The 56,290-nt window shown below is 66.7% G+C and carries 56 protein-coding genes (2 of these 56 cut by a window edge); 44 read left to right on the top strand and 12 right to left on the bottom strand.

What is annotated here, in order from left to right:
• The 5 genes from AB3K92_RS12610 to AB3K92_RS12630 all read left to right on the top strand — a co-directional run.
• Nucleotides 1-774, top strand: the 3' portion of a protein-coding gene (locus tag AB3K92_RS12610) for an ABC transporter ATP-binding protein (protein ID WP_042974229.1). 333 nt of this gene lie to the left of the window's left edge; 774 of the gene's 1,107 nt are visible here — the last part of the coding sequence; its start codon lies beyond the left edge, outside the window; its stop codon occupies nt 772-774.
• A 77-nt stretch (nt 775-851) separates the two neighbouring features.
• Complete coding sequence (locus AB3K92_RS12615; RefSeq protein WP_021158689.1) at nt 852-1,898, top strand: ABC transporter substrate-binding protein; 1,047 nt, start codon at nt 852-854, stop codon at nt 1,896-1,898.
• 110 nt (nt 1,899-2,008) lie between these two features.
• Nucleotides 2,009-3,265 carry an ABC transporter permease gene (locus AB3K92_RS12620; RefSeq protein ID WP_369465785.1) on the top strand — a complete coding sequence of 419 codons (1,257 nt, stop codon included), beginning with the start codon at nt 2,009-2,011 and terminating at the stop codon, nt 3,263-3,265.
• Nucleotides 3,266-3,302: 37 nt separating this feature from the next.
• Nucleotides 3,303-4,139, top strand: a complete 837-nt coding sequence (locus AB3K92_RS12625) for an ABC transporter permease (RefSeq protein ID WP_027791109.1) — start codon at nt 3,303-3,305, stop codon at nt 4,137-4,139.
• A gap of 221 nt (nt 4,140-4,360) precedes the next feature.
• Entirely contained in the window at nt 4,361-5,782 is a 1,422-nt protein-coding gene (locus AB3K92_RS12630) for an MFS transporter (RefSeq protein WP_021158692.1), read from the top strand.
• 61 nt (nt 5,783-5,843) lie between these two features.
• Here the strand turns inward: AB3K92_RS12630 and AB3K92_RS12635 are convergent, their stop codons facing one another.
• Nucleotides 5,844-7,577 (bottom strand): protease pro-enzyme activation domain-containing protein, encoded by a 1,734-nt coding sequence (locus AB3K92_RS12635; RefSeq protein ID WP_059815192.1) that lies wholly within the window; start codon nt 7,575-7,577, stop codon nt 5,844-5,846.
• A 646-nt stretch (nt 7,578-8,223) separates the two neighbouring features.
• Between AB3K92_RS12635 and AB3K92_RS12640 the strand changes: the two genes are divergently transcribed.
• The 3 genes from AB3K92_RS12640 to AB3K92_RS12650 are packed head-to-tail and all read left to right on the top strand — an operon-like array spanning nt 8,224 to nt 9,406.
• Nucleotides 8,224-8,547, top strand: a complete 324-nt coding sequence (locus AB3K92_RS12640; protein WP_042974255.1) for a helix-turn-helix transcriptional regulator — start codon at nt 8,224-8,226, stop codon at nt 8,545-8,547.
• Complete coding sequence (locus AB3K92_RS12645; RefSeq protein WP_021158696.1) at nt 8,547-8,978, top strand: SRPBCC domain-containing protein; 432 nt, start codon at nt 8,547-8,549, stop codon at nt 8,976-8,978. Before AB3K92_RS12640 ends, AB3K92_RS12645 begins: the two co-directional genes overlap by 1 nt.
• Nucleotides 8,975-9,406: a DUF1801 domain-containing protein gene (locus tag AB3K92_RS12650; protein ID WP_021158697.1), complete on the top strand. Its 432-nt coding sequence runs from the start codon at nt 8,975-8,977 to the stop codon at nt 9,404-9,406. The genes AB3K92_RS12645 and AB3K92_RS12650 overlap by 4 nt, the downstream gene beginning before the upstream one ends.
• 125 nt (nt 9,407-9,531) lie before the next feature.
• Here the strand turns inward: AB3K92_RS12650 and acnA are convergent, their stop codons facing one another.
• The 5 genes from acnA to AB3K92_RS12675 all read right to left on the bottom strand — a co-directional run bounded on the left by acnA (nt 9,532) and on the right by AB3K92_RS12675 (nt 16,702).
• Entirely contained in the window at nt 9,532-12,249 is a 2,718-nt protein-coding gene (acnA, locus tag AB3K92_RS12655; RefSeq protein WP_059493500.1) for an aconitate hydratase AcnA, read from the bottom strand.
• A 52-nt stretch (nt 12,250-12,301) separates the two neighbouring features.
• Nucleotides 12,302-13,753, bottom strand: coding sequence for a bifunctional 2-methylcitrate dehydratase/aconitate hydratase (locus tag AB3K92_RS12660; RefSeq protein WP_369465196.1), 1,452 nt, complete (start codon nt 13,751-13,753; stop codon nt 12,302-12,304).
• 22 nt (nt 13,754-13,775) lie between these two features.
• On the bottom strand, nt 13,776-14,291 hold the full coding sequence (locus tag AB3K92_RS12665; RefSeq protein ID WP_021158700.1) for a hypothetical protein: 516 nt from the start codon (nt 14,289-14,291) through the stop codon (nt 13,776-13,778).
• Between the two features lie 229 nt (nt 14,292-14,520).
• A complete protein-coding gene (locus AB3K92_RS12670; protein ID WP_369465786.1) occupies nt 14,521-15,528 on the bottom strand; it encodes a CoA ester lyase in 1,008 nt (335 codons plus the stop codon).
• A 187-nt stretch (nt 15,529-15,715) separates the two neighbouring features.
• On the bottom strand, nt 15,716-16,702 hold the full coding sequence (locus AB3K92_RS12675; protein WP_027791119.1) for a malate dehydrogenase: 987 nt from the start codon (nt 16,700-16,702) through the stop codon (nt 15,716-15,718).
• A gap of 288 nt (nt 16,703-16,990) precedes the next feature.
• On the opposite strand from AB3K92_RS12675, the gene AB3K92_RS12680 reads away from it, so the two are divergent.
• The 7 genes from AB3K92_RS12680 (at nt 16,991) to gltA (ending at nt 22,931) form a co-directional block, all read left to right on the top strand.
• Complete coding sequence (locus AB3K92_RS12680) at nt 16,991-17,815, top strand: GntR family transcriptional regulator (protein ID WP_034196031.1); 825 nt, start codon at nt 16,991-16,993, stop codon at nt 17,813-17,815.
• A gap of 171 nt (nt 17,816-17,986) precedes the next feature.
• Nucleotides 17,987-18,403: a succinate dehydrogenase, cytochrome b556 subunit gene (sdhC, locus tag AB3K92_RS12685; protein WP_021158703.1), complete on the top strand. Its 417-nt coding sequence runs from the start codon at nt 17,987-17,989 to the stop codon at nt 18,401-18,403.
• A 4-nt stretch (nt 18,404-18,407) separates the two neighbouring features.
• Complete coding sequence (gene sdhD, locus AB3K92_RS12690; protein WP_011355745.1) at nt 18,408-18,776, top strand: succinate dehydrogenase, hydrophobic membrane anchor protein; 369 nt, start codon at nt 18,408-18,410, stop codon at nt 18,774-18,776.
• Nucleotides 18,777-18,779: 3 nt separating this feature from the next.
• The gene (sdhA, locus tag AB3K92_RS12695; protein WP_021158704.1) at nt 18,780-20,555 is read left to right on the top strand and encodes a succinate dehydrogenase flavoprotein subunit; all 1,776 of its coding nucleotides are present in this window, start codon (nt 18,780-18,782) and stop codon (nt 20,553-20,555) included.
• Nucleotides 20,556-20,576: 21 nt separating this feature from the next.
• Nucleotides 20,577-21,278, top strand: coding sequence for a succinate dehydrogenase iron-sulfur subunit (locus tag AB3K92_RS12700; protein WP_006479352.1), 702 nt, complete (start codon nt 20,577-20,579; stop codon nt 21,276-21,278).
• 12 nt (nt 21,279-21,290) lie between these two features.
• Nucleotides 21,291-21,563 (top strand): succinate dehydrogenase assembly factor 2, encoded by a 273-nt coding sequence (locus AB3K92_RS12705; RefSeq protein ID WP_369465197.1) that lies wholly within the window; start codon nt 21,291-21,293, stop codon nt 21,561-21,563.
• A gap of 66 nt (nt 21,564-21,629) precedes the next feature.
• On the top strand, nt 21,630-22,931 hold the full coding sequence (gene gltA / locus AB3K92_RS12710) for a citrate synthase (protein WP_011355741.1): 1,302 nt from the start codon (nt 21,630-21,632) through the stop codon (nt 22,929-22,931).
• Between the two features lie 90 nt (nt 22,932-23,021).
• On the opposite strand, the gene AB3K92_RS12715 is transcribed toward gltA, so the two are convergent.
• Nucleotides 23,022-23,987, bottom strand: a complete 966-nt coding sequence (locus tag AB3K92_RS12715; RefSeq protein ID WP_059591769.1) for an AraC family transcriptional regulator — start codon at nt 23,985-23,987, stop codon at nt 23,022-23,024.
• Nucleotides 23,988-24,059: 72 nt separating this feature from the next.
• Between AB3K92_RS12715 and AB3K92_RS12720 the strand changes: the two genes are divergently transcribed.
• The 5 genes from AB3K92_RS12720 to AB3K92_RS12740 all read left to right on the top strand — a co-directional run bounded on the left by AB3K92_RS12720 (nt 24,060) and on the right by AB3K92_RS12740 (nt 28,995).
• Nucleotides 24,060-24,449, top strand: a complete 390-nt coding sequence (locus AB3K92_RS12720; protein ID WP_021158706.1) for a VOC family protein — start codon at nt 24,060-24,062, stop codon at nt 24,447-24,449.
• Nucleotides 24,450-24,559: 110 nt separating this feature from the next.
• Nucleotides 24,560-25,810, top strand: coding sequence for a DUF1479 domain-containing protein (locus AB3K92_RS12725; protein WP_124588318.1), 1,251 nt, complete (start codon nt 24,560-24,562; stop codon nt 25,808-25,810).
• Nucleotides 25,811-26,038: 228 nt separating this feature from the next.
• Nucleotides 26,039-26,797 (top strand): dimethylarginine dimethylaminohydrolase family protein, encoded by a 759-nt coding sequence (locus AB3K92_RS12730; protein WP_021158709.1) that lies wholly within the window; start codon nt 26,039-26,041, stop codon nt 26,795-26,797.
• A gap of 98 nt (nt 26,798-26,895) precedes the next feature.
• Entirely contained in the window at nt 26,896-27,360 is a 465-nt protein-coding gene (locus AB3K92_RS12735; protein ID WP_021158710.1) for an Lrp/AsnC family transcriptional regulator, read from the top strand.
• Nucleotides 27,361-27,462: 102 nt separating this feature from the next.
• Nucleotides 27,463-28,995 (top strand): amino acid permease, encoded by a 1,533-nt coding sequence (locus tag AB3K92_RS12740; protein WP_369465198.1) that lies wholly within the window; start codon nt 27,463-27,465, stop codon nt 28,993-28,995.
• A 110-nt stretch (nt 28,996-29,105) separates the two neighbouring features.
• Here AB3K92_RS12740 and AB3K92_RS12745 read toward each other — a convergent pair whose 3' ends face one another.
• Nucleotides 29,106-30,020 carry a LysR family transcriptional regulator gene (locus AB3K92_RS12745; protein WP_059621916.1) on the bottom strand — a complete coding sequence of 305 codons (915 nt, stop codon included), beginning with the start codon at nt 30,018-30,020 and terminating at the stop codon, nt 29,106-29,108.
• A gap of 200 nt (nt 30,021-30,220) precedes the next feature.
• Between AB3K92_RS12745 and AB3K92_RS12750 the strand changes: the two genes are divergently transcribed.
• A complete protein-coding gene (locus tag AB3K92_RS12750; protein ID WP_318834844.1) occupies nt 30,221-31,606 on the top strand; it encodes an MFS transporter in 1,386 nt (461 codons plus the stop codon).
• Nucleotides 31,607-31,621: 15 nt separating this feature from the next.
• A complete protein-coding gene (locus AB3K92_RS12755) occupies nt 31,622-32,020 on the top strand; it encodes a hypothetical protein (protein ID WP_021158714.1) in 399 nt (132 codons plus the stop codon).
• Between the two features lie 49 nt (nt 32,021-32,069).
• On the opposite strand, the gene AB3K92_RS12760 is transcribed toward AB3K92_RS12755, so the two are convergent.
• The gene (locus AB3K92_RS12760) at nt 32,070-32,795 is read right to left on the bottom strand and encodes a glutathione S-transferase (protein ID WP_059484052.1); all 726 of its coding nucleotides are present in this window, start codon (nt 32,793-32,795) and stop codon (nt 32,070-32,072) included.
• Nucleotides 32,796-32,927: 132 nt separating this feature from the next.
• Nucleotides 32,928-33,251 (bottom strand): cupin domain-containing protein, encoded by a 324-nt coding sequence (locus AB3K92_RS12765; RefSeq protein WP_369465787.1) that lies wholly within the window; start codon nt 33,249-33,251, stop codon nt 32,928-32,930.
• Nucleotides 33,252-33,641: 390 nt separating this feature from the next.
• On the opposite strand from AB3K92_RS12765, the gene AB3K92_RS12770 reads away from it, so the two are divergent.
• The 9 genes from AB3K92_RS12770 to asd all read left to right on the top strand — a co-directional run bounded on the left by AB3K92_RS12770 (nt 33,642) and on the right by asd (nt 40,536).
• On the top strand, nt 33,642-34,463 hold the full coding sequence (locus AB3K92_RS12770) for a hypothetical protein (protein ID WP_369465199.1): 822 nt from the start codon (nt 33,642-33,644) through the stop codon (nt 34,461-34,463).
• A gap of 30 nt (nt 34,464-34,493) precedes the next feature.
• The gene (locus AB3K92_RS12775) at nt 34,494-35,255 is read left to right on the top strand and encodes a Tat pathway signal protein (RefSeq protein ID WP_369465788.1); all 762 of its coding nucleotides are present in this window, start codon (nt 34,494-34,496) and stop codon (nt 35,253-35,255) included.
• A 56-nt stretch (nt 35,256-35,311) separates the two neighbouring features.
• Nucleotides 35,312-35,488, top strand: a complete 177-nt coding sequence (locus AB3K92_RS12780; protein WP_369465200.1) for a hypothetical protein — start codon at nt 35,312-35,314, stop codon at nt 35,486-35,488.
• A gap of 204 nt (nt 35,489-35,692) precedes the next feature.
• Nucleotides 35,693-37,102, top strand: coding sequence for a 3-isopropylmalate dehydratase large subunit (gene leuC, locus AB3K92_RS12785; RefSeq protein ID WP_369465201.1), 1,410 nt, complete (start codon nt 35,693-35,695; stop codon nt 37,100-37,102).
• Nucleotides 37,103-37,105: 3 nt separating this feature from the next.
• A complete protein-coding gene (locus tag AB3K92_RS12790) occupies nt 37,106-37,252 on the top strand; it encodes an entericidin A/B family lipoprotein (protein WP_021158717.1) in 147 nt (48 codons plus the stop codon).
• 68 nt (nt 37,253-37,320) lie between these two features.
• Nucleotides 37,321-37,971, top strand: a complete 651-nt coding sequence (gene leuD / locus AB3K92_RS12795) for a 3-isopropylmalate dehydratase small subunit (RefSeq protein WP_021158718.1) — start codon at nt 37,321-37,323, stop codon at nt 37,969-37,971.
• Nucleotides 37,972-38,047: 76 nt separating this feature from the next.
• Nucleotides 38,048-39,115, top strand: a complete 1,068-nt coding sequence (gene leuB, locus AB3K92_RS12800) for a 3-isopropylmalate dehydrogenase (RefSeq protein WP_021158719.1) — start codon at nt 38,048-38,050, stop codon at nt 39,113-39,115.
• 98 nt (nt 39,116-39,213) lie between these two features.
• Entirely contained in the window at nt 39,214-39,333 is a 120-nt protein-coding gene (locus AB3K92_RS12805) for a hypothetical protein (RefSeq protein ID WP_021158720.1), read from the top strand.
• A gap of 81 nt (nt 39,334-39,414) precedes the next feature.
• Nucleotides 39,415-40,536, top strand: a complete 1,122-nt coding sequence (asd, locus tag AB3K92_RS12810) for an aspartate-semialdehyde dehydrogenase (protein WP_027791140.1) — start codon at nt 39,415-39,417, stop codon at nt 40,534-40,536.
• A 105-nt stretch (nt 40,537-40,641) separates the two neighbouring features.
• Here asd and flgE read toward each other — a convergent pair whose 3' ends face one another.
• Nucleotides 40,642-41,886, bottom strand: coding sequence for a flagellar hook protein FlgE (gene flgE, locus AB3K92_RS12815; RefSeq protein ID WP_048022078.1), 1,245 nt, complete (start codon nt 41,884-41,886; stop codon nt 40,642-40,644).
• A 38-nt stretch (nt 41,887-41,924) separates the two neighbouring features.
• Between flgE and AB3K92_RS12820 the strand changes: the two genes are divergently transcribed.
• The 13 genes from AB3K92_RS12820 to AB3K92_RS12880 all read left to right on the top strand — a co-directional run bounded on the left by AB3K92_RS12820 (nt 41,925) and on the right by AB3K92_RS12880 (nt 56,094).
• The gene (locus tag AB3K92_RS12820; protein WP_124922314.1) at nt 41,925-42,110 is read left to right on the top strand and encodes a hypothetical protein; all 186 of its coding nucleotides are present in this window, start codon (nt 41,925-41,927) and stop codon (nt 42,108-42,110) included.
• 622 nt (nt 42,111-42,732) lie between these two features.
• Nucleotides 42,733-44,877 carry a FimV/HubP family polar landmark protein gene (locus AB3K92_RS12825; protein WP_369465202.1) on the top strand — a complete coding sequence of 715 codons (2,145 nt, stop codon included), beginning with the start codon at nt 42,733-42,735 and terminating at the stop codon, nt 44,875-44,877.
• Nucleotides 44,877-45,689 carry a tRNA pseudouridine(38-40) synthase TruA gene (gene truA, locus AB3K92_RS12830; protein ID WP_021158725.1) on the top strand — a complete coding sequence of 271 codons (813 nt, stop codon included), beginning with the start codon at nt 44,877-44,879 and terminating at the stop codon, nt 45,687-45,689. Before AB3K92_RS12825 ends, truA begins: the two co-directional genes overlap by 1 nt.
• A complete protein-coding gene (locus AB3K92_RS12835; RefSeq protein ID WP_042974244.1) occupies nt 45,686-46,387 on the top strand; it encodes a phosphoribosylanthranilate isomerase in 702 nt (233 codons plus the stop codon). Before truA ends, AB3K92_RS12835 begins: the two co-directional genes overlap by 4 nt.
• Before the next feature lie 55 nt (nt 46,388-46,442).
• Nucleotides 46,443-47,636, top strand: coding sequence for a tryptophan synthase subunit beta (trpB, locus tag AB3K92_RS12840; protein WP_369465203.1), 1,194 nt, complete (start codon nt 46,443-46,445; stop codon nt 47,634-47,636).
• Nucleotides 47,637-47,645: 9 nt separating this feature from the next.
• Nucleotides 47,646-48,497 carry a site-specific DNA-methyltransferase gene (locus tag AB3K92_RS12845; protein WP_059493477.1) on the top strand — a complete coding sequence of 284 codons (852 nt, stop codon included), beginning with the start codon at nt 47,646-47,648 and terminating at the stop codon, nt 48,495-48,497.
• Between the two features lie 41 nt (nt 48,498-48,538).
• Entirely contained in the window at nt 48,539-49,354 is an 816-nt protein-coding gene (gene trpA, locus AB3K92_RS12850; protein WP_369465204.1) for a tryptophan synthase subunit alpha, read from the top strand.
• Between the two features lie 64 nt (nt 49,355-49,418).
• Nucleotides 49,419-50,291 (top strand): acetyl-CoA carboxylase, carboxyltransferase subunit beta, encoded by an 873-nt coding sequence (gene accD / locus AB3K92_RS12855; RefSeq protein WP_021158729.1) that lies wholly within the window; start codon nt 49,419-49,421, stop codon nt 50,289-50,291.
• Nucleotides 50,292-50,391: 100 nt separating this feature from the next.
• Nucleotides 50,392-51,702 (top strand): bifunctional tetrahydrofolate synthase/dihydrofolate synthase, encoded by a 1,311-nt coding sequence (gene folC / locus AB3K92_RS12860; RefSeq protein WP_060309623.1) that lies wholly within the window; start codon nt 50,392-50,394, stop codon nt 51,700-51,702.
• 29 nt (nt 51,703-51,731) lie between these two features.
• Nucleotides 51,732-52,571 (top strand): SPOR domain-containing protein, encoded by an 840-nt coding sequence (locus AB3K92_RS12865; RefSeq protein WP_060217662.1) that lies wholly within the window; start codon nt 51,732-51,734, stop codon nt 52,569-52,571.
• 6 nt (nt 52,572-52,577) lie between these two features.
• On the top strand, nt 52,578-53,072 hold the full coding sequence (locus AB3K92_RS12870) for a CvpA family protein (RefSeq protein ID WP_006491262.1): 495 nt from the start codon (nt 52,578-52,580) through the stop codon (nt 53,070-53,072).
• A gap of 51 nt (nt 53,073-53,123) precedes the next feature.
• A complete protein-coding gene (purF, locus tag AB3K92_RS12875) occupies nt 53,124-54,656 on the top strand; it encodes an amidophosphoribosyltransferase (RefSeq protein WP_021158732.1) in 1,533 nt (510 codons plus the stop codon).
• 247 nt (nt 54,657-54,903) lie between these two features.
• Nucleotides 54,904-56,094, top strand: a complete 1,191-nt coding sequence (locus AB3K92_RS12880; protein ID WP_048022068.1) for an O-succinylhomoserine sulfhydrylase — start codon at nt 54,904-54,906, stop codon at nt 56,092-56,094.
• Between the two features lie 108 nt (nt 56,095-56,202).
• Here the strand turns inward: AB3K92_RS12880 and AB3K92_RS12885 are convergent, their stop codons facing one another.
• Nucleotides 56,203-56,290: the 3' end of an NAD-dependent epimerase/dehydratase family protein gene (locus AB3K92_RS12885; protein ID WP_369465205.1), read on the bottom strand. The gene runs 884 nt beyond the window's last position; the window shows 88 of its 972 coding nt (coding positions 885-972); its start codon lies beyond the right edge, outside the window; the stop codon is at nt 56,203-56,205.

Here is a 56,290-nt window from a genome sequence, read left to right on the forward strand (position 1 = left end):
GCCGCGGAGCGTGCGGAACGCGTCGCGCATGCGCTGAAGATGGTGCAGATGGAGCGCTTCGCGAAACGTTACCCGGCGCAACTGTCGGGCGGCCAGCAGCAGCGCATCGCGCTGGCGCGCGCGCTCGTGTTCGAGCCGAAGCTGGTGCTGATGGACGAGCCGCTCGGCGCGCTCGACAAGCAGCTGCGCGAGCACATGCAGTACGAACTGAAGGCGCTGCACGAAAAGCTCGGCGTGACCTTCGTGTACGTGACGCACGACCAGGGCGAGGCGCTGACGATGTCCGATCGCGTCGCCGTGTTCGACAAGGGCATCGTGCAGCAGCTCGACACCGTCGACCGCCTGTACGAATCGCCGTGCAACGAATTCGTCGCGAACTTCATCGGCGACAGCAACCGGCTGCGCGGCACCATCGCGCGCGTCGACGGCGAATTCTGCGAATTCCGGCTCGACGACGGCACGCAGCTCGTCGGCCGCCGCATCGGCGATGCGGCCGAGGGCGCGCCGGCCGTCGCGTGCATCCGCCCCGAGCGCATGAGCCTCGCCGCGCACGACGCGAACGGGCACGCGAACGGCGCGGCCGCCAACCGGTTGAGCGGCGAGGCGCGCAGCCTCATCTATTTCGGCGATCACGTGCGCATGCGCTGCGCGCTGCCGGGCCAGGACGAGTGCTTCGTGAAGGTGCCGCTCGGCACCGGCGCGCTCGATGCGTTCTCGCCCGGCGCACCGGTCGCGCTCGCGTTCGCACCCGAACACCTGCGCGTGTTCGCCTGAGCAGGGTTTTCCCGGTTTTCCGCTGTACGTCGTCAACAACAACTGCCCACTTCCACCACGAGAGGAGAGGAACCACCATGAACCGAGCAAGCATTACCGCGCGTCGCACCGCGCTGGCACTCGCGCTCGCCGTCGTCGGCGTATCGGCATCGGCTGCCGAACTCACGGTCGTCAACTTCGGCGGCGCGAACGGCGACGCGCAGAAGGCCGCGTTCAACCAGCCGTTCGAGAAGGCGACCGGCAACAAGGTCACCGCCGTCGAATACAACGGCGAGCAGGCGAAAGTGAAGGCGATGGTCGAGGCGAAGCACGTCAACTGGGACGTGGTCGAAGTCGAGTCGGGCGACCTGAATCGCGGCTGCGACGAAGGGCTGTACGAGAAGCTCGACTGGTCGAAGATCGCGAAGAAGTCCGACCTGATTCCGGAATCGCCGCAGGTGTGCGGCGTGGGCTTCTTCGTGTGGTCGACGGCGCTGTCGTACAACGCGGACAAGCTGAAGTCGGCACCGACCGGCTGGGCCGATTTCTGGAACGTCAAGAAATTCCCCGGCAAGCGCGGCATGCGCAAGGGCGCGCGCTACAACCTCGAATTCGCGCTGATGGCCGACGGCGTCGCGCCGAAGGACGTCTACAAGGTGCTCGGCACGAAGGCCGGCCAGGACCGCGCGTTCAAGAAGCTCGACGAGCTGAAGCCGTATATCCAGTGGTGGGAAGCGGGCGCGCAGCCGCCGCAGTTCCTCGTCGCCGGCGACGTCGTGATGTCGACCGCGTACAACGGCCGCATCGACGCCGCGCAGAAGGAAGGCAAGAACCTGAAGGTCGTGTGGAACGGCAGCATCTACGACCTCGACTACTGGGCGATTCCGAAGGGCTCGCCGAACAAGGCGCTGGCCGAGCAGTACATCGCGTACACGCTGACGCCGAAGCCGCAGCAAGGCTATGCGCAGCACATCGCGTACGGCCCCGCGAACATCGCGGCGATCAAGTCGCTCGACGCGAAGACGCTCGCGAACCTGCCGAACTCGCCGGCCAACGGCAAGAACGCCGTGCTGGAAGACATCGGCTTCTGGACCGACCACAGCGACGAGCTCGAGCAGCGTTTCGCCGCATGGGCGACGAAGTAACCGGTCAGGCATCCTGAAGGTGCCCTGATGCAACCTGCCGCGCGGCGCGTCGATCGCGTCGCGCGGCCTTCCGCCGGAACGTGCCCGGCCGGAGAGAAACGTTGAATACGATGACGATCGCGTCTTCCTCGCCGTCGACCGCCGCGCTCAAGCGCGAGCTGAAGGCCGCCGAAGCCCGCAAGCGCACGATGGCGTTGCTGCTGGTCGCGCCGCTCGCGATTTTCCTGCTGCTGATCTTCGTCGTGCCGATCGGCACGCTGCTCACGCGCGCGGTGCAGAACCCGGAGATCGCGACCGCGTTGCCGAATACGGTCGCCGCGCTGTCGGGCTGGGACCGCAAGGCACCGCCGGCCGACGCCGCGTATGTCGCGCTCGCGGCCGACATGACGAAGGTGGCCGACAGCGAGGCGATGGGCGCGCTCGCGCGGCGCCTGAACACCGAGATTCCCGGTTATCGCTCGCTCGTCGCGAAGACGGCGCGCGCGATGCCGCTGAAAGGCGACAGCGATGCGGCACTGACGCCCGCGCAGACGCGCGCGAAACTGATCGACCTCGATGCGCGCTGGGGCGACGTCGCGTACTGGCAGTCGATCGCGAAGAACGGCAGCACCGTGTCGCCGTTCTACCTGCTCGCCGCGCTCGACCACAAGCAGGACGGCTTCGGCCACATCGTGCAGGCCGATCCGGACCAGTCGATCTATCTGGCGATCTTCGGCCGCACGTTCGTGATCGGCGTTGCCGTCACGCTGTTCGCGCTGCTGCTCGGCTATCCGCTCGCGTACTGGATCTCGACGCTGTCGGAGCGCCGCGCGAACCTCGTGATGATCCTCGTGCTGATTCCGTTCTGGACGTCGGTGCTGGTGCGCGTCGCCGCGTGGATCGTGCTGCTGCAGAGCGAAGGGCTCGTCAACAAGGCGCTGATCGGCAGCGGGCTGATCTCGCATCCGCTGACGCTGCTGTTCAACCGCGTCGGCGTGTACATCTCGATGACGCACATCCTGCTGCCGTTCATGATCCTGCCGCTCTACAGCGTGATGAAGTCGATTCCGCCGACCTACCAGCGCGCAGCCGTGTCGCTCGGCAGCCATCCGTTCGCCGCGTTCTGGCGCGTGTACGTGCCGCAGACCTACCCGGGCGTCGGCGCGGGCGCGCTGCTGGTGTTCATCCTCGCGATCGGCTACTACATCACGCCCGCGCTGCTCGGCGGGCCGAACGACCAGATGGTCAGCTACTACGTCGCGTACTTCACGAACGTGACGATCAACTGGGGCATGGCGTGCGCGCTCGGCGGGCTGCTGCTCGCGGCGACGCTGGTGCTGTACGCGGTGTACGGGCGCTTCACGCGCACGAACGTGAGCCTCGGCTGAGCGCCGCGCACAACGAAACGGAAAGGGGAATCCGACCATGAAACTCGCCAGGCCGCTGTTCGCGCCGCACATGTCGTTCGTCGAGCGCGCGTGGTACGTCGCGCTGCGCGTGCTCGTCGTGCTGACGCTGCTGTACCTGATCCTGCCGGTGCTCGCGATCGTGCCGCTGTCGTTTTCGTCGAGCACGTTCCTCGTCTATCCGATTCCGGGCTTCTCGATGCGCTGGTACGAGAACCTGATCGCGTCGGACGAGTGGCGGATGGCCGCGAAGAACAGCTTCATCGTCGCGCCGTCGGCCACCGTCGTCGCGACGGTGCTCGGCACGCTCGCCGCGATCGGTCTCACGAAGGCCGACTTCCGCGGCAAGGGGCTGCTGATGGCCGTGCTGCTGTCGCCGATGATCGTGCCGGTCGTCGTGGTCGGCGTCGGCATGTATCTGTTCTTCGCGCCGCTCGGGCTCGCGAACACCTACACGGGGCTGATCGCCGCGCACGCGGCGCTTGGCGTGCCGTTCGTCGTGACGACGGTCGCGGCGACGCTGCAGGGCTTCAACCAGAACCTCGTGCGCGCGAGCCTGTCGCTCGGCGCGAATCCCGTGTCGACCTTCTTCCGCGTGACGCTGCCGGTGATCGCACCGGGCGTGATGTCGGGCGCGCTGTTCGCGTTCGCGACGTCGTTCGACGAAGTCGTCGTAACGTTGTTCCTCGCCGGTGCGGACCAGACCACGCTGCCGCGCCAGATGTTCACGGGCATCCGTGAGAACATCAGCCCGACGATCGCCGCGCTTGCCACGATCCTGATCATCTTCTCGACGAGCCTGCTGCTTGCGCTCGAATGGCTGCGCGGACGCAATGCGCGGCGCGCGGTGAGCTGAGCGGGCGGGCGTGCCCCCGCCACCCGAGTCGCCACGCGTCATGCGTGGCCGCGCATTGCTTTCATTTCGCTGACTGACGAGGCGGCCGCCTGCACGTTCGATGCGGCTCTGCAACAATACGGGGCGCGGCGGCGCGCGTTCCGTGCGGTGCGACCGGAACGCCGCCGCGAGTCCAATCCGCGACGCGGCGCAACGCGTCGCTCGTCAGCCGAGCCGTCATCTTGTCCGAATTCGCTACCCCCGCCGGCGCGCATGAGCCGGCCGTCAACTGGCGCGCGATGTCCGCCGTGCTGCTGGCCGTCGCGCTCGCGACGCTCGACACCGCGATCGCGAACACCGCGCTGCCCGCGATCGCCGCCGACCTGCATGCATCGCCGGCCGCGTCCGTATGGATCATCAACGCATACCAGCTCGCGATGGTCGCGACGCTGCTGCCGTTCGCGTCGCTCGGCGACATCGTCGGCCACAAGCGCGTGTATATCGCCGGGCTCGCGGTGTTCACGCTCGCGTCGCTCGGCTGCTCGCTCGCGTCGACGCTGCCGATGCTGACGGCCGCGCGGATCGTGCAGGGCTTCGGCGCGAGCGCGATCATGAGCGTCAACGTCGCGCTGATCCGCGGCCTGTTCCCCGCGCACCGGCTCGGGCGCGGCGTCGGCTTCAACGCGCTCGTCGTCGGCGTGTCGTTCGCGGTGGGGCCGACCATCGCGTCGCTGATCCTGTCGGTCGCCGCGTGGCCGTGGCTGTTCGCGGTGAACGTGCCGCTCGGCGTGTTCGCGCTGGCCGTGGCGATTCCGTCGCTGCCGCAGACGGCGCGCGGCAAGCACGTATTCGATCCGGTCGCCGCATTGTTCAACGTGATCACGTTCGCGTCGCTGATCTTCGCGCTCGGCGAATTCGCGCAGCGCGGGCCGCTTTCGATCGTGTTCGCGTCGGCCGCGGTCGCGCTCGCATTCGGCTGGCTGCTGATTCGCCGCCAGGCCGGGCACCCGGCGCCGATGCTGCCGGTCGACCTGTTTCGCCGGCCGGTGTTCACGCTGTCCGCGCTGACCGCCGTGTGCGCGTTCGCCGCGCAGGGGCTCGCGTTCGTGTCGCTGCCGTTCTATTTCGAAACCGTCCTGCATCGCAACGCGGTCGAGACGGGGTTCCTGATGACGCCGTGGTCGGCGATCGTCGCGCTCGCCGCGCCGATCGCGGGGCGCTTGTCGGACCGTTATCCGCCGGGGCTGCTCGGCGCGATCGGTCTTGCGTTGCTGAGCGCGGGCATGGTGTCGCTCGCCGCATTGCCGGCGGCGCCGGGCGTGATCGACATCGGCTGGCGGATGATGCTGTGCGGTGCGGGCTTCGGCTTCTTCCAGTCGCCGAACCTGAAGGCGCTGATGTCGAGCGCGCCGCCCGAGCGCAGCGGCGGCGCGAGCGGGATCATCGCGACCGCGCGGCTGATTGGGCAGGCGACCGGTGCTGCGCTCGTCGCGCTGTCGTTCGGGATCGCGGGGCGCCACGGGCCGACGCTTGCTTTAATGCTCGGTGCGGGGTTCGCCGGGGCGGCGAGTGTCGCGAGCGGGTTGCGGCTCTTTGCGCCGTCGCATCGGGCCGGCGTGGCGGCGGCGACCACCGAGCGCGTGAGCGAGCGCGCGGCGGAATAGGCAAGGGCAAGTCACGAGCCGGTGCGCGGCAACCTGCCGCGCACCGGCCTTCAGGCTTCGCTCAGAACCCGCCCGACTTGATCAGCTGGTTGAGGTTCGCGATGTTCAGGCTGCCGAAACCGGTCGTGTAATCCCAGCCGGTGCCTGCGTTGTAGCCATACCCCTGATAGCCGTTGTTCCCCGACACGACGTCGTAGCGCACGAGCGACGGACGCGACGGAATGTCCGCATAGAAATTGCCGGCCGGGAAGCCGAGGCCCGTGCCGTTCGCCGCGAGCAGGCGTGCCCAGAGGCCCGTGAAGATCGGCGCGGCGAGGCTCGTGCCGCCGATCTGCTGCAACTGGCCGTAGTTGTAGATGTACGCGCCGGTGCTTTGCGCGGCGTCGAACGACACGTCCGGCAACTGGCGGTTGCTGCCCGACTGCCACGACGGTGCGGGCAGGATCGTGCTGACGCCGCCGCCCGTCGCCCACAGCTTGCCGTTGCCGTCGAGCCCTTCGTTCCACACCGTCTCGTTCGAGAACGCACCCGACGACGTCGTATAGAGCGTCGTGCCGCCGATCGCGAGCACGTGCGGCGACGAAGCCGGCCACGACACCGTGTAGTTCGAGCCGTCCGGATAGCCGCGGTTGTTGCACTCGTACACGCCTTCGTCGCCCGACGACACCGAGAAGGTCTGGCCTTGCGCCGCTGCCGTCGTGAAGATCTGTTCCTCGGCGTCGAGCGTGCCGTCCGCGTTTGCGTCGGTTTCGCACCAGCCGAGCGACACGTTGATCACCTTCGCGGTGTTGTCCGACACCGCGCGGTTGAACGCCTGCGTGAGGCCCGTGTTGCCGCTGGCGTTGAGGTCCGCCATGTAGAACACGAGCTTGCCGACCTGGCCGCCGGCCGAGCCGACGATCGACTGGCTGTCGAGATCCCATTCGCCCTGGCCGTCCTGGTCGTCGGTGTAGCTGCCGCCGGAGCCGTTGGTCTTGACGGTCTGCGTCGAGACGGTGCCGTAACCGTTGCTCGACGTGAACTGCTTCAGGTCCTGCAGCGTCTGCGACACGCCGCCGATCGTGATGATGCCGACGGTGACACCGGCTGCGGTCGGCACGCCGGTCGCGTTGTAGAGGCCCGGGAATTCCTTCGGATAGTGGCCGGTCGCCGTGCCGGCCGCGAGCGCCTGCGGCTTCGACACGTTGCCGATGCGCAGCAGCGGCCGCGCGTGTGCGACGCTCTGCAGCCCGAGCACCGAGCCGACCACATCGCCGAGCGCGCGCGGCACCTGCGCGGTCGACGTGTTGGCGAAGCCCGAGCGGCCCGCGTATTCGAAGTGCACGAGCGACGTGTTGAATGCGGTCTTCACGGTGCCGGCCGTGCCGCGTGCGGACACCAGCAACCGGTTCGGTGCGACCTCGACGTTCACGAAGCCGCTCTTGTGCAGATAGTCGACGACCGACTTCACCTGCGCATCGGTCGGCGCGTAGTTGGCGAGGAACTGCTCGTGCGTGAGGTACTGGCGGTAATGCGCGCTGCCGGGCCGGTTCACGTCGCGCGCCAGTTGCTTGAGCTGCGCGGCATTGCGCAGCTTCAGGCTGACGACGACGTCGGTCGTTTCGCCGGCCGCGAGTTCGAGCGACGGCGCCGCACTGCGCGCCATCAACTGCGGGCCGGTCAGAAAGGCCTTCGTATGGGTATCGACCCAGTCCGTCGCCGCATGCGCCGCAGCGGCAGCGAACACGAGGGGGGCCACGCACGCAAGGCGGCGGGGCGACGGCAGGGGCAGGGCAAACCAGGCGTTCCTTTTCATCGGGAGTCCTTTTTAGGAGAGACGACGTTGCTGGAGCCCTCGACCCTTGTGGGGTCGCGAGCGGTGACGAGCGTAGGGCGTCGCTACCGTTCAGGTAGCTGCCAGTTTCCATAGCTGTCAGTTCTGACATCGGGGTGTGGGCGTGCACGCGCAGCGTCGTATGCGCAGGCGATCGTGGGCGTGGCGAACGGAACCGGTTCGCGGCACGACGGCGCGGCAAAGCGCGACGTTCGCACGCACGAGTCGCTCGTCGCCGCGCCGGAACGTGCGCGATCGCGGAGTGGATCGACGCGTGAACGCGTGGCATGCGACCGGTCGTTGCCGCATGCCGCGTCGCACTATGTGGTCAAACGAAGCGATGCGGCAGGAACGGATTCGCGCGTGCACAAGAAACGGGCCGGTCGAACGCAAACGTTTCCCGAACTGTGGAACAGCGCGTCGGGCAGTCTTGCAGGCGGCTTTCGGATCGCGTGTCGCCCATGCGGATTAGAGGAAACGCTCGAATCCGGGCGCGGGTGCGCGCCGATGGGTGAGCAGCAGACCCGCACCGGATTGCACGACGCGGCTCGTGAAATTCCGCCTTGACGCGCATCGATGGGCGGCTATCCTTCAATCCATAACCAGCGAGTTATGAATTTTGGACGACATGCAGAACACACACGACATGCTTTTCAGAACCCTTGCCGATCCCACCCGCCGCGCGCTGTTCGAGCGGCTGTGCGCGGACGGCGAGCTGACGGTTGCCGCGCTGACGGCCCATGCGGGTGTCTCGCAGCCGGCCGTGTCGAAGCATCTCGGTGTCCTGAAGCAGGCCGGGCTCGTGAACGACCGTCACGAAGGCCGGCAGACGCACTACAGCGCACAGCCGCAAGCGCTGGCCCCGCTGATCGACTGGACGAGCCAGATGGCAGGTTTCTGGCAGAACCGGTTCGACGCCCTCGAAGATCTTCTGAAAAGGATCGACCAGTAATGAACCAGACCACCACCGAAACGCGTTCCGTCGTCGTCGACCGCGAACTGCCGCATCCGCCGGAGAAGATCTGGCGCGCGCTCACGCAACCGCACCTGATCGAGGCGTGGCTGATGAAGAGCGACTTCGAACCCGTCGCGGGCCGCGCCTTCAGCTTCCGCGCAGACTGGGGCTCGGTCGACTGCACGGTGCTGACGATCGAGCCGCCGCGCGTGCTGTCCTACACGTGGGCCGCGTACGGCCTCGAAAGCGTCGTCACGTGGACGCTCACGCCGACGCCGGCCGGCACGCACCTGCGGATGGAGCAGGTCGGCTTCCGCACGGACCAGGAGCAGGCGTACCGCGGCGCGCAGCACGGCTGGGTACGGTTCCTCGAGTCGCTCGAACAGGTGCTGGCGCGTCCCGACGAAGGCACGGAGGCCCGCGCATGAACGCAACGGACCTCACGCCGTCGGAGCGCATCGACGCGCTGATCGCCGGCATCGCCGACTGGCGCGGCCCGCTCTTTGCCGACCTCCGTCAGACGATCCTCGCCGCCGACGACAGCATCGTCGAGGAATGGAAGTGGATGGGCAGCCCCGTATGGTCGTGCGACGGGATGATCGCGGTGGCGAACGCGCACAAGGGCAAGGTGAAGCTGACCTTCATGCACGGCGCGCATCTGCCCGATCCCGGCGGGCTGTTCAATGACGGCCTGGACGGCAACGCGCGGCGCGCGATCGACTTCTTCGAAGGCGACCGGCTCGACAAGCGCGCGCTGAAGACCCTCGTGCGCGCGGCGATCGAATACAACCGCACCCACTTGAAGAAGAACGCACGGGGAGCGGGCGCGAAGGCGCGCGGCGACAAGGCGGCGTGACGAGCCTGACAATCGGCAACATTGCGTGACGCGAACAGGCAAAAAAAAGCCCGACACGAGGTCGGGCATCCAAATCGGCCGCAACCGCCCGCGAGGCGGCTGCGGCACCTGCAAAAGCAGGGCGCTTACGCTGCGAGCAGCGAGCGCAGCACGAACGGCAGGATACCGCCGTGCTTGTAGTAGTCGACTTCGATCGGCGTATCGATGCGCAGCAGGACCTGCACGCGCTGCGTTTCGCCGTTCTTGCGGTTGATCACGAGCGTGACGTCCTGCTGCGGCTTGAAGTCGTCGCCGAGGCCTTCGATGTCGAACGTCTCGTCGCCGGTGATGCCGAGCGACTGGACGCTGTCCGAGCCCTTGAACTGCAGCGGCAGCACGCCCATGCCGACCAGGTTCGAGCGGTGGATACGCTCGAAGCTGCGTGCGATCACGGCCTTCACGCCGAGCAGCTGCGTGCCCTTCGCGGCCCAGTCGCGCGACGAGCCCGTGCCGTATTCTTCGCCCGCGAACACGACGGTCGGCGTATCGGCTGCGACGTACTGCATTGCCGCGTCGTAGATCGACTGCTGTTCGCCGCTCGGCTGGTGGATCGTCAGGCCGCCTTCGACGCGCGTGCCGTCCGCCTTCGCCGGGATCATCAGGTTCTTGATCCGGACGTTCGCGAACGTACCGCGCATCATCACGTCGTGGTTGCCGCGGCGCGAGCCGTAGCTGTTGAAGTCGGCCTTCTGCACGCCGTTTTCCTTCAGCCACTTGCCCGCCGGCGAGTCTTCCTTGATCGAGCCTGCCGGGCTGATGTGGTCGGTCGTGACCGAGTCACCGAAGATGCCCAGCGCGCGCGCGCCCTTGACCGTCGGGATCGATGCAGCCGGTTCCATCGAGAAGTCGTTGCCGAAGAACGGCGGCTCGGCGATGTAGGTCGACTTCGGCCAGTCGTAGACCTGGCCCGATTCGCCCTCGATCTTGCTCCAGAGGTCGCCCTTCTTGGTCAGCTTCGAGTAGTTGTCCTCGAACTTCTTCGGATCGAGCGCGAACTTGAGCAGCGCGTGGATTTCGTCGCTCGTCGGCCAGATGTCGCCGAGGTAGATGTCGCGGCCGCCCTTGCCCTTGCCGACCGGCTCGGTCATCAGGTCGCGCGTGATGTTGCCGGCGATCGCGTACGCGACGACGAGCGGCGGCGACGCGAGGAAGTTCGCGCGGATGTTCGGGTGGATACGCGCTTCGAAGTTACGGTTGCCCGACAGCACGGCTGCCGCGACGATGTCGTTCTTCGTGATCGCTTCGTTCAGCTCCGGCGTCAGGTCGCCCGCGTTGCCGATACAGGTCGTGCAGCCATACGCCGCGACTTCGAAACCGAGCTTCGACAGGTAGGGCAGCAGGCCCGTCTTCGTCAGGTATTCGGTGACGATGCGCGATCCCGGCGCGAGCGAGGTCTTGATCTTCGGATCGACCGTGAGGCCGGCCTCGACCGCCTTCTTCGCGAGCAGGCCGGCGGCCAGCAGCACGCTCGGGTTCGACGTGTTCGTGCACGACGTGATCGCGGCGATCAGGATGTCGCCGTTCTTCACGTCGACGCCGTTGCTCGTCGTGTATTGCGTGCCGAGGTCGTCCGCCTTCTTCGCGAAGCCGTTTTCCGCGACCGGCTTCGAGAACAGGTCGGTGAACGTCGACTTGACGTTGCCGATCTCAATGCGGTCCTGCGGGCGCTTCGGGCCGGCCAGCGACGGGGCGACCGTCGTCAGGTCCAGCGTCACGACCTTCGTGTAGTCGATGTCGCCGGCCTTCGGGATGCCGAACAGCTTCTGCGCCTTGAAGTAGTTTTCGAACGCGGCGATTTCCGCCTTCGTGCGGCCCGTGCCTTCGAAGTATTCGATCGTCTTTTCGTCGACCGGGAAGAAGCCCATCGTCGCGCCGTATTCCGGCGCCATGTTGCCGATCGTTGCGCGATCCGGCAGCGACAGCGAGCGCGTGCCTTCGCCGAAGAACTCGACGAACTTGCCGACGACCTTCTCCTTGCGCAGCATTTCGGTGATCGTCAGCACCAGGTCGGTGGCCGTCACGCCTTCGCGCAGCTTGCCCTTCAGCTCGACGCCGACGACGTCCGGCGTCAGGAAGTACACCGGCTGGCCGAGCATGCCGGCTTCCGCCTCGATGCCGCCCACGCCCCAGCCGACCACGCCGATGCCGTTGATCATCGTCGTGTGGCTGTCCGTGCCGACGAGGGTGTCCGGGTAGTACACGGTGTCCGCGCCGTCGGCCTTCTTGTGCACGCCGCGCGCCAGGTATTCGAGGTTCACCTGGTGGACGATGCCGACGCCCGGCGGCACGACCTTGAACGTGTCGAACGCCTGCATGCCCCACTTCATGAACTGGTAGCGCTCGTTGTTGCGCTGGAATTCCAGTTTCATGTTCAGGTCGAGCGCGTCCTTCTGGCGGAAGTAGTCGATCTGGACCGAGTGGTCGACGACGAGATCGACCGGGACCAGCGGCTCGATCTTCTTCGGGTTCTTGCCCGTACGCTCCGCGACGCCGCGCATGGCCGCGATGTCGGCGAGCAGCGGCACGCCCGTGAAGTCCTGCAGCACGACGCGCGACACCACGAACGGAATCTCGTCGACGCGCTTCGCGGTCGGCTTCCAGTTCGCGAGCTGCTCGATGTGCTCTTCGGTGATCTTCTTGCCGTCGTAGTTGCGCAGCACGGACTCGAGCACGATACGGATCGACACCGGCAGGCGTTCGATCTTCGTCTTCAGTTCCTTGCCGAGCTGCGGCAGCGAGTAGAACTTGCCTTTGCCGGAACCGCTGTCGAATTCCTTGAGGGTCTTGTGGAGATTGTGGGCCATGGTGATTTTCCTGGGTTTAAGGCTAGGAAACTACGTGTCCTGTAAATGACGGCTATATCACATACAAGTCGACGTACTCATCGACCGGCATCGCTTCGAGCTTTGCCTGGTCCAGCGACACGTCGAGAATCGCTTGTTGCTGCTTTGCCGGGAAGCGGCGGGCAAGGTTGGTCCTGAACTTCTCGACCAGGAGCGGGGTGCCTTCCGCACGCCGCCGCCGATGGCCGAGCGGGTATTCGACCGCCACCTCGGCAAGCTTCGACCCGTCCGTGAACTCGATCGTCAGTGCATTCGCGATCGAGCGCTTGCCCGGGTCGTGGTAATCCTTCGTGAACTGCGGATCCTCGACGCAGACCGTTTTCGCGCGCAGCGCGTCGATGCGGGGATCGGCGGCGGCCGAGTCTTCGTAATCGGCCGCGGTCAGCCGGCCGAACAGCAGCGGCACGGCGACCATGTACTGGATGCAGTGGTCGCGGTCGGCCGGATTGGCGAGCGGGCCCTGCTTGTCGATGATGCGGATCGCGGCCGCATGCGTGCGGATCGTAATCCGGCTGATGTCGTCGGTCGTGCGGCCCGCGGCGGCGAGCTGCGCATGCAGCTGCAGCGCGGCCTCGGCGGCCGTCTGCGCGTGGAACTCGGCAGGGAACGCGATCTTGAACAGCACGTTTTCCATCACGTACGTGCCGTACGGGCGCTGGAAGCGGAACGGCTTGCCGTCGAACAGCACGTCGTAGAAGCCCCAGGTCTTGGCGGTGAGTGCCGACGGGTAGCCCATTTCACCCGTTTTCGCGATCAGCGCGAGGCGCACCGCGCGGGAGGTCGCGTCGCCGGCCGCCCATGATTTGCGCGAGCCCGTGTTCGGCGCGTGGCGGTAGGTGCGCAGCGCCTGGCCGTCGACGAACGCGTTGGACACCGCGTTGATCAGCTCGTCGCGCGTGAGCCCGAGCAGCCGGCCGACGGCGGCCGTCGATGCGACCTTCACGAGCAGCACGTGGTCGAGCCCGACCGCATTGAACGAATTCTCGAGTGCGAGGCAGCCCTGGATCTCGTGGGCCTGGATCATCGCGACCAGCACGTCGCGCATCGTGAGCGGCTTCCTGCCGGCCGCGACGGCCGTGCGGGAGAGCCAGTCGGCCGTCGCCAGGATGCCGCCGAGATTGTCGGACGGATGGCCCCATTCGGCGGCGAGCCAGGTGTCGTTGAAGTCCAGCCAGCGGATCATCGCGCCGATGCCGAACGCGGCCTGGACGGGATCGAGCTGGAAGGACGTGCCGGGCACCTTCGCGCCGTTCGGCACGATCGTGCCGGGCACGACGGGGCCGAGCAGCTTGGTGCAGGCAGGGTAGGACAGCGCCTCGAGTCCGCATCCGAGCGTGTCGATCAGGCAATGACGCGCCGTCTCCAGCGCGAGCGCGCTGTCGATGCCGGCATTCAGCACGTAGTCGACGATATCGACGAGTACCGTATCCGGAGCAGGGCGGACGTTGGAGACCGGGGCGGACATCGAGGGGCCGATGGGAACGCGCTTAGTTCGTTGCCGGCTTCAGCTCGTTCGACTGCGTCGGTGCCGGCGTGCCTTGTGCCATTTCCGGCGTCACGCATTCGTCCGCGAGGCGCTCGCCGCCGTTTGCGTCGGAGAACAGCATCGCCTTGGTCGGGATCACGATCAGCTTGAAGCCTGCTGCCGGATCGTAGAACGTGTCCGCGCCCGTCGTCGTGGCCTGACGCGGCAGCTTGTAGTTCTTCTTCGCCCAGTGAACCGTGACCACCTGGTCGCGCTTCATGTCACCGGCGAGGTCGAACGACAGACCTTCCTTGCAGGACCACTTGACCGCGCCGTCCGGTACCGGATCGACCTTGGCTGCGGCGCGTGCCTGTGCCTTCTTGCTGCGCGGGATGATGCGCTTGGCCGGCGCCGGGCGCTTGGCCGTTGCCTTCTTCGCGGTCGTCGTGGTCGCACCCTGGGCAAACGCGCTCGGAGCCGACACCAGCATCGTGGCGGACAAGGCGCCGATGGCGGTAGCGATCAGGAGTTTCTTCATGGAGTCAGAACCTTTCGATAATCAGTTGACAAGGGCCGGCAATCGAATTGCCGGCCGGTTTGAAACTGCACGCGCCCCGAAAGCGCGCAGCGGCCGCTATTTTCACCTATTTGGCCGCGTCCATATCAGGTTTTCGGGCTCCGTTACGTTTTTTGTCGTTTCGCAAACCTCTATCCGGTTCGCGGGTCGTCGAATGCATGAAACTCGTGTATCGGCGGGCGCCGCGCGCTTACGGCGCACTGCCTGCGGCGGCCGGGCCGAACAGCGGCGCGGCCTCGGCCGGTACGGGCTGGCCGGTGGCCCGCGCGCGGCGCAGCACCGACCAGTAATACCGGTAGCTCGCGCGATCGTGCAGCGTATCACCGTGGCGCGTCGGCCCCCAGTCGGCGGCCTGCGCGGCCAGCAGGATCTCGGCGGCCAGCGCGACCTCGTCGGTACGCGGTGCGAATGCATCGACGATCGGCCGGATCTGCGCGGGGTGGATGCTCCACATCCGCGTGAAGGCGAATTCGTCGCGCGCGCGGCGTGCATCGGCGGCGACGACGCTCATGTCGCGCACCTCGGTCGTCACGTTGTGCGACGGCGTCTTGCCGTGCGCGTGGCAGGCCGCGGCGATTTCCAGCTTCGCGCGGCGCACGAGCGGGTGCTCGAACTGGCCGGGCGAGCGCATCGCGGCATCGGGAATCGCGCCATGGTGCGCGGAGACGAAATCCATCAGCCCGAAGCTCAGCGTGCCGACCGTCGGCAGCGCGGCGAGGGCGGCCGCCTGCGCGAGCGCGCCGTGCGTCTCGACCAGCACGTCGACCGGGATCGGCTGCGCGATGCCGAGCTCGCGGCGCGTGCCTTCGATGAACGCGGTCATTTCGGCTGCGTCGGCGGCACTCGCGATCTTCGGGAGCGTGATGTAGGCGGGGAGGCGCGACGCGCGCAGCACGATGCGCACGTCGTCGCGCCAGTGCGGATGGGAAAAGTCGTGGATGCGGACGCCGACGCGGCCGAAGCGGTTTTCGTCGCTGCCGAGCATGTCGGCGACGAGTGCCGCGTGCGCGGCTTCCTGGCCGACGGCCGCGCCGTCTTCGCAGTCGAGCGTGATGTCGAACACGGGGCCCGTTTCGGCCTGCAGCGCGAGCGACTTGCGCATCAGCTTTTCGCTGCCCGCGTAGTGATCGCAACAGGGCAGGATCGCGGGCGGGGACGCCCCGTCGTACAGCACTTGTGCAGGAGTGAGCGCGGCCATCTCGTCTACGTCAGGGAAGCGGGTCAACGTGGAGAAAATCGGATTCGGGCGCGTTCTGGGCCGGTGCGCGGCGGGCGCGGGGCGGCAAAACGGGCGCGGATCCGATCGTTCGGCCGGGCCGGCGGCTGGCGCCGGCCCGGGCCGGAACCGGGCGGCCCGAGAGCCGCCCGGCAAAGGCACGTGATGCTTAGTTCTTCAGCAGGTGGGCAACGCCATCGCGCTCTTCGAGCAGCTCGGCCAGCGTGCCGTCCATCTTCTCGCGCGAGAATGCGTCGATTTCCAGGCCTTCGATGCGCTTGTACTCGCCGTTTTCGCACACGACCGGCACGCCGTAGATGATGTCTTCGGGGATGCCGTACGAGCCGTCCGACGGGATGCCCATCGTGACCCACTTGCCGTTCGTGCCGAGGACCCAGTCACGCACGTGGTCGATCGCCGCGTTGGCTGCCGACGCCGCCGACGACAGGCCGCGCGCTTCGATGATCGCCGCGCCGCGCTTGCCGACGGTCGGGATGAACGTGTCACGGTTCCACACGTCGTCGTTGATCAGCTTCAGCAGCGATTCGCCTTCGGCGGTCGCGAAGCGGAAGTCGGGGTACATCGTCGGCGAGTGGTTGCCCCACACGGCGAGCTTCTCGATCGAGGCGACCGGCTTGCCCGACTTCGCTGCGAGCTGCGACAGCGCGCGGTTGTGGTCGAGGCGCAGCATCGCCGTGAAGTTCTTCTTCGGCAGATCCGGCGCCGACTTCATCGCGATGTAGGCGTTCGTGTTCGCCGGGTTGCCGACGACCAGCACCTTCACGTCGCGGCTGGCGACTTCGTTCAGCGCAGCGCCCTGAACCGTGAAGATTTCGGCGTTCGCCGACAGCAGGTCCTTGCGCTCCATGCCCTTCGAGCGCGGACGTGCGCCGACCAGCAGTGCGACGTCGGCATCCTTGAATGCGACCTTCGGATCGTCGGTGATCACGACGCCCGCCAGCAGCGGGAACGCGCAATCGTCGAGTTCCATCACGACGCCTTTGACGGCGGCTTGGGCTTGCGGGAGGTCGAGCAGTTGCAGGATGACCGGCTGGTCCTTGCCGAGCAGGTCGCCGTTCGCGATGCGGAACAGCAGGGAGTAAGCGATTTGACCTGCGGCGCCGGTGACGGCAACGCGCTTTGCGGGCTTAGCCATTGAAAATCTCCAGGACGGGTGAAGCGTTGGACGCTAGCGAAAACGCCATTCTATGCGCGTTGTGCGAAGCGTTGCATTGAAGCAGGGCGGAGGACTCGCGATGGCAGACGCGGTGAACCTGGAGACGGCCGTGGCACGTAGCCGGGGACGCGCTTTTGCACCCGCGAACCCTTGCTCGACCGGGAGTGTAGGAGCCGTCACGCGCAAAGTCAAACGGTATCATATGTCTTATATAAGACAGATGTTTTGCGGAAATTGAGTGGACGAAAAAGTGCGGTTTGTGATGAAATGCGCGCCATGACATCGAACCAGGCGAATACCGCGAATCAGACCGGCGCAGGCGGCCCAGGGCAGCCGGGCGCGAGCGATCCCGCGCCTTCGCCTGCGGCGCCGCCGTCGCCGACGTTCAGCCCGTTATACCAGCAGATTAAGTCATTGATCACGCAAAGTCTCGAATCCGGTGAATGGAAGCCGGGCGAGATCATCCCGAGCGAGGTGGAGCTCGCGGCCCGCTACAAGGTCAGCCAGGGCACCGTCCGCAAGGCGATCGACGAACTGGCCGCGGAAAACCTCGTGGTCCGGCGGCAGGGCAAGGGTACTTTTGTTGCGACGCACAATGAAGATCGCGCGCAGTTCCGCTTCCTGCGCCTGCTGGCCGACGACGGTGCCGAGCATCCGCACGTGAGCCGCCTGCTCGAATGCCGGCGCCTGCGCGCGCCGGCCGAGATCGCGCGGCAGCTCGACCTGAAGCCGGCCGATCCGGTCGTGCAGGTGCGCCGCCTGCTGGAGTTCGAGAACGAAGTGACGGTGCTCGACGAGATCTGGCTGCCGGGCGCGATGTTCCGCGGGCTCACGTTCGAGCGGCTGAGCGAGTACAAGGGGCCGCTCTACGCGATGTTCGAGACGGAGTTCGGCACGCGGATGATTCGCGCGACGGAGAAGATCCGCGCGGTGGCGGCGGAGCCGGCGGTGGCCGACCTGCTGCACGTGCCGGCGGGTTTTCCGTTGCTGTCGGTCGAGCGCGTGTCCTATACATATGGTGACCGGCCGGTGGAGGTGCGTCGCGGCTGGTATGTCACAACCGGGTACTACTATCAGAATGACTTGAGTTGACGGAGTTTCGGCTCAAGCCGAGTGCGTTCGCGTTTCCCACGCTCGCGAAGCACGTTTCGGGCCGCCTTTTGTTCTAGTTCGCGCAACTATCCAGAGCAGACTTTCGCTGCAGCGCGATATAAAAAGGCGCTAAAATCGCGGATTAGTGTGACAACATAGTAGGGGTCTAGCATGACTGATGCAGTAAGAAAGCCGAGGCCGGAATACCGGAACATCGGATTCGCCGATATCACGATGAAATATCGCATGCCGCTGGCAGCGATATTGTCGATTCTCCATCGAGTCAGCGGCGCGCTGCTGTTCTTGTTCCTGCCGTTCCTGCTGTTCCTCTTCGACCAGAGCCTCACGTCCGAGCTCAGCTTCGAAGTCTTCAAGGCTTTCCTCTCCAACATCATCGTCAAGCTGATCGTCCTCGCACTGTCGTGGGCCTTCTTCCACCATTTCTGCGCCGGCATTCGCCACCTGCTGATGGACGTCAACCACGACGCCGTCACGAAGGAAGGCGGCAAGCGGACGGCAGTCGTCGTCTTTGTCGTCTCGATCGCCCTGACGATCGCCATGGCACTCAAACTGTTCGGAGCATTCTAAGAAAATGGCAGCCAATAACCGAATCGGCTCGAAGCGCCTCGTCGTCGGCGCACATTACGGCCTGCGCGACTGGCTTGCGCAGCGCATCACCGCCACGATCATGGCGGTCTACACGGTCATTCTGCTCGTCCTGTTCTTCGGCGCGCACGATTTCTCGTACGAAGGCTGGGCATCGATCTTCGCCGCGCAATGGATGAAGCTCGCGACCTTCGTGATGCTGCTTTCCCTCTTCTACCACGCATGGGTCGGCGTGCGCGACATCTGGATGGACTACGTGAAGCCCGTCGGTGTGCGCCTGCTGCTGCAATCGCTGACCATCGTCTGGCTGCTCGCATGTGCGGGCTACGCCGCGCAGATTCTCTGGAGAGTGTAAAGAATGGCTGCAATCAAAACTAATCTCCCGCGCCGCAAGTTTGACGTCGTGATCGTCGGCGCGGGCGGCTCCGGCTTGCGCGCAGCGCTGCAACTGTCGCGCGCGGGCCTGTCGGTCGGCGTGCTGTCGAAGGTGTTCCCGACGCGTTCGCACACGGTGGCCGCGCAGGGCGGTATCGGTGCGTCGCTCGGCAACATGAGCGAAGACAACTGGCACTTCCACTTCTACGACACGATCAAGGGCTCCGACTGGCTCGGCGACCAGGACGCGATCGAGTTCATGTGCCGTGAAGCGCCGAACGTCGTGTACGAACTCGAACACTTCGGCATGCCGTTCGACCGCAATGCGGACGGCACGATCTACCAGCGCCCGTTCGGCGGCCATACCGCGAACTACGGCGAGAAGCCGGTCCAGCGCGCATGCGCGGCCGCCGACCGTACCGGTCACGCGCTGCTGCACACGCTGTACCAGCAGAACGTCGAAGCGAAGACGCAGTTCTTCGTCGAATGGATGGCGCTCGACCTGATCCGCGACGCGGACGGCGACGTGCTCGGCGTGACGGCCCTCGAGATGGAGACGGGCGACGTCTACATCATGGAAGGCAAGACGACGCTGTTCGCGACGGGCGGCGCAGGCCGGATCTTCGCGGCATCGACCAACGCGTTCATCAACACCGGCGACGGCCTCGGCATGGCTGCGCGCTCGGGCATCGCGCTGCAGGACATGGAGTTCTGGCAGTTCCACCCGACCGGCGTGGCCGGCGCGGGCGTGCTGATCACCGAAGGCGTGCGCGGCGAAGGCGGTATCCTGCGCAACGCGAACGGCGAGCGCTTCATGGAACGCTATGCACCGACGCTGAAGGACCTGGCGCCGCGTGACTTCGTGTCGCGTTCGATGGACCAGGAAATCAAGGAAGGCCGCGGCGTGGGTCCGAACAAGGATCACGTGCTGCTCGACCTGTCGCACATCGGCGCCGAGACGATCATGAAGCGTCTGCCGTCGATCCGCGAAATCGCGCTGAAGTTCGCGAACGTCGACGCGATCAAGGAACCGATCCCGGTCGTCCCGACGATCCACTACCAGATGGGCGGCATCCCGACCAACATCCACGGCCAGGTCGTCGGCACGTCGCGCGGTCACAAGGATCCGGTCAACGGCTTCTACGCAGTGGGCGAATGCTCGTGCGTGTCCGTGCACGGCGCGAACCGCCTCGGCACGAACTCGCTGCTGGACCTCGTGGTGTTCGGCCGTGCGGCCGGCAACCACATCGTCGAGCACGTGAAGAGCCAGAAGGAACACAAGCCGCTGCCGGCTGACGCAGGCGAATTCTCGCTGGCGCGCCTGGCGAAGCTGGACAAGTCGACCTCGGGCGAATACACGCAGGACGTCGCGAACGACATCCGTTCGACGATGCAGAAGCACGCAGGTGTGTTCCGCACGTCGGAGCTGCTGAAGGAAGGCGTCGACCAGATGGCCGGCCTGAAGGCGCGCGTGGAAAACATCCACCTGAAGGACAAGTCGAAGGTGTTCAACACCGCGCGCGTCGAAGCGCTCGAGCTGGAGAACCTGATCGAAGTGGCCCGCGCCACGATGGTGTCGGCGGAAGCGCGCAAGGAAAGCCGTGGCGCGCACGCACACAGCGACTACGAACACCGCGACGACGAGAACTGGCTGCGCCACACGCTGTGGTACAGCGAAGGCGATCGCCTCGACTACAAGCCGGTTCAAATGAAGCCGCTGACGGTCGACTCCGTGCCGCCGAAGCCGCGCACGTTCTAAGCCGAGTCAAAGGAATCCGAAATGGCAAAACGCATTTTTGAAGTCTACCGCTACGATCCGGACAAGGACGCAGCGCCGCGCATGCAGACGTACGAGCTCGAGATCCAGCATGAGCGCATGCTGCTCGACGCACTGGTGAAGCTGAAGGCACTGGACGAGACGCTGTCGTTCCGCCGTTCGTGCCGTGAAGGCGTGTGCGGCTCGGACGCGATGAACATCAACGGCAAGAACGGTCTCGCGTGCCTGACGAACCTGAACGACCTGCCGCAGAAGATCGTGCTGCGTCCGCTGCCGGGCCTGCCCGTCGTGCGCGACCTGATCGTCGACATGACGCACTTCTTCAACCAGTACCACTCGATCAAGCCGTACCTGATCAACGACGCGCCGCCGCCGGAGAAGGAACGCCTCCAGTCGCCGGAAGAACGCGACGAGCTCGACGGCGTGTACGAGTGCATTCTGTGCGCGAGCTGCTCGACGTCGTGCCCGAGCTTCTGGTGGAACCCGGACAAGTTCGTCGGCCCGGCCGGCCTGCTGCAGGCTTACCGCTTCATCGCGGACAGCCGCGACACCGCTACCGGCGAGCGTCTCGACAACCTGGAAGACCCGTACCGTCTGTTCCGTTGCCATACGATCATGAACTGCGTCGACGTTTGCCCGAAGGGCCTGAACCCGACGAAGGCGATCGGCAAGATCAAGGAACTGATGGTTCGCCGCGCGGTTTAAGGCCGGGCAGCAATGAGCGACGATTCGCATCAATCCGACCCGCACCGTCGCGCGCGCCTTCGCTGGCGCGCGCGGCGGGGTCTGCTGGAAAACGACATCGTATTCGAGCGTTTCTTCGGCAGATACGAGCATGACCTCACCGATGCAGACGTAGGCGCGTTGTCGCGCCTGCTCGATCTGAGCGACAACGACCTGATGGACTTGCTCCTCGCGCGCAAGGAACCAGAAGGCGACCTAGACAGCCAGGACATTCACCGGCTGTTGGAGATGCTGCGCAACGTGTAACGCCAAGGTGTGACACGTTGTGCCCGTTATCGAATCCCGTTTCTTTATTTCGATTGAGGATGTGCCATGACTCCGTCTGATGTTAAAGCCACGCTATCGTTCAGCGACAACTCGCCGAGCGTCGAACTGCCGATCTACAAGGGCACGATGGGCCCGGACGTGATCGACATCCGCAAGCTGTACGGCCAGACCGGCAAGTTCACGTACGACCCGGGCTTCATGTCGACGGCAGCTTGTAATTCGGCGATCACGTACATCGACGGCGACAAGGGCGAGCTGCTGTACCGCGGCTACCCGATCGACAACCTCGCGCAAAACGCGGACTTCCTCGAAAGCTGCTACCTGCTGCTGAAGGGCGAACTGCCGAACGCAGCGCAGAAGAAGGAATTCGTCGACACCGTCACGAAGCACACGATGGTGCACGAGCAGATGCACTTCTTCTTCCGTGGCTTCCGCCGCGACGCGCACCCGATGGCGATCCTGGTCGCCGCAGTCGGCGCGCTGTCGGCGTTCTACCACGACTCGCTCGACATCAACGATCCGCGTCACCGTGAAGTGTCGGCGATCCGCATGATCGCGAAGCTGCCGACGCTCGTCGCGATGGCATACAAGTACAGCATCGGCCAGCCGTTCGTGTATCCGAAGAACTCGCTGTCGTACAGCGCGAACTTCATGCACATGATGTTCTCGAACCCGTGCGAAGAGTACAAGGTCAACGACGTGCTCGTCCGCGCACTCGACCGTATCCTGATCCTGCACGCCGACCACGAGCAGAACGCATCGACGTCGACCGTCCGCCTGGCCGGCTCGTCGGGCGCGAACCCGTTCGCATGTATCGCGGCCGGTATCGCGTGTCTGTGGGGCCCGGCGCACGGTGGTGCGAACGAAGCCGCGCTGAACATGCTCGAGCAGATCGGTTCGCCGGACAACATCCCCGAATTCATCAAGCAGGTGAAGGACAAGAATTCGGGCGTGAAGCTGATGGGCTTCGGTCACCGCGTGTACAAGAACTACGACCCGCGTGCGAAGCTGATGCGCGAAACGTGCTACGAAGTGCTGAACGAACTGGGCCTGCATGACGACCCGCTGTTCAAGCTCGCGATGCAGCTCGAGAAGATCGCGCTGGAAGACGAGTACTTCGTGTCGCGCAAGCTGTACCCGAACGTCGACTTCTACTCGGGCATCGTTCAGCGCGCGCTGGGCATCCCGACGTCGATGTTCACGTGTATCTTCGCGATGGCACGTACGGTCGGCTGGATCGCACAGTGGAACGAAATGATCGGCGATCCGGAGCAGAAGATCGGCCGTCCGCGTCAGCTGTTCATCGGCGATACGCCGCGCGAAGCGAAGCCGCTCAACGCACGTTAAGCCGTGTGTGGCGCGAACGGCCGGCAGGCCGCTCGCGTCGGGCAATCGCAACGCCACGACACCCCGACGGGTCATCCCGTCGGGGTGTTTTCATTTGCGCGCCGGATCGGCGCGATGCTCCAGCGACGGAGGGCGTGTGTCGAGTGCGGGCGCGTCGTCATCGGGTGCGTGGCCGTGCCGCACGAAGAACTGCCGGTAGGCGCCGGGCGTCATCCCGCGTGCGGCAAGGAACTGGCGGTTGAAGTTCGCGGCATTCGGAATGCCGCAGCGCGCGGCCACGGTCGCGATCGGCCAGTCGGTGCCGACGAGATGGCGGCACGCGTGCGCGAGCCGCAGCCGCTGCACGTAGCGCCCGACGCTTTCGCCGAGATGCCGGACGAACAGGCGCTGCAGCGTGCGTTCGGACATGTGCGCAGCGGCGGCGAGCGCGTCGATGCGCAGCGGTTCGTGGAAGTGCCGGTCGATCGCGTCGAGCACGCGGTCGAGGCGCTCGGCTTCGGGGGCGGCCGTATCGGCGTGCGATGTCGTGCGTTCGGTCCGGTCGTATGCGTGCGCTGTGGCGAGCGGCTCGCCGCCGGCTTCCGCGAGATCGGCGAGCGTGTCGAGCGCGGCCGCGAGCCTGGTGCGCGGCGACGGATCGAGCAGGTGCGGCAGCCGCGCCCGCATCGCACGGGCTGTGTCCGTGTCGAAGCGCAGGCCCGGTGCGGCACGCCGCAGCAGCGAACGCAGCGGCGCGTATTCGGGACAACAGTCGGCCAGCCGCCGCGCCCAGTCGCCGTCGAACCAGATGACGACGGCGACTTCGGGCGCATCGCGATCGATGCGTGCGTTCGACGACCAGGTATGCGGCAGGTTGGGCGGCACGAGCACCAGGTCGTCGTCCGCATAGTGCGCGACGTGATCGCCGATGAAGCGCCGGCCGCGGCTGTTGAGCGTCAGCGTCAGTTCGTACTCGGGATGGCGATGCCATTCGAACGGAATGCGCGCGAGCTGGCGGTGATAGACACGGATCGAACAGCCGGGGGCGAACGTCACGTGCTCGTACTGCGGTTTCATCGCGGCCTCCGGGAGAGGGCGGGCATCGCGCCATGGCATGATCGAGGGCGATCGTCACGACGGAGCAATGCCATGTTTTCACATGTTTGCGTGGGCGTCAGCGATACCGCGCGCGCCTACGATTTCTACGCGCCGCTGTTCGCGGAACTCGGGCTGCGCCTGAAATTCCGCGAGCCGGACGGCTGGTCGGGCTGGATGCCGGCCGACGCCGACCGGCCGCTGTTCTTCTTCGGCCAGCCGCTCGACGGCCGCGCGCCCGAACCGGGCAACGGCCACACGATCGCGTTCGTTGCGCCGACGCGCGCGCACGTCGATCGCTGCCACGCGCTCGCGCTGCGCCACGGCGGCACCTGCGAAGGGCCGCCGGGCCTGCGGCCGGACTATCACCGCGATTACTACGGCGCCTATTTCCGCGATCCGGACGGCAACAAGCTGTGCGTGGTCTGCCATCGTCCCGAGTGATCCAGGGTTGTCAGGATTGTATCGATAGTTGGCCGGATAACGGTGATCTCGGCTGCGCGCCGGCCGTACGCTGACGGCACATCACGACACCTGTCAGCGAGGAGACCACGATGCAACTGACGATTGACGATTTGCCTGCCGCGATTCGCGACGCGAAAAAGCGGCTGCGCGCCGACCTGCCCGGTTATGCGGCCACGTTCCGCGAGCTGGAGGGCGACATCGCGCGGCAGGTCGACGCGATCCGCCGCGCGCATGCGCATGGCCACGACGTGATTCCGGTGGTGCCGTTCGCGGACATCGCGGGCGGGACCGTCGATCCGCGCGCGGTCGCAGCGATCCGCGCGCATGGCGCGGTCGTGATCCGTCGCGTATTCGATGCGCGGCAGGCGCGCGACTGGAACGACGAGATCGGCGCGTACCTGGACGCGAACCGCTTCGCCGAGCGGCTCGATGCGCGCGCCGAGGACCGCTATTTCGGCAACCTTGCGTCGGGCAAGCCGCAGATCTACGGCGTTTATTGGTCGAAGCCGCAGGTGGCTGCGCGCCAGTCGCCGGCGCTGACGCAGGCGCGCGTGTTCCTGAACCGCCTGTGGCGGCACGCCGACGGCGGGCGTACGCACTTCGATCCCGACCAGGTGCCGGCCTATGCGGACCGGATTCGCCGCCGCCCGCCCGGTTCGACGTCGCTCGGGCTGTCGCCGCATGTCGACGGCGGTTCCGTCGAACGCTGGCTCGGCGCGAACTTCCGCCGGGTCTACCGTCACGTGCTGGCCGGCCGCTGGCGTGATTACGACCCGTTCGATGCGGCGTTCCGTCCGGACGTCGAGGAGATTCCGTCGCCGGCCGTGTGCTCGATGTTCCGCACGTTCCAGGGCTGGACCGCGCTCACGCCGCAGGGGCCGGGCGACGGCACGCTGCAGTTGATCCCGGTTGCGAACGCGATGGCCTATGTCGTGCTGCGCGCGCTGCAGGACGATGTCGCCGACGACGACCTGTGCGGCGCGCGTCCGGGTCGCGCGCTGTCGATCCGGCCTGAATGGCACGCACTGTTGCTCGATGCGCTGGTGCCGATCCCGCACATGGAGCCGGGCGACGCGGTGTTCTGGCATGGCGACGTCGTGCACGCGGTCGAGGATGCGCACCGCGGCAGCGGCGACAGCAACGTGATGTACATCGCGGCCGCGCCCGGTTGCGCGAAGAACGACGCGTACCTGCTGCGCCAGCGGGTCGCGTTCCTGCGCGGCGAGAGCCCGCCCGATTTTCCGGCCGACCATTTCGAGGTCGAATTCGACGGACGCGGCGGGGAGGGCGATCTCTCGGCGCTCGGCCGTTCGCAGATGGGGTTCGGGCCGGGCGCTTAGCCCGCGTCGCACGGGAAAGCGGCCGTTCGCCACGCGGTTGCGCGTTGCGCAACATGAGTGAACGGCCGTCTGCCGAATCCGCTGCGGGCAGCGTGCAATTCGACGCAATCGGCTGTCGGCGCAGCCGAAATCGACGCGAATTGCGCAATTTGGCTTCCGATAATGGTCCGGACACAACGCAGCCGCCCCGTGTGCCGCACGGGTGTGGCGCTGACCATGGAGGAGTCGATGCAATTCACGCAAGCGATCGTTCGCCGTCCCGCGCCGTCCTGTGGCGCGGGCCTGACCACTGCCGCGCTCGGCGCGCCCGACTACGACAAGACGCTCACGCAGTTCCACGCATACTGCGACGCGCTGCGTACGCTGGGCGTCGAGCTGACCGAACTGCCGCCGCTGGACGCGTTTCCCGATTCGCACTTCGTCGAGGACGTCGCGGTCGTGACGCCGGAATTCGCGGTGATCACGCGCCCCGGTGCACCCGCCCGGCGCGGCGAGACGGCGCACATCGAAGCGGCGCTCGCCGCGCATCGCGACCTGCTGCCGATGCAGGACGGCCGTCTCGACGGCGGCGACGTAATGCTGGTCGGCAAGCGCTTCTACATCGGCCTGACAGGCCGTACCGACGCCGAAGGCATCGCCGCGTTCGAATCGCTCGTGTCGCGCTACGGCTATTCGGTCGTCGCGGTGCCGGTGGGTGCCGGCCTGCATCTGAAGTCGGTCGTCAACGCGCTCGGCGACGACACGCTGCTCGTGACCGAAGCGCTGGCCGCGCATCCGGCATTCGCCGACTATCGCCGGATCGCGATCTCGGCCGCCGACGAATACGCGGGCAACACGCTGCGCGTGAACGGCACGCTGATCACGCCGGCCGGCTACCCGCGCGTGCACGACGCGATCGCGTCGCTCGGGCTGCCGCTGCACGTGATCGACACGAGCGAGTTCCGCAAGATGGACGGCGGCCTGACCTGCCTGTCGCTGCGGTTCTAGCCGATTGGCGCGCGGCCGCTTCGGCCGGATAATGTGGCCCCCGCGCGGAACAGGAGACGTTCCGCGCACCAGCCACGACCCGACCGGAGCGAACGCGGATGACCGACAAGAAGATGCAGCTCGACAAGATCGATCTCCGGATCCTCGACATCCTGCGCACCGACGGGCGCATTTCCTACCGGAAGCTGTCGGAGCTCGTGAACCTCACGCCGCGGCCCTGCCAGGCGCGCGTGGAGCGGCTCGAGGCGCTCGGCGTGATCGAGGGCTACCGTGCGGTGATCAAGGCGCCGCGCGCGACCAAGCCGATCGTCGTGATCGCGCAGATCGTGCTGGCCGACCACGGGCGTTCGCAGGCGCCGTTCGAGGACGAGATGCGTGCGAATCCGGCCGTGCTCGATTGCTGGCTCGTGAGCGGCACGTTCGATTTTCTCGTGCGGCTCGCGTGCGAGGATCTCGACGAGTACCGGCGGATCGCGAACGTGTGGCTGGAAAGCCCGCGATTCCGGATCGAGAAGATCGTGACGACGGCCGAACTGCAGGCGATCAAGCGCAGCGTCGTGTGATGCGTCCGGCCGGGAGCGGCCGGTTTCGACGCGAATGACCGGGCCTGACGATTTGTATTCCGAATCAAATTGTCCGGCCCGAATCCAATCAGGGTGAACACTATGGATGCTATGCAAGCGGCAGTGGAGACGGCCGCGCCGTCGGGCACGACGCTGAAGCGCCGTCTGCAGGGCCGCCACATCGCGATGATCGCGATCGGCGGATCGATCGGCACGGGGCTGTTCGTCGCGTCGGGTGCGTCGGTCGCGCAGGCGGGGCCGGGCGGTGCGATCGCCGCGTATATCGCGATCGGGCTGATGGTGTACTTCGTCGTCACGGGCCTCGGCGAGATGGCCGCACTGATGCCGGTATCGGGGTCGTTTGCGATCTACGGCGAGAAGTACGTCGACGAAGGCTTCGGCGTCGCGCTCGGCTGGACCTACTGGTACAGCTGGGCCGTGACGATCGCGATCGAGCTGGTCGCCGCGCAGATCGTGATGCGCTACTGGTTTCCGACCATACCCGGCATCTGGTGGGGCGCGGGCTTCCTCGTGCTGATCTTCCTGCTGAATACGCTGTCGGTGCGCGGCTTCGGCGAGTCGGAATACTGGTTCTCGCTGATCAAGGTCGTGACCGTGGTCGCGTTCATCGCGGCCGGGCTGCTGATCGCCGCCGGCCTGATCGGGAACGGGCATCCGGTCGGCTTTCGCAACTTCACGACCGGCGACGCGCCGTTTGTCGGCGGCGTGCACGCGATGATGAGCGTCGCGCTGATCGCGGGATTCTCGTTTCTCGGCACCGAACTGGTCGGCATTACCGCCGGCGAATCGGAGAATCCGCGCAAGACGATCCCGCGTGCGGTGAAGCAGATTTTCTGGCGGATCATGCTGTTCTACGTGCTCGCGATCTTCGTGATCGGCCTGCTGGTGCCGTACACGGACCCGAACCTGCTGAAGAGCGACGTGACCGACATCGGCGTGAGCCCGTTCACGCTGGTGTTCAGCCATGCGGGTTTCCGGCTCGCCGCCGGCGCCATGAATCTCGTGATCCTGACGGCCGTGCTGTCGGCCGGCAACTCCGGCACCTACGCGGCGACGCGGATGCTGTACAACCTCGCGTCGGAAGGGCGTGCGCCGGCGATGTTCGCGACGCTGTCGCCGGGCGGCGTGCCGCGCAACGCGCTGTACGCGACGATGGCCGTCGGCGGGCTGTGCTTCCTCACGTCGTTGACCAACAACCAGAGCATCTATCTGTGGCTGCTGAACACGGTCGGCATCACGGGCTTCATCGCGTGGCTCGGCATCGCGGTCTGCCATTACCGGTTCCGCAAGGGGTTCCTGAAGCAGGGCTACCGGCTCGATCAGCTGCCGTACCGCGCGAAATGGTTCCCGTTCGGGCCGCTGTTCGCGATCGCGATCTGCATCGTGATCTCGCTCGGGCAGGATTACCAGGCGTTCTTCGCGGCCCGCATCGACTGGATGGAAGTGCTGTCGATCTACGTGTGGATTCCGCTGTTCGTCGCGATCTGGTGGGCATATCGCCGGGCGCGCAAGAGCCGGCTCGTGCGCTACGAGGAGATGGACATCGGGCCGTGGCTGACGCGCTCGGTCGAGGCCGTCGATGCGGCGGCCACGCAGCACGGGCACCCGCACTGACTTGTCGGGATTGAAGGCGCGGCACCGAAAGCGCGGCAACGGAAGCCGGTCGTATCGGACGGCCGGCTCCGCAACGACGGCCCGCGCGCGGCGGCGCACGCAAACCGCGCTCAGTGCGCGTGCTGCAACCGCGCCTTCATGAAGTCCACCCACGCGCGCACTTTCTGCGGCACGTGCCGCGTCGCGACGTACAGCGCGTAGACGTTCTGCTGCGGAAACCGGTACGCGGGCAGCGCATCGACCAGCGTGCCGCTTTCGAGATCGTCGCGCACGAGCCATTCGGGCAGCAGCGCGACGCCGCTGCCCCGGCGCGCGAGTTCGGTCAACACCGAGGCGTTGTCGACGACGACGCGAGGCTTCGCGGCCGGTCGAAACGCATGTTCGTTGCCCGCGCGATCGGTGAGCGTCCATTCCGCGATCCGCTCGAGCCGGCTGTGGCCGAGCTGCGGCAGGCGGGCGAGGTCGTCGGGCGACGCCGGTTTCGGGCGCCCGGCCTTCGCCGGCAGGTCGGGCGCCATCACGGCGAGGACGTCGTAGGTGGCGAGGCAGACGCCGCGATAGGGCAGGTCGCGAAAATGCTCGTGGCGTCCGAGCCGGATCGCGACGTCGAAGCGGTCGCGCACGAGATCGGCCTGCGACGTATGCGTTTCGAGCCGCACGCGTAACGCGGGATGCTGCGCGGTGAACGCATGCAGCATCGGTGCGAGGACGCGCGCCGCATACTCGACCGTCGACGTCACGCGCAGCATGCCCTGCATCCCGCCATGCTCGCCGCGCACCTCGTCGATCGCGCCTTCGGCTTCGTCGAGCACGCGCAGGCAGCGCTGGTAGAAGCGCTCGCCGGCGTCGGTCAGCTCGACACGCCGGGTCGTGCGCGTGAGCAGCGTGACGCCGAGCTCGGCTTCGAGCTGCTTCACGTTGAAACTGACGGCCGCCCGCGCCTGGTTCAGTGCGGTGGCGGCGGCCGTGAACGAACCGGCTTCGACCACGGCACGGAAAACGGCGAAACGATCGAGGCTCACCATGGTTGGGGCGTGGGTCCTGTCTGGGTGTTGGATCGCTCGAAGGGTACCCGAATGTGCGGCCGCGCGGCGTTGCGTCGTCGTGGCATCGTGGCGGCGCGATCCGATTGTCAAAAAATTGCGACGGGACTCGTCGCATCCGGCCGCTTACCGATACGCGTGCCGGCTTCTACACTGCGGCGTTTCGTGATGTTCCCGCCGCCATGCCAGACCGTTCCAGAATCGCCGCCGTCTACCTGCTCGGCTTCGCGATCGACCTCGCGAACATGTTCATGCTGAACGCCGCGTATCCGGCGCTGCAGCGCGAACTGCACGCGTCGGTTGCGCAGCTTGCGTGGGTCGGCAACATGTACGTGCTCGGCCTGACCGTCGTGATTCCGTTCGGCACGTGGCTCGCGCGCCGCTGCGGCGAGCGGCGCGTGTTCGCGGCATCGCTGCTGCTGTTCGGGCTCGGCAGTGCCTGCGTCGGCGCATCGCCGTCGATCGAGACGCTGCTCGCGTGGCGGCTGGTCCAGGGGCTCGGCGGCGGGCTGCTGATACCGGTCGGGCAGACGATGGCCTATCGCGCGTATCCGCCGCAGGCACGGGCACGGCTCACGTCGGTCGTGATGATGGTCGCACTGCTCGTGCCGGCGTTGTCGCCGGCGATCGGCGGGGCGATTGTCGATCGCGGTTCGTGGCGCGCGATCTTCTTCGCGATGTTGCCGATCGCGGCCGCGACCTGCGCGCTCGCGTTCGCATGGCTGCCGCGCGACGGCGCGCGCGACCGGCCGCCGCGGCTCGACTGGCCGGGGCTCGGCCTGAGTGCGGTCACGCTCGTCGCGCTGCTGCTCGGGCTGACCGCCGCAGGGCAGCCCGGCGGCGCGGCATTCCCGCTCGCGATGCTGGCCGTCGCGAGCGCGGCGGGCGCGGGCTATGCGGCGCATGCGCGTCGCGCCCTGTCGCCGGTCGTCGACCTGCGCCTGCTAGCGCAGCCGCTGCTGCGAACCGGCGTGGTGGTCTATCTGTGCGTGCCGGGCATCTTCACGGGCGTCAACCTCGTCGCGTCGCTCTATCTGCAGAACGCGCTCGGGTTGAGCGCCGCGCATGCCGGCGCGCTGATGCTGCCGTGGGCGATCGCGGCGTGCTTCGCGATCGCGACCACGCGCCGCTGCTTCGCGCGCCACGGCGCGAAACCCTTGTTCGCGAGCGGCATCGCGATCGATTGCGTCGGCATCGCACTGCTCGCGACGCCCTGGGCCGACGTCGAAGCCGTGCGCATCGCGGCATTCGCGGCGATGGGGTTCGGCGCGAGCCTGTGCACGAGCACGTCGCAAAGCGCGGCGTTCGTCGATGTGCCTGCCGACCGGATGGGCGACGCGAGCGCGCTGTGGAACATCAACCGCCAGTTGAGCTTCTGCGTCGGCGTGGCCGTGCTCGGCAGCGCACTCAATGCGTTGCTGGCGTTCGACGCGGGCGGGCCGTCGCTCGCGCCGTACCGCTGGTGCTTCGGGCTGGCGGTGCTGCTGACGTTGCTGCCGCTGGGCCTGATTGCACGGCTTCCCGCATACCGTGCGCCGGTCGCGCAACCCGTTTCATCCCATTCGTGAGAACCTGAGAGCCTTATGAATTTGCCGAACCCGTATTTCAAGGAAGTCGTCGACACCGTTGCCGACATCGCGTGCTGGTTGTCCGGCCGTGCCGGCCCCGAGCGGCTCGCGACGCTGATGGCGCGTTTTTCGCCGGGATTTTCGATGATCACGATGTCGGGCACGGTGCTCGATTACGCGGGCATCGATGCGCTGTTTTCACACGGGCACGGCGCGCGCCCCGGGCTGGTGATCGACATCGACGAGTTGCGCGGGCTTGCCGTGTGGTCCGATGGCGCGACGATCGGCTATCGCGAGACGCAGACCGACGCGCAAGGGCAGCGCACGGTGCGGCGCTCGACGGTCGTGTTCCGGCGCGAGGCGGACGGGCTGATCGTGTGGCGCCATTTGCACGAGACGCCGGTCGCCGCGTGAGCGGGGCGTCGGCCGCCCTGCGTGAAGCGGCGCGGATGCGGTGCCGGCGTTACTTGTCCAGCTCCGGATAGTGCCGGAAGATGCCCATGTCGTTGAACGGGATGCGGCGTTCCGACGCGAGATAGCGCGCCACCGGCGGATGCTCCGCGACGCGGTCGTGCAGCGCGACCAGCGCCGCGATTTTCCGCTCCGCGCGCTTCATCGCCTTCGGAAACGCGTAACGCAGCCCCTCGATCAACTGGAACATCGACAGGTCCGCATAGCTGAGTGCGTGGCCGGCGATGTAGCCGCTCTTGTGCGGGTTCTGGTCGAGTACGCGCTCGAAATAACCGAGGAATTTCGGCAGCCGGTTCTCGCGGAAATCGGCTGCGCGCTCGGCGGCTTCCGCCTGCTGGTCCTCGTAGTAGAGGCCGCTTGCGATCGGATGGTGCGTGTCGTGGATCTCGGTGACGAAATCGGCCACGGTCAACTGAAGCTGGTGCACCCACAGCCGGCCGGCTTCGTCGTCCGGCGCGAGCCCGAGCCGCGCGCCGAGAAACAGCAGGATGTTCGCGGTCTGCCCGACCACCAGGTCGCCGGCTTTCAGGAACGGCGGTGCAAACGGCACGCATTCCGCCTTCGCGCTGTCCATCATGCGCATCATCGCCGGCACTCCCATGCCGCGCCCCGATTCGCGCGCGACGTCGACGTAGTCGGCTTCCGCCGCCTCGAGCGCGAGCCGCACATATTCGCCTCGGCCCTGGATCTCGGGCCAGTAATACAGTTCGTATCGCATGCTGTTTTCCCGTTCGTTGAAGCGGCCGCCACCGGCATCGTGACGATCGGGCGGCCGCGCGTCGCGCGCCGCCCGCTGCGAATAGACAGTCTAGGCGATCGCGGGAAAAGTGCCGCGCGTCACCATCACGCGCTACGCGCCGCGCTCGCCGCCCTCGGGGCCGTAGAAGAACACCCAGGTCGAGAAGTCGCCGGAGAAGCCGGTGAAGCGGTGGTCGGCGTGTGCCGGGACGAACAGCACGTCACCGGCCGCGACCGCGCATTCGCGTCCGTCGACGACGAAGTGCGACGTGCCGGTGGCGATCACGTAGACCTCGTCGCGCGTATGCGGCTTCTGCTTGTCCTCGACGCACGGCCGGTACAGCTCGACGTCGAGCGTGCCGTGGCGAAACAGCGTCGTGAACAGCGTGCCTGCTTCGTCGAGATGGGCGAGCGATTCGTTCAGGCCAAGCTTCATCGTCGTGTACTCCGGGTCCGGGTCGTGGGGATTGCCCATGTGCGTTGCGCCATCGTAGCGCGTCATGCGGGGGAAGTCGCGCGGCGTGCGGGGCGCATGATCGCCATCCGTGGAACGAATCGCGCAGGTGCTCACCCTATGTGAAACGCGGGCATCCATCCGTGAAACGAAGACGCGATTGCGCGTATTGGCTCGCAAACTTCACCGCAATTTAACAAACGCCGACTACGATCCGGGCTCGTCAATCGACGGAAGCGCGGCGATTAGGACCGCGCTGCGGTACTGCCGTCCGTCGCCACCTGTGCGACTCGCCCGACTGCGATTTCCCGTGACCGTGAATGCGACGCCGGGGTATCGCGTCGACGTCATTCGCATCATTTCGTATTTCTCATGAAACTGAATCCGCTGGCTTCTTCACGCAGAAAATTCCTGGCCGCCGCGCCGGCCGTCGCGGCGGTGCCGCTGCTGAGCGCATGCGGCGGCGACGACGTCACGTCGATGCCCGTTACCGACGCCGCGCTGGCCGCGCAAATGTCCGCGAAGCTGAATGCGCAGCTCGGCGATGCCGCGACGGTCGGCGCGATCCAGCCGGCGCTGACCGACGTCGGGTTTGCGTGGGACCTGCCGACGATGCCGGCGGCCCAGGCCGGCGCGATCGTCGCGTACAGCTTCGGCAATCGCCCGAACGCGGCAAGCGGCAATACGTCGAGCACGGGCGGCAACCAGTCCGCGCTGCCCGATCCAGGGCCCGTCAGCGAAGCGCTCGCGGATGCCGTCTATCGCATTCGGCAACTGAAGCCGGTCAAGGTCTACGCGCAGTGGGAGATCGCCCGCTTTCTCGTGTCGAAATACGGGATGGGCGCCGACGAGCTGTCGTCGATCGAGCCCGTGATCTCGAGCGACGGCACGATCGTGTACCTCAGCACGGCCGGCGTGGCCGCCGAGGCCGTGTCGCGCGCGGGCGGCGCGGCGGCGATGGGCAGCGTCGCGGTGGTCGGCCATCGGGATCATGCGAAGCGCTGCATCCAGACCTCGCAGCAGGCGGGCATGAAGGCGGCCGCGGTTGCCGAGGTGCCGTTGCCGGCGCGCTACGACCCGCAGTCGGGCCAGCCGTGGACGCGCAACCGCAGCCTGTACCTCGTGCACGACATGTATGCGCAGATGCTCGCCCGCGCGGTCGGCGCGACGATGCAGGCGTTCCCGAAGGGCTGACGCACTTTCTTTCTCCCGATTCCGATGACCATGCAGACCCGCCGCCATTTCCTCGCTTCCGCTGCCGCGCTTGCCGCGACCGGTACCGCCAGCACGCCGGGCTTCGCCGGCGACGCTCCCGTTTCAGACGCCGAACTGCAACGCCAGATGCTCGGCAAGCTGACGAACGAACTGAACGACCGCGCAGCCGCCGCCGACGAGGCCGGTTACCTGTTCGAGACGTTTTTCTCGTGGACGCCGCCGACCGTCCAGGCCACGGCCATCAACACGATTGCCGCATTCGCTTTCGGCAGTCGCGCCGCGCCGTCGTCCGGCGCCGCGCCCGTGCCGGGCCCCGTGAACGAGGCGATTGCCGACGCCGTGTTCGTGCTGCGCGAGAAGGTTGCCGCGCGGATCTTTGCGCAGCAGGAAGTCGCGAGCGTGCTCGCGTCGAAATACGGGCTGACGGCCGGCGTGACGTCGATCGCGACACCGGCGCCGGCCGCCGGCAGCCCGATACCGACGCCCGACGGCGTCGTAACCGCGATCGTCACGCAGGCCGGCTCGGCGTCGGCACTCGGCAACGTCGGTGTCGTCACGCATTCGGATCAGGCGTCGATTGCCGTGCGCGTGTCGAATGCCGCGGGGATGCAGGCCGCGGTGCCGGCGGGCCTGACGCTGCCGTCGCTCTACGACGCGTCCGCGCAGATGCCGGCCTTGCGGCGCCGCGATCTTTACCTGCTGAGCAACGTCGGGGTGCAACTCGGGATGCTGCGGCTCGAGCTGATCAACCGCGAATACCCGAACGGCTGACGCTGCGGGGCACTCGCGGCATCCGCTGCCGAACGACTTCACGTTCCGGGCGCTCGGTGTGCGGCGCAATCGCGAGCTACGGGCCGTTCAAGACGCCTTCGCCGCACGACACGTCGCAGCGAAGGGTGTTGTTCCGCAACGGCCGCTTCCACTTGCTGGAGGACGCGCAGCGCTTCCGCGTGCAGCGCGATACCGACCCCACGAAGGCGGCCAGCCGGCGCGTGTCGCCGTGACACGCATCCCGTGCGACGGCTGCAACCGCCGCCGCGCCGTGCGCGCCCGCATTTGCCGGGTAATGCCGATACAGGTATTGGCACTACCAGCCAAACCACTGTTTTTAATGGTTTTTTTCGCGTGCGGCCCGCGCCGTGACGCGTTCTGCGTGGCATAATCGACCGCATCCGCAAGGCTTGTAGTCACAACGACCCCGCATACCCATGGCACAGACTCTCTACGACAAACTGTGGAACACCCACGTGGTCCACACCGAGGAAGACGGCACGACTTTGCTCTACATCGACCGTCAGCTGCTGCATGAAGTCACGAGCCCGCAGGCATTCGAAGGGCTGAAGATCGCGCAGCGTCCGGTGTGGCGCATCAGCGCGAACCTGGCCGTGTCGGACCACAACGTGCCGACCACCGATCGCAGCCACGGCATCGCCGATCCCGTCTCGAAGCTGCAGGTCGACACGCTCGACGCGAACTGCGATGCGTTCGGCATCACGCAGTTCAAGATGAACGACGTGCGCCAGGGCATCGTCCACATCATCGGGCCGGAGCAGGGCGCGACGCTGCCGGGCATGACGATCGTGTGCGGCGATTCGCATACGTCGACGCACGGCGCGTTCGGCGCGCTCGCACACGGCATCGGCACGTCGGAAGTCGAGCACGTGCTCGCCACGCAGACCCTGCTGCAGAAGAAGAGCAAGAACATGCTCGTGAAGGTCGAGGGTGCGCTGCCGCGCGGATGTACCGCGAAGGACATCGTGCTCGCGATCATCGGCAAGATCGGCACGGCCGGCGGCACGGGCTACGCGATCGAATTCGGCGGCTCGACGATCCGCGCGCTGACGATGGAAGGCCGCATGACCGTCTGCAACATGGCGATCGAAGCCGGCGCGCGCGCGGGCATGGTCGCGGTGGACGACACGACCATCGATTACCTGAAGGGCCGTCCGTTCGTGCCGACCGGCGCGGAATGGGATCAGGCCGTCGAATACTGGCGTCAGTTCAAGTCGGACGAAGGCGCGCAGTTCGATCGCGTGGTCGAGCTGAACGCGGCCGAGATCGTGCCGCAGGTCACGTGGGGCACGTCGCCGGAAATGGTCACGTCGATCGACAGTCGCGTGCCCGATCCCGAACGCGAGAAGGATCCGGTCAAGCGCGACGCGATGGAGCGTGCGCTGGCCTACATGGCGCTCGAGCCGAACACGCCGATCGAGTCGATCAAGGTCGACAAGATCTTCATCGGTTCGTGCACGAACGCGCGCATCGAGGACATCCGCGCAGCCGCGTACGTCGTGAAGAAGCTGAACCGTCGCGTCGCGTCGAACGTGCGGCTCGCGATGGTCGTGCCGGGCTCGGGCCTCGTGAAGGCGCAGGCCGAGCGCGAAGGGCTCGACAAGGTGTTCACGGATGCCGGTTTCGAATGGCGCGAGCCGGGCTGCTCGATGTGCCTCGCGATGAACGCCGACCGGCTGGATCCGGGCGAGCGCTGCGCGTCGACGTCGAACCGCAACTTCGAAGGGCGGCAGGGCGCGGGCGGTCGCACGCACCTCGTGAGCCCCGCGATGGCGGCGGCCGCGGCGATCGAAGGTCACTTCGTCGACATTCGCAAGCTGGGGTGACGCGTGACGGCATCGAAGGTCATCGCGCGGCTGGTTGCCGCGCTGGCGCTGGCGGGGCTGGGTTTCGGCCTTGCGGGCTGCAATACCGTCCAGGGCTTCGGGCAGGACGTCAACGCCGCCGGCAATGCGCTGAAGCGCGCCGCGGAGTGACGAGTCCCGCCGAGAATTTGTCGATGTGCGCCGGCTGAACGCCGGCCCTTCAACCGGATAGACGGATCATGGAAAAATTCATTGTGCATACCGGCGTCGTGGCGCCGCTCGATCGCGAGAACGTCGACACCGACGCGATCATCCCGAAGCAGTTCCTGAAGTCGATCAAGCGCACGGGCTTCGGTCCGAACGCGTTCGACGAATGGCGTTACCTCGATCACGGCGAGCCGGGCCAGGACAACTCGAAGCGCCCGCTGAATCCCGACTTCGTGCTGAACCAGCCGCGCTACCAGGGTGCATCCGTGCTGCTCGCGCGCAAGAACTTCGGCTGCGGCAGCTCGCGCGAGCACGCGCCGTGGGCGCTGCAGCAGTACGGCTTCCGCGCGATCATCGCGCCGAGCTTCGCGGACATCTTCTTCAACAACTGCTACAAGAACGGGCTGCTGCCGATCGTGCTGACCGAGCAGCAGGTCGATCACCTGTTCAACGAGACGGCTGCGTTCAACGGTTTTCAACTGACGATCGACCTCGACGCACAGGTCGTGCGTGCGGGTGACGGCCGCGAATATCCGTTCGAGATCGCCGCGTTCCGCAAGTACTGCCTGCTGAACGGCTTCGACGACATCGGCCTCACGCTGCGCCACGCGGACAAGATTCGCCAGTTCGAGGCCGAGCGCCTCGTGAAGCAGCCGTGGCTCAATACCAAGCTGGTCGGCTGACGTGCCTTTCGGGCGGGCGCGCCGGCGGCGCGCCCGCCGGCCTGCCTCATAAAACCTACCCAGTCAGGAATTTCGCATGAAGATTGCAGTGCTGCCCGGCGACGGCATCGGTCCGGAAATCGTCAATGAAGCGGTGAAGGTGCTGAACGCACTCGACGAGAAGTTCGAACTCGAACAGGCGCCGGTCGGCGGCGCGGGCTACGAGGCAAGCGGTCATCCGCTGCCGGACGCGACGCTGGCGCTCGCGAAGGAAGCCGACGCGATCCTGTTCGGCGCCGTGGGCGACTGGAAGTACGACTCGCTCGAGCGCGCGCTGCGCCCCGAGCAGGCGATCCTCGGGCTGCGCAAGCATCTCGAGCTGTTCGCGAACTTCCGCCCGGCGATCTGCTACCCGCAGCTCGTCGATGCGTCGCCGCTGAAACCCGAGCTGGTCGCGGGCCTCGACATCCTGATCGTGCGCGAACTGAACGGCGACATCTACTTCGGCCAGCCGCGCGGCGTGCGTGCCGCACCGGACGGCCTGTTCGCGGGCGAACGCGAAGGCTTCGACACGATGCGTTATTCGGAACCGGAAGTGCGCCGTATCGCGCACGTCGCGTTCCAGGCGGCCCGCAAGCGCGCGAAGAAGCTGCTGTCGGTCGACAAGGCGAACGTGCTCGAAACGTCGCAGTTCTGGCGCGACATCATGATCGACGTGTCGAAGGAGTACGCGGACGTCGAGCTGTCGCACATGTACGTCGACAACGCGGCGATGCAGCTCGCGAAGGCGCCGAAGCAGTTCGACGTGATCGTCACCGGCAACATGTTCGGCGACATCCTGTCGGATGAAGCGTCGATGCTGACGGGCTCGATCGGCATGCTGCCGTCGGCGTCGCTCGACAAGAACAACAAGGGCCTGTACGAACCGTCGCACGGTTCGGCGCCGGACATCGCGGGCAAGGGCATCGCGAACCCGCTCGCGACGATCCTGTCGGCCGCGATGATGCTGCGTTACTCGCTGAATCGTGCGGAGCAGGCCGATCGCATCGAGCGCGCGGTGAAAACGGTGCTCGAACAGGGCTACCGCACGGGCGATATCGCGACGCCGGGCGGCAAGCAGGTCGGCACGACGGCGATGGGCGACGCGGTGGTCGCGGCGCTGTAACGCAGGCAAGTAGAAAGGGCGCGAACGGGCCGCGAAATCGGCCGGTTCGCGCGCGGTTGGCCGTTGTGCGGGCAACCGGCTTTGTGTAGACTCGAACGATGGCGCAAATTTCCCTGATCTCCCCGGTCTTGAAACTCCACGGCAACATTGCCCGTGCGGGTGCGCGCGCCATCGTCATCACGAAAACCATTACCACGAAAACGATCATTAAACGCTGATCGTCCGTCGTGCCCGCCTATTTCCCCGCGCGGTCACACCGGGGACGGAAATGGCGGGGAAGCTCCATCAAAGGGTTAGTCATGAACGTAGGTCTCGTAGGTTGGCGCGGCATGGTCGGCAGCGTCCTGATGCAGCGCATGCAGGAAGAGGGCGATTTCGACCTGATCGAACCGGTGTTTTTCAGCACCAGCAACACGGGCGGCAAAGCGCCGTCGTTCGCGAAAAACGAGACCACGCTCAAGGACGCGACCAACGTCGACGAGCTGAAGAAGTGCGACGTGATCATCACGTGCCAGGGCGGCGACTACACGAACGACGTGTTCCCGAAGCTGCGCGCGGCCGGCTGGAACGGCTACTGGATCGATGCGGCATCGTCGCTGCGGATGAAGGACGACGCGGTCATCATCCTCGATCCGGTCAACCTCGACGTGATCAAGGACGCGCTCGTCAAGGGCACGAAGAACTTCATCGGCGGCAACTGCACGGTCAGCCTGATGCTGATGGCGCTCGGCGGCCTGTTCCGCGAGAACCTCGTCGACTGGATGACGGCGATGACCTACCAGGCCGCATCGGGCGCGGGCGCGCAGAACATGCGCGAACTGCTGTCGCAGATGGGCACGCTGAACGGCGCTGTGAAGGAGCAGCTCGCCGATCCGGCATCCGCGATCCTCGACATCGACCGCCGCGTGCTGGCCGCGATGAACAGCGACGCGATGCCGACCAGCAACTTCGGCGTGCCGCTCGCCGGCTCGCTGATCCCGTGGATCGACAAGGATCTCGGCAACGGGATGTCGAAGGAAGAGTGGAAGGGCGGCGCGGAAACCAACAAGATCCTCGGCAAGCCGGCAATGGGCGAGCCGGGTTCGATCCCGGTCGACGGCCTGTGCGTGCGGATCGGCGCAATGCGCTGCCACTCGCAGGCACTGACGATCAAGCTGAACAAGGACGTGCCGCTCGACGAGATCAACGGCATCCTCGCGTCGGCGAACGACTGGGTGAAGGTCGTGCCGAACGAGCGTGAAGCGTCGATGCGCGACCTGTCGCCGGCGAACGTCACGGGCACGCTGACGGTGCCGGTCGGCCGCCTGCGCAAGCTCGCGATGGGCGGCGAATACCTGTCGGCGTTCACGGTCGGCGACCAACTGCTGTGGGGTGCGGCCGAGCCGCTACGCCGCATGCTGCGCATCCTGCTCGACAAGTAAGCTCGTGTGTCCGGCCCGCGATGCGCGGGCCGCGTTGCACAAGATGGCGCGCCGCGCCGGCCTTGACGATATCAGGGCTGGCGCGGCGCGTTTTTCATGTGCGCGTCAGCGCATGTTCAGCAGCGTCTGGTCGACGGTCTGCTGGGTCTTGATCGTCTGCGCATTGGCCTGATAATCGCGCTGCGCCTTGATCAGGTTCACGAGCTCGGTCGTCAGGTCGACGTTCGAGTTTTCCAGCGCGCTTCCCTGCAGCGTGCCGTGGTTCGTGCTGCCCGGCGCGGAGATCTGCGGCACGCCCGACGCGGCGGTTTCCACATACTGATTGCCGCCGATGTTCTCGAGCCCGTTCGGGTTGTTGAAGTTCGCGAGCGCGATCAGGCCGAGCACCGCGCTCTGGCCGTTCGAGTAGTTGCCGGTCAGCTTGCCGTCGGTGCCGATCGAGAACGTCGTCAGCGTGCCGCTCGCGAAGCCGTCCTGTGCGAGGTTGGTCACGCCGCTCTTTCCGCCGAACTGCGTCGTGCCGCCCAGGTCGAGCGTCAGGTTCTGCGGATTGGCGCCGCCCGACGCGTTGGGGATCGAAAACGCGAACTGACCGAGGCTCGGCGTCGGCTGGCCGGTGGCGGCCGACGTGGTCGAGGTGATCCGGCCCGATGTGTCGAACGTGACGGTGCCGAGATTCGTCGGCGTCTGGCCCTGCACGCCCGCGTAGGCCTGCCAGGTGCCGGCCGCGTTCTTCGTGAAGTACATCGACACCTGCTGCGAGCCGCCGAGCGTGTCGTACACCTGGATCGACGAATTGTAGTTGTACGTGGTGTTGTCGCCCGGGTTGAACGGCGTCTTGGCCGGCACCTTGTCCTGCGAATTCAGGTTGAACTGGCCGGTGATCTTCGTCGTCGCCTGCGGGGCGATGTTGTTGGTCGGCGCCTGCAGCGGCACGGTCGCCGCGGTATTGATCGCGCCGCCCGGGCCTGCCGCATAGCCCATCAGGTTGCGGTTTTGCGAATCGACGATGGCGCCGCTCTTGTCGCGGTGGAATACGCCGTCACGCGAGTACGTCGTCACGCCGTTGTTCGACATCTGGAAGAAGCCGTTGCCGTTGATCGCGATGTCGAGCGACGACTTCGTCGTGTTGATCGTCCCCTGGCCGAATTGCTGCTGCACCGACGCGAGCCGCGTGCCGATGCCGATCTGCGTGTTGGTCGACGTCGCGACCGAATTCGCGTACATGTCGGCGAAGTTCGCGCGCCCCTGCTTGAAGCCGACCGTGTTTGCGTTCGCGATGTTGTTGCCGATCACGTCGAGATGGTTCGCCGCGCCGGCCAACCCGCTCAAACCCTGCTGATAGCCCATGTTCGATCCCCGTAACGAGCTGGTGAGTAGATGCAGTCGTGCGACTGCGCGATGCCTCCCTGGCACCTCACGACGTCAGCCCGGCCACGCGCGTGCCCGCCTTTCCGGCAGGTGCGTGCGCGATGGTCGAACTGCGCCGATTCTTGTTTGAAGACGATCGTAACGACGGCAATTATTCGATCTGTGTAATTTTGTGTAATGTAATTGAATTGCTGTCGAAATGATCGATTTCGTATGAGAAATGAAACGGGGGTGAGGCTTGGAAGCCTTGTGCGGCGGGGGTTTGGGGGTGGAAATGTCCAATTCGACGATAAGAGAGGGGAATTGGCCTCTTATCGATCAATTGAAATTTATTTGAATGGATTGGGGGATCGGTGGGATTTGTTTTTATTGGATATTGCTAATTCATTAACGGCAGGTGGCGCGATTTATTGAGCAAGCGTGCCCGATTTCGCGGTCGTGGCGCGGCATCGAGCCCCGGAGTGGGCAGGCCGCCGGGTGAGCGGCAAGGGGCGCGCCATTCGTTCGGGACGGGATGCGGCCGGGCGTTTTTCAGTCGAGGGAGGTGTGCTTCCGATCGATCGGGAACGCTGGTCGCACCGTGTGAACCCGGGCATCGGAGCGGCTCGGCCGGCGGGTGCGCGGACGCGCGAACGCGGCCGGTTGCGCCCATCGGCGACGAATTCGGCCCGAACCCGATCACGTGAAGTAAACTACGCGTTTACGACGCACAGACCCGCCGAAAGCGTCGCGTTCAACGCGACGCTTTTGCATTTCTGCGGCAACTTTATTGACGCTTTCAACCGCGAATCCGAGCCGCGCCCGCGCGCGGCGATAGAGCCAACGATGTCCCGAATTTCCTTGTTTCCGCGTCAGTCCCGTCTGTCGCGCGCCGTGCGTGGCGCGCTGGCGATCCTGGCGCTCGGCGCAACCGCATCGGCCTGGGCGGCCGGCACCGGCGAACTGCCGGCGTCCGCTGCCGGCGGTGCAGTGCCGCTTACCGTGACGGTCCAGCCCGGCCAGTCGCTGAACGACATCGCGAAAGCGGCCACGCAGTCGCACGATCCCGGTGTGCTCGCGCGCGCCGGCCGCGCGCTGTTCGACGCCAATCCGCAGGCGTTCATGAAGCACGACGCGAGCCGCCTGAAAGTCGGCGCGACGCTGACCGTGCCGGCGCTCGATGCGACAGGCGCGGCACTCGTGCCGGCCGGTGCATCCGCTGCATCCGGCGCATCGGGTACGGCGGCAGCATCCGCGCCCGTCGCGGCGTCCGGCGGCACGGCGGTCGCGCAGCATGGTGCGTCGGCGCCGCATCCGGGGTCGACCCCGGCGGCGACCGTGCCATCCGCGCCGGTGGCGCCGGCCGTGCATGCGGCTCCGGTGAGCGGCGCGAGCGTCGCGACGGCCGCCGGTGCGGCGGCGTCGCTCGGCGCTTCGACGGCACACGGCGCATCGGCCGTCGAAAGCATGCAGCCGGCGGCGCCCGTTGCCGGTGCAAGCGGTCCGCATGTGTGGAGCGGCGCGATCCAGTCGGTGCCGTCGTCCGCGAGCGGTGTCGCGCTTCCGCCTGTTGCGGGCAGCCAGGTTTCGGGCATGAACGAACCGGCCGGCGCGGCGCCCGCCACAGGCGCGTCGCAGCCGCGGCCGTCGAGCCTGCAGCAACTGCTGGCGCTGAAGAACCGCGTGCTGATGGAACTGCAGAAGCACGGCATCGGCAAGCCGGCCACGACGAACGAGGTCACGCCGGCGCCCGTGCCGGCACCTGTTGCGCCGCGTCCGGCCGCGAACGATACGGGCGCGTCCGCTGCCGCGCCGACGGCAGGTGAAGCCGCGTCCGGCGTTGCTGCCAGCGCAGTCCAGCCGGCATCGGTATCGGCGCCCGCGCAACCGGCCGCGCCGGTGGCGGCACCTGCGCGCAGTACCGGGCAGATGGACTGGCGTCCGGCCGCGGTGGCCGGTGCGGCCGTGATCGTCCTCGCCGCGGGTTTTGCGTGGCGCAAGCGCCGGAAGGGCCGGCGCGCGGAAGAAACGGGTGATGCGGGTACGAGCGCGACGGCTGCTGCGGTCGTCGCGGGCGGGGCTGCGGCTGCTGCGGCAGAAACCGACGCCGCGCCGTCCGTCGAGCCGGAACTGCCGATCCGGCCCGAGATGCCGGTCGCACGCGACGCGGCTTCCGACTTGAGCCTTGCCGCGGCCGCTGCCGCAGCGGCGGAGGCGGTCGAGACGCCTGATACGGATGTGCCGCCGGCGCCGGAAGTGGTGCCGCCGCATGACGAGCAGCCCGAATTACCGGCCGCGCACGCCGTAGTGCCGACCGCGAGCGAGGCGGCTCCGGCTCCGCACGATACCGAGCCGGTAGAGAAGTTCGCTGCCGAAAAGCCCGCGGAACAGCCTGCCGAGACGCCGATCGCACCCGCGGCCACCGAAACGCAGCACGCGGCGCTGATGCAGAACGCGATCAGCGCGCTCAACAGCCTCGACATGCCGCTGCCGCCGCGCACGCAGGACGAGCCGTCGCCGGCGACGGACGAGTCTGCCGCGCAGGCAACGCAGTCCGACACCGGTCAAATTGCAACTAACGGTCGAGCCAGCCAGCGCCTCCCGATTGGCGCGATCGATCCGGCCCCTGAACATCCGGCCGACCAGGACGACGAGTTCGATTGGGATCCGGACGCGGCGACGCCTGCCGGCCAGGCGGGCAGCCCGTTCGCGACGTCGTCGCTGCCGCCGCTCGGCGGCGCGCAGTTCGGCGCGCTGAAGCTCGACTTCGATCTGGACCTGCCGTCCACGCCGGGCGCCGCATTGCCGGCGCTGACGCCGGACGAACTTGCCCGCATCGCGCGCAACAAGCTCGACCTCGCGACCGAATACGTCGAACTGGGCGACCTGTCCGGCGCACGGACGCTGCTGCAGGAAGTGGTCGACGCAAACGACACCGCGACGCGCGACGATGCGCGTGCGCTGCTCGCGAAACTGGCGGACGAGGCGTGATGCGGATCGCGCTCGGCATTCAGTACGACGGCGCGGCGTTCTGCGGCTGGCAGGCGCAGCCGCACGGCAAGACGGTGCAGGACCGGCTCGAGCACGCGCTGGCCGAGTTCGCGCGCGTGCCGCTGCATACGACGGTGGCCGGGCGGACCGACACGGGCGTGCACGGGCTCGGGCAGGTCGTGCATTTCGATACCGACCTGGATCGCGAGGTGTTCTCGTGGGTGCGCGGGACCAACGCGTTCCTGCCGCCGACCGTGGCGGTGCAATGGGCGAAGCCGATGCCGGAGACGTTCCACGCGCGTTTCTCGGCGTTCGAGCGCACCTATTACTACGCGCTGTACGTGCATCCCGTGCGCTCGCCGATGCTGGCGGGGCGCGCGGGCTGGATCCACACGCCGCTCGACGACGACGCGATGCGCGCCGCCGCCGCGCACCTGATCGGCGAGCACGACTTCTCGTCGTTCCGGTCGTCGGAATGCCAGTCGAAGACGCCGGTCAAACACCTGTACCAGATCGACGTGCGGCGCGTGGGCCATTTCATTCATTTCCGGTTCCGCGCCAACGCGTTCCTGCACCACATGGTGCGCAACCTGATGGGCTGCCTCGTCGCGGTCGGCCGCGGCCGTTATCCGGCCGGCTGGCTTGCCGACGTGCTGGCCGGGCGCGATCGCACTCTCGCGGCGCCCACGTTCATGGCCGACGGGCTGTACCTCGCCCACGTCGGCTACCCGGCGGAATTCGCCGTCCCGCCCGCGCAGCTCGGCAGCGTGCCGTGGAGCAGCGTCTGGGCCGACCTGGACCCTCAACCATGACGGATCACGCCGTGTCTCCTTCGACTCCCGCCGCGGCCGGCCTGCCGCCGCGCACGCGCATCAAGCTGTGCGGGCTGTCGCGCCCCGAGGACGTGCTGCACGCGGCGGCGCTCGGCGCCGACGCGATCGGTCTCGTGTTCTACCCCAAGAGCCCGCGCGCGGTGACGATCGCGCAGGCGGCCGAGCTGGCGCGCCTCGCGCCGCCGTTCGTGTCGGTGGTCGGGCTGTTCGTGAACGCGACCGAAGCCGAGATCGAAGCCGTCGTGCGCGACGTGCCGCTCACGCTGCTGCAGTTCCACGGCGACGAGACGCCGGAACAGTGCGACGCGCTCGGCCGCGCGGCCCGCCTGCCGTGGTTGCGCGCGGTGCGCGTCGGCCCCTCGACGCAGCGTGCCGATTTGGTAGAATCGGCACTTCATTATTCGAAAGCGCGCGGCCTCCTGTTCGACACCCTGGTGCCGGATTACGGCGGTAGCGGCAAGGTCTTCGATTGGTCTCTTATTCCCGCAGAGCTCGCGCATCGGGCCGTTTTGAGTGGTGGCTTGAGCGCGCAAAACGTCGGTGATGCGATTCGCCAGTTGCGCCCGTTTGCTGTCGATGTCTCGAGTGGCATCGAAGTGGAGGGCGCGAAGGGCGTGAAGGATCACGCCCGGATGGCGGCGTTCGTACGCGCGGTGCGCGAAGCGGACGCCGGGTGATGCAAGCCGGCGCGGCCCCGAAAGCGGGGCGCCCCGACCGATCGAGAGAGACACCATGTACAACCTTCCTGATGACCGCGGCCACTTCGGCCCGTATGGCGGCGTGTTCGTCGCCGAGACGCTGATTCACGCGCTGGACGAACTGCGCGCGGCGTATGAAAAATTCCAGAACGATCCCGATTTCGTCGCCGAATTCGAGCGCGAGCTGAAGCATTTCGTCGGCCGCCCGTCGCCGATCTATCACGCGCAGCGCTGGAGCGAGACGCTCGGCGGCGCGCAGATCTACCTGAAGCGTGAAGACCTGAACCACACGGGCGCGCACAAGATCAACAACGTGATCGGTCAGGCGCTGCTCGCGAAGCGCATGGGCAAGAAGCGCGTGATCGCCGAGACGGGCGCCGGCCAGCACGGCGTTGCGACCGCGACGATCTGCGCCCGCTTCGGGATGGAGTGCGTCGTCTACATGGGCTCGGAAGACGTGCGCCGCCAGGCCGCGAACGTCTACCGGATGAAGCTGCTCGGCGCGACGGTCGTGCCGGTCGAATCGGGTTCGCGCACGCTGAAGGACGCGCTGAACGAAGCGATGCGCGACTGGGTCACGAACATCGAAAGCACGTTCTACATCATCGGCACGGTCGCGGGCCCGCACCCGTACCCGATGATGGTGCGCGACTTCCAGCGCGTGATCGGCGACGAGTGCAAGGTCCAGATGCCCGAGCTCGCGGGCCGGCAGCCGGACGCGGTGATCGCCTGCGTCGGCGGCGGCTCGAACGCGATGGGCATCTTCTATCCGTACATCGACGACACATCGGTGCAGCTGATCGGTGTCGAAGCGGCCGGCGACGGCCTCGACACGGGCCATCACGCGGCGTCGCTGATCGCCGGCAGCCCGGGCGTGCTGCACGGCAACCGTACCTACCTGCTGCAGGACGACAACGGCCAGATCATCGAGACGCATTCGGTGTCGGCGGGCCTCGACTATCCGGGCGTCGGCCCCGAGCACGCATGGCTGAAGGACAGCGGCCGCGCACAGTACGTCGGCATTACCGACGAGGAAGCGCTGAAGGCGTTCCACGACTGCTGCCGGATCGAGGGGATCATTCCCGCGCTCGAGTCGAGCCACGCGATCGCGTACGGCGTGAAGCTCGCGCCGACGTTGCAGAAGGACAAGATCCTGCTCGTCAACCTGTCGGGCCGCGGCGACAAGGACATGCACACGGTCGCCGAGCGATCGGGCATCGAGCTCTGACCCCGACCGATGCGTGACCTGATCGAAGAACCGGGCGGCGGCGCCGCGAGCGAGGCGGGGGCGGTTCAGCCCGCCGCCGCCGTGCCGCGCGCGCTGCCGTCCGGGATCGAACTGCACAACCGCGATTTCCTGACCGATGCCGCGCACCTGCCGGACGCGTCGATCGACCTGATCGTCGCCGATCCACCGTACGGGCTCGGCAAGGACTACGGCAACGACTCGGACAAGCGTTCGGGCGACGACTTTCTCGCGTGGACGCGCGAGTGGCTCGAGCTCGCGATTCCGAAGCTGAAGCCGAGCGGGTCGATGTACATCTTCTGCACGTGGCAGTACGCGCCGGAAATCTTCAGTTTCCTGAAGACGCAGCTCACGATGGTCAACGAGATCATCTGGGACCGGCGCGTGCCGAGCATGGGCGGCACGACGCGCCGTTTCACGTCGGTGCACGACAACATCGGCTTTTTCGCGGTTTCCAGGGCGTATTACTTCGATCTCGATCCGGTCCGCATCCCGTACGACGCCGACACGAAGAAGGCCCGCTCGCGCAAGCTGTTCGAAGGCAGCAAGTGGCTGGAGATGGGCTACAACCCGAAGGACGTCTGGTCGGTTTCGCGCCTGCACCGGCAGCACGCGGAGCGCGTCGATCATCCGACCCAGAAGCCGCTGGAAATCATCGAGCGGATGGTGCTCGCAAGCTGCCCGCCGGGCGGCCGCGTGCTCGATCCGTTCATGGGCAGCGGCACGACCGCGGTGGCCTGCGCACGGCAGGGGCGCGACTTCGTCGGCTACGAGATCAACGAAAGCTATTGTGCGATCGCGCACGAGCGTGTGAACGCGCTCGCTGCGCCGGCGTGCGCGTGAATCGCGCCGCCGCGTCGCCGAAGCATTGAGGAAAAATTGCCATGTCCCGTATTCAGCAAACCTTCGCCGCGCTCGCCGAACAAGGCCGTAAGGGCCTGACCCCGTTCATCACGGCCGGCGATCCCGATCCCGCGAAAACCGTCGAATTCATGCACGCGCTCGCCGAAGGCGGCGCGGACGTGATCGAACTCGGCGTGCCGTTCTCGGACCCGATGGCCGACGGCCCCGTGATCCAGCGCTCGTCGGAACGCGCGCTCGCGCGCGGCGTCACGCTGAAGAGCGTGCTCGCCGACGTGAAGCGCTTTCGCGAAACCGACCCCAAAACGCCCGTCGTGCTGATGGGTTATGCGAACCCGATCGAGCGGATGGGCGTCGACGCGTTCGCGGCCGAAGCGCAGGCGGCCGGTGTCGACGGCGTGCTCGTCGTCGACTATCCGCCGGAAGAGGCGGGCGTGTTCGCCGAGAAAATGCGCGCCGCGCAGATCGATCCGATCTTCCTGCTCGCGCCCACGTCGACCGACGAACGTATCGCCGACGTCGGCAAGATCGCGAGCGGCTACGTGTATTACGTGTCGCTCAAGGGCGTGACCGGCGCAGGAAATCTGGATGTTTCGAGCATTGCGGGTAAAATCCCGGCCATCAAGTCGCGCGTGCCGGTTCCGGTCGGCGTCGGCTTCGGTATCCGCGACGCCGAAACGGCGCGCGCGGTGGCCGAGGTGTCGGACGCGGTCGTAATCGGCAGCCGCCTCGTGCAGCTGCTCGAAAGCGCTGCGCCGGAGGGTGCCGCCGCCGCGCTGAAGACTTTCATTGCCGAGCTGCGCGCCGCCCTGGACGGCGCGGGCAAGACGGCGCGATAAACACAACACAGGAAGCGGGAACGGGCCATGCGGCCCGGCCCGCCACGGAACAGGAAACCATACGATGAGCTGGCTCGACAAACTGTTGCCGCCGAAGATCAAGCAGACCGACCCGAAAAGCCGCAAGGGCATTCCGGAAGGCCTGTGGGTCAAGTGCCCGTCCTGCGAGGCCGTGCTGTACCGCAACGACGTGGACGCGAACCTGCACGTCTGCCCGAAATGCGATCACCACATGCGCATCGGCGCGCGTGAGCGCCTCGACGGGCTGCTCGATCCGGAAGGCCGTTATGAAATCGGTCAGGAAGTCGTGCCGGTCGACACGCTCAAGTTCAAGGACAGCCGCAAGTACCCCGATCGTCTGAAGGAAGCGATGGACGACACGGGCGAGACCGACGCGATGGTCGTGATGGGCGGTGCGATCCACACGCTGCCGGTGGTCGCGGCCTGCTTCGAGTTCTCGTTCATGGGCGGCTCGATGGGCTCGGTGGTCGGCGAGCGCTTCGCACGCGGCGCGCAGAACGCGCTCGAACAGCAGGTGCCGTTCATCTGCTTCACCGCGTCGGGCGGTGCACGGATGCAGGAAAGCCTGCTGTCGCTGATGCAGATGGCGAAAACCACCGCGATGCTGACCAAGCTGGCCGAAGCGAAGCTGCCGTTCATTTCGGTGCTGACCGACCCGACGATGGGTGGCGTGTCGGCGAGCTTTGCGTTCCTCGGTGACGTCGTGATCGCCGAACCGAAGGCGCTGATCGGCTTCGCTGGCCCGCGCGTGATCGAGCAGACGGTCCGCGAGAAGCTGCCGGAAGGCTTCCAGCGCGCCGAATTCCTGATCAAGACGGGCGCGATCGACATGATCGTCGACCGTCGCAAGATGCGCGACGAGATCGCGCAACTGCTCGCGCTGCTGCAGCGACAGCCGGCCGACGCGCTGGCTTGACCGGCGCAAGGTTGTGAACTCTGCGCGTCGCCTGGCTTCCGCGTCAGGCGACGCGCTTCGTTTTTTGGCGTAGTGGCGGTACCGATCCAGATTTGAACCGATGAGCACTTTTCCCACTCTCGACGCGTGGCTTTCGCATCTCGAACGCGCGCACCCGGTCGGCATCGACATGGGCCTGACCCGCATCGGGCAGGTCAAGGCGGCGCTGCAGCTCGAATTCGCGTGCCCCGTCATTACCGTCGGCGGCACGAACGGCAAGGGCTCGACCTGCGCGTTCCTCGAGACGATCCTCGTGCGCGCGGGCTACAAGGTCGGCTGCCACACGTCGCCGCACCTGCTCGAATTCAACGAGCGCGCGCGCGTGAACGGGCAGAACGTCACCGATGACGAACTGCTGCCGCACTTCGAGGCCGTCGAAGCCGCACGCACGTCGTTGCCCGAGCCCGTGTCGCTCACGTACTTCGAATTCACGACGCTCGCGATCCTGCACCTGTTCGCATCGCGCGGGCTGGACGCGGTGATCCTCGAAGTCGGCCTCGGCGGCCGGCTCGACGCGGTCAACATCATCGATACCGATTGCGCGATCGTCACGAGCATCGACATCGACCACACCGAATACCTCGGCGACACGCGCGAGAAGATCGCGTTCGAGAAGGCCGGGATCTTCCGTGCCGGCAAGCCGGCGATCTGCGGCGATCCGGCCGCGCCGCAAACGCTGATCGACCACGCGGAAGCGATCGGCGCCGACCTGTGGCTCGTCGGCCGCGATTTCCGCTACGAGGCGCAAGCCGGCGCCGAGCGCCAGCAATGGAGTTACCTCGGCCGCGACAAGCGCTATCCGGCGCTCGCGTATCCGGCGCTGCGCGGCGCGAATCAGCTGATCAATGCGTCGGCCGCGCTCGCCGCGCTCGAGGCGCTGCGCCCGGTGCTGCCGGTGTCCGCGCAGGACATCCGGCTCGGACTGGCGAACGTCGAGCTGCCGGGGCGCTTCCAGGTGCTGCCCGGCAAGCCGGCGATCGTGCTCGACGTCGCGCACAACCCGCATGCGTCGGCCGTGCTCGAGCAGAACCTCGGCAACATGGGCTTCTTCCCGTACACGTACGCGGTGTTCGGCGCGATGCACGACAAGGACATCGACGGCGTGCTGCAGCACCTGAAGGGCGAGATCGACCACTGGTGCGTGACCGACCTGCCGCTGCCGCGTGCGGCCACCGCCGAGCAGCTCGAAGCCGCGCTGCGCAAGGCCGGCGTGGAGGAGGGGCCCGATTCGAGCGTCACGCGTTACACGTCGCCCGCCGAAGCGTTTCGCGATGCACTAAAAAGAGCATCCGAGAATGATAGAATCGTGGTTTTCGGCAGTTTCCATACGGTTGCCGGCGTGCTGGCCTACCGTAAATCGCAGCAACACTGACTGACGGGCAGTTTCGGACTCAGCCATTCATGGGAATTTTCTCGTTCGGCAAGAAAGACGACGACGCGCCCCCGCGGCGCGGCGGTCGCACCGGGGCCTCCCGGAACGTGCGCACGGAGCGCACCACTGAACGCGTCGAGCGCCGCTCGCGCCGCACCGAACGTCCGGAATCGGACGCGCTGCTCCTCGATCCGACCCTTCCAGAAAAGCAACGCGCGCGCCGTCGCCTCGTCGGCGCGATCGCGCTCGTCGTCGCCGCGGTGATCGTGCTGCCGATGGTGCTCGATTCGCACCCGAAGCCGGTCACCGACGACATCGCGATCGACATCCCGAACCGGCCCGCGCATCAGGCGGTCGCGCCGCGCGACGACGATGTGTCCGACGTGCAGGCCGGCGTCGCGCATGACGAACCGCCGGCATCCGACACGGCCGTTGCGGCCGCACCGGCGCCCGCGCCGAAGGATGCCGCCAAGCCGGCCGCGAAACCCGATGCCACGACCACGGCGAGCGTGACGCCGCCGAAGCCTGCGCCGAAACCGGCTGCGCCCGCGGCGAAGCCGGCTGCGCCGAAGCCCGCACCCGCGGCCGTCGCGAATGCCGACGCCGCGAGCCCGGACACCGGCGACGCGTCGTCGCCGTCGTCGCCGGCCGGTGCGCGCTTCGCGGTGCAGCTCGGGTCGTTCAAGGACGACGCGACGGCCCGTTCGTGGGCCACCAAGTTGAAATCGGCGGGCGTGCCCGCATATGTCGAGCATCGCAAGCAGTCGGATGGCAGCACGGCTACACTGTTGCGTGCAGGCCCGTTCGCGGATCGCGCGGCGGCTTCCGCCGCGATCGCGAAGGTGCGCGAAGCCGGTCTGACGCAGTAACGCACGATGCTGACGGCTTTCGACTACGCTGTATTGGCGGTGATCGTGTTGTCGGCGCTGCGCGGTGCGTGGCGCGGCTTCGTGTCCGAGATTTTCGGGCTGATCGGCTGGATCGCGGCGATCGTGATCGCGGGCCGCTACGTCGGATTGGTCGTACCGTATATACCGGCGAACTGGCCGGGCGGTGCGCTGACGCAGTGGGTGATCGCCTTCGCGTTGGTCGTGATCGGCGTGGTGCTGGTCGCCGGCGTCGCGAACGCGCTGCTGTCGCGGATCGCGCAGGCCAGTGGCCTGGGCGGCGTCGACCGCTCGCTGGGCATGATGTTCGGGCTCGTCCGCGGCTGCGTGCTGGTGGTGCTGCTGGTCGCGGCGGCCGGGTTGACCGAACTGCCCAAACAGGATTTCTGGCGCAATGCGCTATTGCGTCCTTTCGCCGAACAGGGCGTGCACGAGCTGAAGCAGCTCCTGCCCGACGGCATGGCCCAGTACGTACGCGTGTGACGACGCGGCTGGGCAGGACGGAACCGATTTTGTCATTCTGAAGGACATGCCATGTGCGGCATCGTAGGCGTTATCTCCCAATCCCCGGTCAACCAGCTGATCTATGACAGCCTGCTGCTGCTGCAGCATCGCGGTCAGGACGCGGCGGGCATCGCGACGGCGGACGGCAGCAATTTCCACATGTACAAGGCGAACGGCATGGTGCGCGACGTGTTCCGCACGCGCAACATGCGCAGCCTGCCCGGCACCTACGGCATCGGCCAGGTGCGCTACCCGACGGCCGGCTCGGCGTCGAGCGAAGCCGAGGCGCAGCCGTTCTACGTGAACGCGCCGTTCGGGATCATCCTCGCGCACAACGGCAACCTGACGAACTGGCAGCAACTGAAGGACGAGATGTTCCGGATCGACCGCCGGCACATCAACACCAATTCCGACAGCGAAGTGCTGCTCAACGTGTTCGCGCACGAGCTGCAACTGTCGACCACGGGCCTCGAGCTCGATCCGGCCTCGGTGTTCAAGGCCGTCTCGGGCGTGCATCGCCGCCTGCAGGGTTCGTATGCGATCGTGTCGCTGATCGCCGGCTACGGCCTGCTCGCGTTCCGCGACCCGTTCGGCATCCGCCCGCTCTGCATCGGCAAGCTCGAGACCGAGCACGGCACCGAATGGATGGTCGCGTCGGAGTCGGTCGCGGTGGAAGGCATCGGTTTCGAATTCGTGCGCGACCTTGAGCCGGGCGAAGCGATCTTCATCGACAAGGCCGGCAACTTCCACAGCCAGCAGTGCGCGGAGAACCCGACGCTGAACCCGTGCATGTTCGAATACGTGTACCTCGCGCGTCCGGATTCGTGCCTCGACGGCGTGCCGGTCTACAACGTGCGCCTGCGCATGGGCGACTATCTCGCCGAGAAGATCAAGCGCGAACTGCCGAACGTGCCGATCGACGTCGTGATGCCGATTCCCGATTCGTCGCGCCCGGCCGCGATGCAGGTCGCCGCGAAGCTCGGCGTCGAGTACCGCGAAGGCTTCTTCAAGAACCGCTACGTCGGCCGCACCTTCATCATGCCGGGGCAGGCCGTGCGCAAGAAGTCGGTGCGCCAGAAGCTCAATGCGATGAGCATCGAGTTCAAGGACAAGAACGTGCTGATCGTCGACGATTCGATCGTGCGCGGCACGACCTCGCACGAGATCGTGCAGATGGCGCGCGACGCGGGCGCGAAGTCGGTGATCTTCGCGTCGGCCGCGCCGCCCGTGAAGTTCCCGAACGTGTACGGCATCGACATGCCGACGCGCGGCGAGCTCGTCGCACACGGCCGCACCGACGAAGACGTCGCGAAGATCATCGGCGCCGACCACCTGATCTACCAGGACGTCGACGACCTGCGCCGCGCGGTGCGCGACATCAACCCGAAGCTCGAACGCTTCGAGGCGTCGTGCTTCGACGGCAACTACATCACCGGCGACGTGACGCCCGAGTATCTCGATGCGATCGAGCGCGCGCGCCTCACGCCGGCGTCGCAGGCCGATCGCGATACGGCCGGCGACACCGAACGTTCGCAGATGAACCTGCAGCTGTCGGTCGAGTGACACCGGCGCACGCTTTGATCGAGGCGTGATAGGATGTGGCCTTGCGTCGATTTGATATCAGCTTGCGGACGCGGGGCGACTTCCCAAAACAGCTAAAGCGAAGGCCGGTGGCAACCGGCCCGAGTCGATCGCTGTCGTACCGCACCGAAGCCCGCTGATGCCGACGCATAGCGGGCTTTTTGTTTTTGGGCCTGGTTTTGATCTGGCCTGCGCGACGCGCGTGGCCATCGGATACGGAAAACGGAACATGGACGACTCCCTCAACTTCGACACGCTTGCCGTGCGCGCGGGCACGCTGCGCAGCGACTTCAACGAGCACTCGGAAGCGCTGTTCCTCACGTCGAGCTTCTGCTTCCAGAGCGCGGCCGACGCGGCCGAGCGCTTCGCGAATTCGGAAGACTACTTCACCTATTCGCGCTTCACGAACCCGACCGTCACGATGTTCCAGGATCGTCTCGCGGCGCTCGAAGGCGGCGAGGCGTGCATTGCGACGGCATCCGGGATGGCCGCGATCATGTCGGTCGTGATGGCCGCGCTGCAGGCCGGCGACCACCTCGTCAGCTCGCGCAGCCTGTTCGGCTCGACGCTCGGGATGTTCTCGCAGATCTTCAACAAGTTCGGGATCACGACGACCTTCGTCGACCCGACCGACCTGAACGCGTGGAAGGAAGCCGTGCGTCCGGAAACGAAGATGTTCTTCCTCGAGACGCCGTCGAACCCGCTGACCGAACTCGCCGACATCGAGGCGATCGGCAAGATCGCGAAGGCATCGAACGCGCTGTTCGTCGTCGACAACTGTTTCTGCAGCCCGGTGCTGCAGCAGCCGCTGAAGCTCGGCGCGGATGTCGTGATGCACTCAGCGACGAAATTCCTCGACGGCCAGGGCCGCGTGCTCGGCGGCGCGCTGGTCGGCTCGAAGGAATTCATCATGGGCAAGGTGTTCCCGTTCGTGCGCAGCGCGGGCCCGACGCTGTCGGCGTTCAACGCGTGGGTGCTGCTGAAGGGGATGGAGACGCTGTCGCTGCGCGTCGAGAAGCAATCGGCGAACGCGCTGGAGATCGCGCGCTGGCTCGATTCGCATCCGGCGGTCGCGCGCGTGTTTCATCCGGGCCTCGAATCGCACCCGCAGCACGAGCTCGCGAAGCGTCAGCAGAAGGCGGGCGGGGCGATCCTGTCGTTCGAGCTGAAGGGCGACACCCCCGAACAGCAGCGCGCGAATGCCTGGCGCGTGATCGACAACACGAAGCTGATCTCGATCACCGGCAACCTCGGCGACACGCGTACGACCATTACGCATCCGGCGACCACCACGCACGGCCGCATCACGCCGGAGGCGCGCGCGGCAGCGGGGATCAGCGAAGGGCTGATCCGCCTGTCGGTGGGCCTGGAGGATGCGGGCGACCTGCGCAAGGATCTCGCGCGCGGGCTGGAAGGCTGAGCGGGGCACGTCACGCATGTCGTGACGTGATCTGACGTGACGATGGACGAAGGGCCGTTCGCGCAAGCGAGCGGCCCTTCGTTTTGTGTGCCGATGAAATCGCGCGGCTTACCCGGTGCGATCGTCGCTGGCTTGCGTGTCGTTGCGCATCGCCTCCACCATCCACCGCAGCGTGTCGTCGAGCGGCGTGACGGGC

The sequence above is a fragment of the Burkholderia sp. Bmkn7 genome, assembly GCF_041103175.1.
Classification (GTDB): Bacteria; Pseudomonadota; Gammaproteobacteria; order Burkholderiales; family Burkholderiaceae; genus Burkholderia; species Burkholderia cepacia.

Coding starts and splice junctions, on each gene's coding strand:
- leuC (WP_369465201.1), top strand. CDS start 35,693: ATGGCACAGACTCTCTACGACAAACTGTGGAACACCCACGTGGTCCAC.
- AB3K92_RS12730 (WP_021158709.1), top strand. CDS start 26,039: ATGCAATTCACGCAAGCGATCGTTCGCCGTCCCGCGCCGTCCTGTGGC.
- AB3K92_RS12625 (WP_027791109.1), top strand. CDS start 3,303: ATGAAACTCGCCAGGCCGCTGTTCGCGCCGCACATGTCGTTCGTCGAG.
- AB3K92_RS12740 (WP_369465198.1), top strand. CDS start 27,463: ATGGATGCTATGCAAGCGGCAGTGGAGACGGCCGCGCCGTCGGGCACG.
- AB3K92_RS12750 (WP_318834844.1), top strand. CDS start 30,221: ATGCCAGACCGTTCCAGAATCGCCGCCGTCTACCTGCTCGGCTTCGCG.
- flgE (WP_048022078.1), bottom strand. CDS start 41,886: ATGGGCTATCAGCAGGGTTTGAGCGGGTTGGCCGGCGCGGCGAACCAT.
- sdhD (WP_011355745.1), top strand. CDS start 18,408: ATGGCAGCCAATAACCGAATCGGCTCGAAGCGCCTCGTCGTCGGCGCA.
- AB3K92_RS12770 (WP_369465199.1), top strand. CDS start 33,642: ATGAAACTGAATCCGCTGGCTTCTTCACGCAGAAAATTCCTGGCCGCC.
- AB3K92_RS12725 (WP_124588318.1), top strand. CDS start 24,560: ATGCAACTGACGATTGACGATTTGCCTGCCGCGATTCGCGACGCGAAA.
- folC (WP_060309623.1), top strand. CDS start 50,392: ATGAGCACTTTTCCCACTCTCGACGCGTGGCTTTCGCATCTCGAACGC.
- AB3K92_RS12645 (WP_021158696.1), top strand. CDS start 8,547: ATGAACCAGACCACCACCGAAACGCGTTCCGTCGTCGTCGACCGCGAA.
- AB3K92_RS12835 (WP_042974244.1), top strand. CDS start 45,686: ATGACGGATCACGCCGTGTCTCCTTCGACTCCCGCCGCGGCCGGCCTG.
- accD (WP_021158729.1), top strand. CDS start 49,419: ATGAGCTGGCTCGACAAACTGTTGCCGCCGAAGATCAAGCAGACCGAC.
- AB3K92_RS12665 (WP_021158700.1), bottom strand. CDS start 14,291: ATGAAGAAACTCCTGATCGCTACCGCCATCGGCGCCTTGTCCGCCACG.
- trpB (WP_369465203.1), top strand. CDS start 46,443: ATGTACAACCTTCCTGATGACCGCGGCCACTTCGGCCCGTATGGCGGC.
- AB3K92_RS12880 (WP_048022068.1), top strand. CDS start 54,904: ATGGACGACTCCCTCAACTTCGACACGCTTGCCGTGCGCGCGGGCACG.
- AB3K92_RS12700 (WP_006479352.1), top strand. CDS start 20,577: ATGGCAAAACGCATTTTTGAAGTCTACCGCTACGATCCGGACAAGGAC.
- AB3K92_RS12680 (WP_034196031.1), top strand. CDS start 16,991: ATGCGCGCCATGACATCGAACCAGGCGAATACCGCGAATCAGACCGGC.
- AB3K92_RS12650 (WP_021158697.1), top strand. CDS start 8,975: ATGAACGCAACGGACCTCACGCCGTCGGAGCGCATCGACGCGCTGATC.
- AB3K92_RS12640 (WP_042974255.1), top strand. CDS start 8,224: ATGCAGAACACACACGACATGCTTTTCAGAACCCTTGCCGATCCCACC.
- AB3K92_RS12675 (WP_027791119.1), bottom strand. CDS start 16,702: ATGGCTAAGCCCGCAAAGCGCGTTGCCGTCACCGGCGCCGCAGGTCAA.
- AB3K92_RS12825 (WP_369465202.1), top strand. CDS start 42,733: ATGTCCCGAATTTCCTTGTTTCCGCGTCAGTCCCGTCTGTCGCGCGCC.
- truA (WP_021158725.1), top strand. CDS start 44,877: ATGCGGATCGCGCTCGGCATTCAGTACGACGGCGCGGCGTTCTGCGGC.
- AB3K92_RS12805 (WP_021158720.1), top strand. CDS start 39,214: ATGGCGCAAATTTCCCTGATCTCCCCGGTCTTGAAACTCCACGGCAAC.
- leuD (WP_021158718.1), top strand. CDS start 37,321: ATGGAAAAATTCATTGTGCATACCGGCGTCGTGGCGCCGCTCGATCGC.
- AB3K92_RS12620 (WP_369465785.1), top strand. CDS start 2,009: ATGACGATCGCGTCTTCCTCGCCGTCGACCGCCGCGCTCAAGCGCGAG.
- sdhC (WP_021158703.1), top strand. CDS start 17,987: ATGACTGATGCAGTAAGAAAGCCGAGGCCGGAATACCGGAACATCGGA.
- AB3K92_RS12660 (WP_369465196.1), bottom strand. CDS start 13,753: ATGTCCGCCCCGGTCTCCAACGTCCGCCCTGCTCCGGATACGGTACTC.
- AB3K92_RS12615 (WP_021158689.1), top strand. CDS start 852: ATGAACCGAGCAAGCATTACCGCGCGTCGCACCGCGCTGGCACTCGCG.
- leuB (WP_021158719.1), top strand. CDS start 38,048: ATGAAGATTGCAGTGCTGCCCGGCGACGGCATCGGTCCGGAAATCGTC.
- AB3K92_RS12720 (WP_021158706.1), top strand. CDS start 24,060: ATGTTTTCACATGTTTGCGTGGGCGTCAGCGATACCGCGCGCGCCTAC.
- sdhA (WP_021158704.1), top strand. CDS start 18,780: ATGGCTGCAATCAAAACTAATCTCCCGCGCCGCAAGTTTGACGTCGTG.
- AB3K92_RS12775 (WP_369465788.1), top strand. CDS start 34,494: ATGCAGACCCGCCGCCATTTCCTCGCTTCCGCTGCCGCGCTTGCCGCG.
- AB3K92_RS12635 (WP_059815192.1), bottom strand. CDS start 7,577: ATGAAAAGGAACGCCTGGTTTGCCCTGCCCCTGCCGTCGCCCCGCCGC.
- purF (WP_021158732.1), top strand. CDS start 53,124: ATGTGCGGCATCGTAGGCGTTATCTCCCAATCCCCGGTCAACCAGCTG.
- asd (WP_027791140.1), top strand. CDS start 39,415: ATGAACGTAGGTCTCGTAGGTTGGCGCGGCATGGTCGGCAGCGTCCTG.
- AB3K92_RS12865 (WP_060217662.1), top strand. CDS start 51,732: ATGGGAATTTTCTCGTTCGGCAAGAAAGACGACGACGCGCCCCCGCGG.
- acnA (WP_059493500.1), bottom strand. CDS start 12,249: ATGGCCCACAATCTCCACAAGACCCTCAAGGAATTCGACAGCGGTTCC.
- AB3K92_RS12735 (WP_021158710.1), top strand. CDS start 26,896: ATGACCGACAAGAAGATGCAGCTCGACAAGATCGATCTCCGGATCCTC.
- AB3K92_RS12755 (WP_021158714.1), top strand. CDS start 31,622: ATGAATTTGCCGAACCCGTATTTCAAGGAAGTCGTCGACACCGTTGCC.
- AB3K92_RS12670 (WP_369465786.1), bottom strand. CDS start 15,528: ATGGCCGCGCTCACTCCTGCACAAGTGCTGTACGACGGGGCGTCCCCG.
- AB3K92_RS12745 (WP_059621916.1), bottom strand. CDS start 30,020: ATGGTGAGCCTCGATCGTTTCGCCGTTTTCCGTGCCGTGGTCGAAGCC.
- AB3K92_RS12760 (WP_059484052.1), bottom strand. CDS start 32,795: ATGCGATACGAACTGTATTACTGGCCCGAGATCCAGGGCCGAGGCGAA.
- AB3K92_RS12705 (WP_369465197.1), top strand. CDS start 21,291: ATGAGCGACGATTCGCATCAATCCGACCCGCACCGTCGCGCGCGCCTT.
- gltA (WP_011355741.1), top strand. CDS start 21,630: ATGACTCCGTCTGATGTTAAAGCCACGCTATCGTTCAGCGACAACTCG.
- trpA (WP_369465204.1), top strand. CDS start 48,539: ATGTCCCGTATTCAGCAAACCTTCGCCGCGCTCGCCGAACAAGGCCGT.
- AB3K92_RS12870 (WP_006491262.1), top strand. CDS start 52,578: ATGCTGACGGCTTTCGACTACGCTGTATTGGCGGTGATCGTGTTGTCG.
- AB3K92_RS12765 (WP_369465787.1), bottom strand. CDS start 33,251: ATGAAGCTTGGCCTGAACGAATCGCTCGCCCATCTCGACGAAGCAGGC.
- AB3K92_RS12715 (WP_059591769.1), bottom strand. CDS start 23,987: ATGAAACCGCAGTACGAGCACGTGACGTTCGCCCCCGGCTGTTCGATC.
- AB3K92_RS12845 (WP_059493477.1), top strand. CDS start 47,646: ATGCGTGACCTGATCGAAGAACCGGGCGGCGGCGCCGCGAGCGAGGCG.